Source organism: Lysinibacillus sp. PWR01, assembly GCF_043359455.1.
Classification (GTDB): domain Bacteria; phylum Bacillota; class Bacilli; order Bacillales_A; family Planococcaceae; genus Lysinibacillus; species Lysinibacillus fusiformis_F.
In genome coordinates this window covers 1-57671 of record NZ_JBHERJ010000033.1, presented here as the reverse complement: position 1 = coordinate 57671, position 57671 = coordinate 1, and the positions used below count along the sequence as shown (strand labels likewise).

Genomic DNA, 57671 nt, shown 5'->3' with positions numbered 1-57671 from the left:
GTCTGTATTTTGCGGCAGCTTTTTCAACTTCCATTGACAATTTTTCCCGCTAAGCTTAATTCACCTTTTGACGAACGTCTTGCATTTGTTTTTCGAATAGCTTGTAAACTTTCAACTCCAGTTATACGAAAAGTGGTACGCCAACGTTTCCTCTGTCTACGCTTTAAACCAATTAATTGACATCTAAACCTGCTGCTTTAAAAATTTCTCTAGGTAATTTACCATTTTCAGTTTTCGCAATAAAATGACGGTTACATTCTTATATATGTAATCACTAGCCTGTAGATTGGAATTGTATTATTCCTGTACTTTTTTAGTAAAGTATTTATTGGACATTTCTACATTAACTTCTTTTTTCTGAATTTAAAAAAGTACAGTTTAAGGTTGATGGGCGGCTCTTTTTGATTTACACTATATTCATTGAGAATGAATATCAATTAAAGGGCGGTTGTTAGTAACAATGGATATTGAACAGTGCAAACAAGCCGAGATAGCCCCATTAGTCCAATATGTTTTGCGATCCATCCGCTTCATCGTTGTGGGCGATCAAGCTGAAATGAATGATTCGGAGGGCAGCAATAGGAACGATAAGGAAAGTTATGAACTCCTCTTTATTATGAGTGGCACGGGACAAGGAAAATGTTATTTACAGGGGCCAGGCAGATATTTCACTATTGATCAAAAGATTTCGAACTGCAGTTACTACCAGGTGCGCTTTGAAACGAGAGGCTATGATGCAGCTTCGGGTTTACTGCCTGATAAGCAAGAGCTTGCCTGCTCACCCTTCGCAAAGACAATGGAACTCCTTAATGAGTTATATGGACTCCGCAGAGCGAGCGACGAGCTCGAGCTGTTCCAACGATTTGTAAAATTCCAAGAGTTGCTGCTCTTTCTATTCCACCAAAATGCACCAGCAATTGAAGAGAAGGGAACGGATACCGAGTATCATGGGATAGAGCTCAGTATACGGCACATTCATCAATATTACCGTGAGCTTCTGACCGTGGAAGAGTTGGCCTCCCTCGCAGGTATTGATCGTTGGAAGTATACCCGTTTGTTCAAAAAAGCTACTGGTCAAGTACCGCTCCAGTACTTGAATGAAGTACGGATTAATCAAGCCAAGAAGTGGCTGGCCAGTGCCGATGACAAGTTGCTCGATATTGCGCTAAATGCAGGTTTCAGCAATGAATATTATTTCAGCCGCCGTTTCAAGCAGACGGTAGGCATATCGCCCGGACAATACCGTCTCAGTCGTAAGGGAAAGCTTAGAGTAGTAGCGCCATATTTGGAGGATTTCATTGTCGCGCTGGAAATGGAGCCTATCGCCCAATATCGGCATGAGAAATGGGGAAAACAAGATTATCTAGGCTTAAACGATATTCCGACATTTGAGGAGAACAGCGACAATCTTGAAGAGCTTTCCTATTATAAACCTGATTTGATATTGCTTGTGGATCGTTACGAACAACAGCAATATGCTCAGTGCCGACGCATATCCAACACGTGCATCCTGCGTGAGCAGACCAATAATTGGCGTACACTGCTACGTACCGTCGCTGATTATTTCGGACGGGCGGAGTTGGCCGATGAAGCTATCGCAAATTATGATTTCAAAGCAAGGAGTGCGAGTCAAACGCTGAGTCATCTTATGAAAGGGCAGAGTGTTGCTTTTTTGCGTATTTCGGCGGACCAAATCATCCAATATACGGAAGGAGGGCAAGCCTTTGTTTCAACAGTTCTTTATGGCGATGTTGGTTTGCGCTCCCACTCCGCAGTAGGTGTAGCTTCAAAAGCGAACAGGCCGGGTATGTTCACTCTCACTGTAGAAGACCTGCGTATGCTAACCGCAGATCACCTGTTCATTACTTTCGATAAATGGCATAGCCAGGAAGAAGGGAAGGAGAGGGAACTGCTCCAGAAGCCAGAGTGGCGCGATCTGCCCGCTGTTAGAAACAACCGTGTTTACGAGGTTGATTTTCTAACATGGATGAATAATGGAATTATTTCCAACAGCAAAAAAATCGATGATATACTGCGATCGTTAGCTTGATTTAATTTTGCTTGCGGGTCTCAACTATTACTGTTAAGGGTTTGAGGATACTAAGGTGGAGATGATGATAAACTTATTTAACAATGCCGAGCTTTTGATTAAATATTATGATTACAAAAGGAGTGTTTCTTTCAGAGGAAGGAATGCTTCTTTTTATTTAAAACCTCTGCTTTAGTTTTAGGAACGAAAATTAATTTCTTCTTTATAACACTATTGATCAATAAAAAGTACTCTATTTGCATGCTATAAAACAACACAAAAGGATCGCAAATAACCATTACCGCTAAAGTCCCGCCAATAGCACCAAAGAAGACTGCTAGTAGTAATAGTATGAACGCAGAAAAATAAAGATTATTCTTTTTTTGTACGCTATAAACGCAATCATATTCGCAATAATGATAAACAAGACCATAAGTATTATGAAAAAACTACCCATTTTTACGCCCTCTTTTAACTTGGACAGCTAGATTTTTTTAATTTACATCTATTTACTTTTTCTCTCTGTACTTTAAAATGAGTAAAAGTTCCATTATAAAACAATTCGCCTATCTAAATAGGATGGACATGGCTAAAGACGACGCAGTGTTACAAAGGCGTATCAAGATTCACGCTATGCTAAGCACAAGTGAAAAATTATTAAAGCCTAGGCACTCCATTAATGTTGAGCCCAGGCTATTTGTGTATTTTCTTAAATAGTTGACCATTCTATTATGGATAGGAGTGAAACAATGAACGATATCAGCTACTTACAAATAGCTAGTGAAACAATTATAACTTTTTTTGTCCTTCTAGCTCTTACACGTCTTTTAGGAAAAAAACAATTAAGTCATTTAACTTTTTTTAACTATGTAACAGGAATAACAATAGGGTCCATGGCTGCAAATATGGTTGTTCTTAGTACAAAAGATTACACAAAGGATCTACTTAGCCTAGTAATTTGGTGTTTACTTACTATAATAATTAGTTATATAAGTCTTAAGTCAGGGAAAATTAGAGTAATCCTTGATGGTCAACCTACAATTATTATAAAACATGGAGAGATAGACAGAAAAGCATTAAAAAGAACAGGTGTTAATATTGATGACCTATCGATGTTGATTAGGCAAAATCAAATCTTTTCAATAACAGAAATTGATTTCGCCATTCTAGAACCGAATGGTAGATTTAGTATTCTCAAAAAGCCAGAATATCAAGGGACACAAAAAAGTGACTTAAACATATATCCTTCGCCACCGACTTATTTACCGATTGAAATAATTACGGATGGAAAATTATTACCTAAAAACTTGTTGGAAGTTGGTAAAAGTAGAGATTGGTTAAAAAATGAATTAAGCAGGGCCAATATAAAAGAGATAGAAGAAGTGTTTTATGCTGAGATTCAATCTGATGGGAGCTTATTTATACAAAAATTCTAAACAAAAGTAACCAGGCGCTCAATGGAGTACCTGGTCATTTTTTTTGAAGCTCAGGCAGCAGCCAGTAAAAAATTAATCGAAGACTAGCTATATTTATTGACCTTCCCCCTACAGGAAACATTATATTTAAAGTAATTTATGAAAGGAGGTGATGATTATGCTTTCAATTGGTGAATTCTCGAAAATATCACATCTTACGTTGAAGACACTTCGATACTATGATGAAATTGAGCTTTTAAAGCCAGCTTCCATAGACAGTCAAAATAACTATCGCTACTATCATCTTTCCCAATTAAAAACGGCTTTATTGATTACGCGATTAAAAAACTATTTATTTTCGCTTGAAGAAATCAAAGTTATTTTAGCAAATTTGGAAGATACGGACTTTTTAAACGCTAAAATGCAAACCAAGCAAGAAAAATTAACAAAACATATAACTGATTATTGTTCGCTATTAAAAAAATTAGAGCTTGATATTCAATGCTTAAATAAAGCGGAACATATCATGGGGTACTTAGATAAAATAGAGATTAAACTTATGAATCACTTGACCTTTCATATATTATCTCAACGAAAACAAATGAATACCGCTGATTTTCTATTACACTTTAATGAATTATTGAGTAGAGCTTTGTTTGCAAATTTAGCACCTATTGCGAAACCACTTGCCATTTTTCATAGCGCAGAATATGTACCAGAAAAATATGATGTAGAAATAGCAATTCCTTTGGCAGAGGCCACAAATGAAACAAAAGTGTTTAACCCCGGTCTTTGCGCAATGGCGACGCTTACTGGTTCTTATGATGAATTACCGTCTATTCATACAAAGCTACATATGTGGATTAAAGAGAATTACTATAATCTGAATGGGGCGCCGTTTGAAGTTTATCAAACGAATCCATATCGTACATCGGAGGAAAATAATATTGTAGAAGTATATTTTCCTATCCAATAAATAGTTGAAGGAGTGTACTACAATGTATGGTATTAACCGGCCAACGATAAAAGAAAAAATCTTGATTGTAGTTGCTGAAATGATCTATCTAGTCATTGCATATTATTTACTTTTCATTACTTATGACAACTCAGGCATTGCACTAGGGCTTTTTATTGCTTTGATTATTACAGCTTTACGATTAACGGCTATGATGTTTATATGGTTGACTAGAGGAATAGCATGGCAAGAAGCTATCATGAACAGTATTGCTTTTGGGATCTATTATTTAGGCTTCCCAATCTTAATGATTACTAGTAATCAAGATCCAAATGTAGTAGTACTTATTTTAGGTTGGGTATTATTTGTAGGAGGAAGTATGCTAAACACCGTTTCGGAGTTGTTAAGAAAGCCTTTTAAAGACAATCCTGCTAATCAAGGAAAGCTATATACAGGAGGGTTATTTAAATATGCGATTCATATTAATTATCTAGGGGATTGCCTCTGGGTATTAGGTTTAGCGCTCATCTCTAACAATATTTATAGTTTACTTATACCACTTGGTCTCATTTTAGTATTTATATTTGGATATATTCCCAAATCCGACGATTATCTACAGAGCAAGTATGGAGAACAATTTACAGTATATAAACTGAAAACAAAAAAGTTAATTCCGTTTATCTGGTAAATCCGAAGCATGCGTTTCAAACAGAGCAAAATCACCCTTTAGCATGGGACAATATTAATATGTACCATTAACGGGTTTTGCTTGTTGCATCTCAAGTTTGGATTTGCTAGTTCTGTCTTACAAAAATAAAAAAGCTGCGGCTTTCAATAAACGCCACAGCCTATAAAAAGTGCGTGCGAGGCACCAATATTAATGTATGTAATGTAATGTTACTTATTACTTTTTAATCATTTCAACTAGGACGTGATGTTCTAAAAATGACCATCCATTGTAAATTAACAGGACCACCTTCTAATTTAGAAAGTGATCAAGATGAAAGAAAAGATTAGGAGATTCTAGTATCTGGGAATAGGATGTTCTAAGTGTTATTTTATGTATCAAAAGTTTTGTGATAGAAGCGTTCAACTCACATAGATGTTCTAGAAATAAGAGCTGCAGCGGTACACACGCTACAGCTCATTGGTTTTATTAACAGTCTTCTTCTCTTTTTAAGAAAGTTGCGCCGACAATAATCAAAAGAATAAATAGCACAACAATTAGGGCAAATGTTGAGCCATTATTAGATCCGCCGCCATAATAGCCACCATTTTCTATGCCACCTACATTTCCACAGTATCCCATAATATATCCCTCCTTTCTACAATACATAGTATGTTAGCTGTAGACAAGGATTGAGGTGTTAACCTATCAATTATAGGGCTAAATAAAGTATATTTTTGTTAGACGAGACAATAAAAAAAGCCATTTGGGATAGGAGCGATCACTAGATATATAATGAGGGTATGTGTGATCAGGTTAGCTTTACCTTACTATTAATAAATGTGATAACTAATCATGAAAATAGGTAAGGTATTTCAGAAACTGCCGGAGCAAATTTGAAGAAGATATATACTGAAAAAAAGTCCCTTCAGATAGTTTGAAGGGACTTTCCTATGTAACTAGTGTATAAATCTAAATCCAGAATGATTATTTGTATTTTTTGGCTAGAGATTCGCTGCCAATTGCTCCAATGATCGTCATAAAAAACGGGCCAATCTGAAATAACAGAGAATCCTGTAAGAACACAATGTTTAAATCAAATAACTTATTACCTATTACAATGAATATCTTAGCTAGTATGATTAAGAATCCAATGATTAGAAGAATATCAAAAAACAATTTCCAGCGTGGATAGACTAATTTTTGGCTATCTTTGATGAGTTGCTCTTTCAAAGAATGATCCTCCTTTACTAATTCATCAAGCGTAATATCAAATAGGTCACTTAACTTAATTAACATGTCAAGACTAGGATAACTTTCTCCACGTTCCCATTTTGAAATAGCTTGTCTACTAATAGTAAGTTTTTCTCCAAGCTGTTGTTGTGACATATTATGCTTTTGACGTTCTTCTTTTATTTTTGAAGAAAAATACATATGATCAACTCCTATCCACAGTATATTTAATTGCACTAAAAAACGAAAGAACCACATCGTTGCAAGGGTGTAAACTATTAGTTTCCCCTTGGAAATAGCGTTTATTATTGTTTATAGCCCTTCATTTACCTGTTAATTATAAAGAATAGGAATTTAAGGGCTTTCGGTCAGTGTCTTTTATGGGGGGGTTATTAAATAATAATAATTCTTTTGTTATATTGCTATAAGCAGGATTCCTGTAATAATTGAAAGGCAATCTAGCGTTAGCCGAATAACAATCTTCCACAATTGGGCGTAAAGGGCCATTTTGTGGCAAAATAAATTAAAAGCAAAGGGTGGGTATTTTGAAGATAATTGAGACGGAACGATTATACCTTAGAGAGTTAAAAATGCAGGATCATTACGAATTATCGAAAGTGCTTTCCGACCCAGAGTCTATGCAATATTACCCGCATCCCTTTAACCAAGAAGAGGTTAAAAATTGGATCAAATGGAATGAGAAAAATTATAAGCAATATAATCACGGACTATGGGCGGTTGTTTTAAAAGAAGGGGATACATTTATCGGTGATTGTGGCATAACAATGCAGAACATCGACGGTGTAAGGTTACCTGAAATCGGGTTTCACATTATTAAAGCGTATTGGAAGAAGGGGTATGCCACAGAAGCGGCATCTGCCTGTAAGGAATATGCGTTTAATGTTTTGGGCTATTCTGAAATATTTTCATATACGACCTTAAAAAATATTCCATCACAAAAAGTTGCGAAAAAATCGGGATGGAAAATTATAAGTTTTTTGAGAAGAATGGTGAACAACAAATCGTTCAAGTTGCATACAAATAGCTTATGAATATTTAGTAACTTGTTAGCTATTATTCCAGAAAAGGACGCGTTTATTTAGAAACGTGTCTTTTTCTTTTAAAGAGCCAGATTGTTGAATAACATTCTTTTTGGAAAATTGGATATTTATGCTAAAATTTTGTGGAAGTAATGTTTCAAAGGGGGATTTAATGAAGAAGTATATAAAAGGTTTAGTGCCTTGGATGTATTTGATGTTGTCTTTCTTTGTACTATCTGGCTGTAATGCTCAAAAAGGTGGTAATCATTATTATTTATTATTGATGGGTGAAAGTGAAAGCTGGAATCTAACAGGTTATGAAATGGTTATAACACCAGAAGACGTTAAAGCCGGATTTGGGAATTTAAAGATGAAAAACGTCAATGAGTATATGACAGATTTCTTCCACTTTGAAGCGCATGTGGTTATAGATAATGATGATTCAGTGGTTCATACTAATTCAGCTACTGGTGAGATGAACATAGCAGAATGTACAACTGGTGCTATTGAAGGCCCATACATCAATAAAAATGGTGACTTTGTTACACTTGAAGATATAAATGAGATTTATGTGGTCGTTGAATGGTGGGATATTAGTAAGAACGAAAGTATGAAAGAAAGAATAGATTTATTGAACAAATCTAAAAAAGAACAGTCCTTCTTGAACTAACTAAGGTTATAGTTGAATAACGATCTTCCACAATCGGACGCTTTTCTGAAATAGGAAAGCGTCTTTCTTCATGAAAAGGGGCATTATTTATGGGTAGATATACTATATGTAAGTATAAATGCTGTTGCATCAACTGTTTGTGCTACTTGTATAAATAATTGACCTCGCCAAAAGGTACGAACGTTGATTACACAACCTTCGTGCTTTTTTTGTGTATTCATAAATTTTTATTTGAAAACGTTGAACAATTTTTTAGAAAACGAGCGTCTAAGTAGTAGGATGGAAACGAGGTGAGTTGTTGTTGGAACAAATCGTAGAACAATACGGTGAATATTTATATCATCTAAACTATTTATATATGAAGGATTTTCAGCTTGCAGAGGAAGTTACACAGGACGTCCTAATGAAATATTTATTACATAAAGACGATTTCAGAAAAGATGCTTCATTGAAAACGTATTTAACGCGTATCGCTATTAATTGCTGTCACGATGAACTACGAAAACAAAAGAGAAAATCATTTATTTCAAAACTTTTACCACTAGGCAAAACTGAACCATCAGTGGAACAAACGTATATAGCAACTGAAGAATATACGACTTTAAAGGAAATTGTCTTCGCATTACCACTTCATTATAGGGAAGTCATTGTACTGTTTTATTATGAAGAATTTGATGTTTCTGAAATTGCTAGTTTATTAAATGTCTCACAAAACACCGTTCGTACAAGGATTCGTCGAGCGAGAGAATTGTTGAAAACAAATCAGGAACTGGAGGCACTATTTTATGAAGGATTTTAAAGCCAAGCTAAAAGAAGAATTGCGACAAGATGCTCCATTTACAAATGATATAAAGCAACGCATATTGCAACCGAAACCAATAAAAAGAAAGGTGAACTGGCAGGTCGTCTCGGTATCTATTGCAGCTTGTTTCATTATTGGGTTCATGCTATTCGTTGAATTTTCTCAAAAGAATAGCCTACAAACCGCAAGTCAGCAAAATGTGCTACTACCGATTGTCGATGATGTTTCCTCTTTAGATATAATTGAGCCGAAATATGCCCATCTACTTGGGGAACAATGGATGCTGCATTTTTTGCCAATGATTATCGATAAGGAAGCCCCCATTACGTATGGAGATTATATTGCCTTTTATGGTACGGATGGGCTTGTCGTTTCAACTGTATTAGGATTAGGTAATGATCATGTAACAATGAAGCAAGGGCAAATTTTAGTAGAGGAAACCCCATTAAAAGTTCATGGATTAAATGAGCAAATAAAAAAAGAGGATATCAATGACCCATTGAAGAATCCTTACTTTTTTCATAATTTTGGAACAAGGCCAGCGCCATTCAATGACAAATCGATTTCTGCGAAAGAAAAAGAAATGGTTGTTTATGACAGTGACGAAGGCCACACGATTATGAAAATTAGTGAGGGGCAATTAGTAGGTAAGGTCGTAGGATTCCAAAATTTTGAGCTAACATTTGAATTGACTGAACAGGAGCAGCAAGTTTTTAATGCCTTTAAAACGGATTATAATATTGAAAAGTTAAAAAATATGACACCACAAGCGATTACTAAAATGTTTTTATTGAGTGATATTGAAAAAGATTATGAAACATATGAAGCATTGTTTACAACAAATATGAACGATGAAACAGAAAGTGTTCGAAGATATTATGAGAAAACGAAAATCGTACGTCAGGAGTTGTTTACAAAGGAAATAAATCGTCTTATTATTGCAAACCTCTTTGCAGGGTTAGAAAATGCAGAGTTTGAGCAACAAACAGCTACAACAGGGGTTGTAAAATTTATTTCACTCGAAGGACAAAAAGAGCTAGGTATGGAGAAAAATGCCCAAGGAATTTGGCAGCCATCCTTTAGTAGAGGAATTTATTAGCTTTAATGCAAGGACATCAATTCACGCTAAAATGCTTGCGTTGATGTTCTGCTGATACTGTTTGGTCGCCCTATGAAGCATAAACCTTCCTAATCCAACCCCATGCTCCAATATAGGAGAACCCTTATATAACAATCGGACGCGTCTATTTCAAAACGCGTCTTCTTTTATTGGGTCATGTAGATTGAATAAAGAGCAGAAATGTATGTGGATTTTTATGGTAAAATATTTAGTGAGGTAGAGGATATATGTTTTGGATGAATATTTAAGAAAAGGGGTGTTCAAAGATGAAAAAAGTATTCTCAGGCATTTTTCTTGCATTGCTTCTCATCATGACTTCGTCACCTACATATGCAGCCGATTTTCACATAAAAGTTGACGGTGTTACGATTGCATCCGATGTGAAGCCAGAAGTTAAAAGTAATCGGACAATGGTTCCTTTACGTGTAATTAGTGAAAATTTGGGGGCAAATGTCACATGGACAGATTCTCAAATCACGCTTACTAAAAACGATCTGCAGGTAATACTGAAACTTAATAGTAATAAAGTGGTGAAAAACGGTAAAACGGAACTGCTTGATGTAAAGCCATACATGAAAAATAATCGTACTTTTGTTCCAATGCGTTTTCTCGCCGAGACATTTGGCAGCCATGTCAATTACAAAAACGGTACAGTAACGATTGAAACAAAGCCATTCTTTATTGATGGTATAAAAGTAAAAGCATTGCAATACGAATATCATATGACATTAGGCGGAGTCGTACAGCAAATCAATGGGAATGGGTATAATGAAGCTATTTATAATACTTTTATAAAAAATAATGAAAGTAAAGTTGAAGCACCTGCTTATAATCCATGGGATTCTCATCCCATTCCAGTAGGGAACTATGATAAAAATGCGCAATATGATTTTTTAGATGAAGAGGGGAACAGTATCAAACGATTTGATATTTACTCTTCAACGGGGGACTTGGGCGGAGTTTTAGTGCATGATACTACTGAAAATTATTGGTATGTCTATAGTGATTCCTCAAGACTAGGCATACTTCAATTAATTGATAACGCCTCGTTGAACGGCTTTGTGACGGTTATAAGTAATACAGTTCCATAAGATAAATAATATTGTTGTGATAACGGGGTGTTGTACTTCAATAAGGAGTAGAATCTAGCCTCGTTTTTTACATACATCATTAAAAGGTAGTAGAAATGAGGTTTGGAAGAATTGAAGAAAGCTGTACTTAGTTTACTTGAAATCATTGTAATCTTATCGATTGGTTTACTTTTCACAACTTCTATTTTAAGACCTATATACGAGAATTTTGGAATTCAATTTACAGGAAACGTATGGGTAAACTGGTTTGGACTCTCTTATATTTTATTCGTCTTATACTCGTTGATTGTTGGTTTGTTTATTTTTCGGGAAAATATTCTCTTTAAACAGCGACGAACATCAGTACTTTTTTGGCTCATTTTTATTGGTTCAAGCTATGTAGTTTTTATCCCTTTTATAAAAGGTGAAAATCCATTCTGATACTTCTATATGGTTCACCAATCCCAATTATTATCGAAATGAAGTATGATTAAAATCAAAAAACTGCATCCATTTAGATGCAGCCTATTTTTTTCTAATCAGTGTTTCACCAAGAGGGATTCCAACCACAACAACCAAAACCGTTAAAATTAACAGGGCTCTAAAAATAAAATAGGCAGCTTGATCAAACATCGTATCTCTCCTTCTTTTTTTACAATACCTACCTCATATTCCGAAAAATTAGTGTGAGTGCTTTTTATAATATAGTTTACGTCATTACAAGGTATGTATGCAGTCCTTTTTAATATTTGTGGTCTTTACTTTAGTAAATGCATTAGAAAATTGAAGATTACAATATTGCATTAATTTCAATAATTCTATACCCGTTATAATAAAGAGTAAACCGATTAATGTCTGCCGTGAATGTAAGTGTCGAGTTGAACCCGACATTAGATGCTGGGGGTTGAATTATCTCCTTGCTTAGCTATTACAGCCTTAGGTGAATAAGAATTTCACTTGCACATTATAACCCTTGTGATTGATACTGACATACCAAAATTCACAAGTAAATATTTCGTTAACTCATATAATAAATAAGTGAGGACCTGGTCTTTTTATGTAGAATTAGATTAAGTAGGAGTCGATAGAAGTCAATTTAATGGAGGTTATGATGATGAGAATAGCGAAGAAAATAGTCAAGTTAGTGGGGATTTTTCTAGCTATACTGACTTTGTTTATAGGGATTGGATACGCTATTCTTGCGATTAATCCGTTAGGGAATAAACCAGGCAAGCCAGTTGCGGATATTGAACGCAAGGTGGAGATTTGGGGAGAAGAAGTGGCAGGGAATCATTCGGGAAGTAAGCTAGATGATATGACTATTAAGGGGAATCCTAATAGATTGCTAGCGACATTCAAATTTTCCACTAGCATTGTGGGGGAAGACTATAAAGATAATGAAGCGGCCATTGATACCTTTACCTATATCCATGAAATTGAAGGGGGCTATGAAAAATCAACCTATGAAGATGAGCCCTATCTGATTCCTTATACGGTAGCGAACAGTGACAGTGCTGTCATTATTATTCCAGGTGGTGGGTATGGCTTTAAGGAAATGGATGGTGGAACAGCAGAAGGAAAGGAAGTCGCTGTATCATTAAATAAGGCAGGTATTAACGCATTCGTTCTCCACTATCGTTCCAATCCCTATGAGTGGCCAATTCCACAACTAGATGTTCAGCGAGCAGTCCGTTATCTACGTTATCATGCCAATGATTATGGTATCCATCCAGATCGAATTGGTTTGATAGGTTTTAGTGCTGGAGGCTATCAAACGGGTAGCTTTATTAACCTCATTCAGGGAGAAAATCTGTTTCCTGCTCGTTATCAGCCTGATGTCATCGATGCAGTTGATGATCAAGTAGCAGCCGCCGCGATGATTTACCCTGCATTGACGTATCGCTATAATGTGCCCATGCTCTTTGCCTCTTTTAATGATGAGGATGTCAGAAATCCAGAAAAGCGTGAGGAGCTCTTGAAGCAGACAGATTTATCTACGCATTTCCGAACAGCACATATTCCTCAGTTTATTGCTTATGGGACAAAGGATTTAGCAATTGAGGTAAAAGGTCCACAGGAATATATTCAATCCGCACGAAACGCAGGTGCGGATGTGACTGTGATTATAGCAGAAGGTCAGAATCATGGCTTTAAGCAACAATACTATATGCGAGCGTATCTTGAATGGGTAAAGAAAATTTTCGATTCTTTATAATATGTCTTTGAAAGTGGTCAAAGATTTTAGTAAGTGCTATTTTATATTGTTTAAAGTAAAATAGTAGTAAGGTATTGCACTATCAACTCAACTAATCTGATTAGTTGAGTCAGACTGTAGACCAAAAGCCCTCGAGAGTGAACTTCTCGAGGGCTTTTGTCTACAGTCTGAGCCTTGCTACACTCTAGCGTGTAGTAAGGCTCTTTAAAGTTGTTTAATTCTTATTGAACTAAAGCACCTGTTTCTTTAAGTGTAATATTTCAAAATCCTTTCTAAAAAAATATCGGTCTATCTTTTTAGATTGAAATATAAAAACTAAACTTTAAAATACTGTGTTACTAAATAGAGGTGTTATAGCTATAAAAATCTTCTTACCTACTTTATTACATCAATTACTAGGGGAATGGAACTACGGTATACTTAAGCCACCCGGTACGTTTTAATGTTCTTATATCTCTAAATTCTCCGTCTTTTCCGACTACAAAAAGAATATTGTTTTCAGGATAATCTTCACCTAAATAAGTTACTGAATTTTGTTCGTAAGATACCACCTGTATATTTAAAAAATACTTCCCTTCACACAACACTTTACTTTCTTTAAAATCGTTTAAAATATCACTGGCTTTCGGGATTGTATTGTTATTTTCGTAAACATTAAACTTATAATGAAAATTAATAACTGACTCATTGTTCAAAGGATACAACGATTCATTTTCATCACTTGTTAGTTACGGTAATAATGAGTTGGTGTCTATTTTTTCTTTCTTTCTAAGGTCATCAATTAGCCCTTTTTTTTGATCTTTTTCAATATTAAAATCAAGATAATAATTTTCTGAAGGTTTATCCATTAAATGGTATTTTTCGATAATCTGATTGGACACCTTGATAAGTTCAGGATGTTGTTGAATATATGCTTCTTTAAATAGTTGTAAATAAACATCGTCACTTTCGTCAGGAATTAATTGATTTGTTTCTTGATTAAAGGCTAATGTGAGATTTACATGATAAGGTTTATAGATTTCTACATAACCATACTTACTCTCACCACGCTCACCATCATTTTTAGCACTTAGTATGTTGTAGTTCTTTATTCCGTAGTTTTCCAAATGATTTTTAACATTCTCTTCTACATATTTTTTGGGGATTTCGCAGCCCATTAACAAAAGGAGCAAAAAAGCAATTAGAATAGCAAGATTTTTTTTGAACAATTTAAAATACATAACCAAAACCTCTCATCAATTTTGATATTATTTCCTGTTAAATTCTCCATTTTATATAGTAACACCTTCTTGCACTAAACTGCACCGTTAGTGGAGGACGGATTTTTAAACAACTATATTATTTTTTAAATGACTTTATTGTAAATTAAACAACTTTATTATCTCTGCACATTATGGGATTAATTCAGAATATATTATTATGAAAACTTTATTGTAGTCATTTTATAATAATACTTGTATAAAACCTCCTTATATCCAATGTTTTATCAAATTAATAATACTTAAAATAAATCGGAAAATGTAAAAATTATAGAAAACTATTGTAACTGTTTATTTTTACCTATATTGTATAATAGAGGTGGGGAATTTAAAAGTATAGGAGGAAGAGAATGTTAAAAAAAGTGTCTATAATTTTAATTCTGGCCCTTATAATTGGGGTAGGTGGCTATTATTATATAATTTTAGATAACAATTATATTGCTTCTAAAGAATTTTATGATTTCCCTATCCCAAAAGATGCAAAACTTGAAAGCGTAAATTTAAAAGAAAAAGGTTATACTTGAGGAAAATCTAATGGAACAGATATACCACTTAGTTATCGTTTGATAATTAAAAAAGCGGGATGGGAACAGGTGGGAATGGATGGTCATCATGTTGTCTATGAAAAGAATGGCAAATTAATTAATCTTACACTTGCTCCAAATTTTTTAGGTATTTTAGAGTTGAAAATTAAGTAAGTTGATTGTCAGAGTCTAAATAAAAATCTCTTAATCAAAAGGCACTTCCATTAAGAAATGGTTTATTTCAGACCATTATAATTACGGGGAGTGCTTTTTTCAATATATGGTGATGATTGAGTTATAAAAATGATAACTCTTCTTCAAGATGGATTATTTCATTCATATCTGTAATATCTAAAACATGTTCTATAATAAATTATATAGTAGAATACTACTATGAGAGTTATAAATGATAAAATAAGCTATAGAAATTTAATTAAAGAGGTGGTTAAATTGCCTTTTAGAAATATTTTAATTGTTGATGACCATATAGAAATTATAGAATTGATGACTGATTTTCTAGAGATGGAAAATTACATAGTTTATAGTGCTAAAAACGCTGAAGATGCAGAAACTCTGTTACGTCAAATGACAATAGATTGTATTATTTTAGACATCATGCTGCCTGGAACTGATGGCTTTACACTTTGCAAGAGAATCCGAAAAGAATCCGAGGTTCCTATTTTATTTTTAAGTGCCAATCATCAAACCGATGCAGATAAAATTAGAGGTCTTATGCTTGGAGCCGATGATTATATTGTCAAAACGGCAAGCCCAAGTGAAATCGTGGCAAGGGTCAAGGCAGTTGAAAGAAGAATAGCTATACATTCTCGGAAAGCTATAGATGTGCAGAGGGTTTTATCTATCGATCAACTTGAATTAAACCTAGACACGAGGTCAGTGAGGGTAGGACAACAAACAGTAGAGCTAACGACTATTGAGTTTGATTTATTATATTATTTTATGGAAAATGTGGGGATTGTGCTAACGTATGAGCAAATTATAGATAGAATATGGAATGACCATGTAACTGGATTTCACAGTGTGCGAGTCCATGTTGCAAAATTAAGAGAGAAGCTAGCTCCTTTCGATACAATTCCCAAGATAAAAACAATAAGATCCGTTGGTTACCAGTTGCATAAGGGAATGAGAGGATAAAAGATGCCAAAGATTAGCTTTAAGGCATTTATTACGTTTAGCCTAATTATTATTGTTTTCACGCCAATCCTTTTAGCAAAAACAGTTACACGCCTAACAGACGTGTATTCATCCAAAGAGAGTCAAATATTCGATTTGGACTTGTGGGTGCAGGACAATATAGTGAATGCAGATAAGACACAGTTCAATAAGGAAGAATGGAAAAGTCAATTAAAAAAGAAAGCCGAAGCAGATAAGCTTGATTTGTTCATTATTTTTGCAGATGATGAATTGCTTTATACTGAAGGAATGAAGGAATCTGAAAATACTCAGCTTCATGAAGAGGGTCAAGCCCTTCCAGGAAATCTCGAAAGAAAATCTAATTTAAATCTAGTTCCATACAATGTTTATTCAGATGATTCGTTCATTGCAACGGTATATATTAGCTATTCTATACCTGCAGATGAACAAATTCAAAGTACGAATTACGACTTTGTCTTTTATATGGGTGCATTTTCTCTAGTATCGATACTCTATATAGTATTTCTGCAAGTAAATTTAATGAAACCATTACGTGCTATTAATAAATCTTCACAACTTATATCGAATGGAACATATAGCATAGATTTGCCAAGTTCCAACATTAAAGAAATGAGCTATACGACTCATGCCTTTATTGAAATGACCAAAAAACTCAAATTATCAAAGGAAACGAACGAAAGACTAGAAGATGAAAGAAAGCTCTTTGTGTCTTCCATTGTTCATGATTTAAGGACTCCCATTTTTTCATTGCGAGGTTATTTGGAAGGCTTAATAAAAGGGATTTTTAAAAATGAACAAAAGAAAACGCAATATTTAGAAATGAGTATGAAACAAGCAAATCACTTGAATGAATTGGTCACGTCTTTGGCTAATTATGCAAATATTGAAGGGAAAATTAAACTCGAAGAAATAACGGAATTTCAAGTTAATGATTTGGTACAGGATTTAAAGCAGATGTTGTTTTATAACCTTTCAGAGAAAAAACTTACGCTAGAAGTAAATAATCGAACAAGTCAGCCCATTGCTGGTGATTATATATTGCTAAAAAGAGCATTTGAAAATGTACTTATTAATTGTATTCGCCATAGTCCACCAACAGAGAAAATAGAAGTATTCATTAGAGAAAGAGATAGTTTTATAGAAACAATTATTTTAGATAATGGAAAGGGGTTTGTAGAAAAGGATCTTACATACATATTTAAACCTTTATATAAAGGAAATGAAGAAAAGTTTAGTGCTGATCAAAGAATGGGATTAGGTTTAACTATTGCACAGGTTATTGTTCAGAAGCATAGTGGCATAATTCAAGCCGCAAATGATGAGGAAAAAGGGGCAAAGATTGTTATAAAGATACCTAAAAATATCATCGAATAATAGGATTAGAAAAAAAATGAAGGAAATTGCTTCCTTCATTTTTTTGTGGATTGTTATTTTTTTCAAATCATTGAAAGGGAATGTATAGGTATACCTAGTTATTGTTGTATAGAAGGATGATATTTCTTGATAAAGTCTTGATAATAGATAGATAGAAAATTGATTTACCTTGGCTATAATTCTTACAAGAATAAGAAGGAGGAGATAAAAATGTCTGTTCTTAGCGTGAGAGGACTCTCTAAGATATATGGTCAAGGTCAAAGTCAAGTAAAGGCATTAAATCATATTGAATTAGAAATTGAAAAAGGCGAATTTGTCGCAATAATGGGGACAAGTGGTTCTGGAAAATCGACCCTTTTAAATATGATATCTGGGCTAGATACTTATGATCAAGGAGAAGTTCTGATAAGTGGTGAAAATATAAAGGGGTATTCAGACCACGAATTGACTCGTTTACGTAGAGAAAAAATAGGATTTATTTTTCAATTATTTAATTTAATTCCTGTATTGTCCGTTATAGACAATGTTACCCTCCCAGCAATGCTAACTATAAAGAATAAGAAAGAATTAGAAGAAAAAGCGATTGACTTGTTGCATTTGGTTGGTCTAGGTTCTTTTATACAATCTAAACCTACTGTATTATCTGGCGGTCAACAACAAAGAGTAGCGATAGTGAGAGCACTTATAAATGACCCGGAATTAATTCTAGCAGATGAACCTACTGGTAGCCTTGATTCGAAAACCTCTAAAGCCATGATGAGTATTCTACGTAACTTCTGTGAGGAATTGGGACATACGTTAATTGTAGTAACACATGATGCAAATGTAGCTGCTTATGCTAATAGAGTTATTTTCATGCATGATGGTAAAATCTGCGATACGTTAAATTTAAAAAACTCAAGCTTGAAGGATAATGAAGTAGTTAGGATCATTGCCTCTAAGATTGAGGAACTAAGCTTATGAGATTATTTATTAAAGCAGCTATTAAATCATTATTCAACCATAAGGCCAGAAACGCATTCTTAGTTTTAGGTATTTCGCTAGGCGTTGCTCTAATTGTAATTGTGCAAATATTATTAGCTAGTTTACAAGAATCAAATGAACAGACAATCAAAGATTTACATGGCGATTTTGACCTAGTAGTTGGCTATCAAGATAGTCATAAGTCACTTAATAAATCAGAGATTGATATGATAGAGACGATAGAAGGAGTGGAGAAAATAAGTCCCTTCCTATACCCATACTTAAACAAAGAAGAAGAGTATGATATGTGGAGCGAACCAACTTACATTGGTTTTAACGATGATGAGCTGGCTTATGAATATCCATTTGTATCAATAAAATCTGGTAATTTCCCTAAAGCAGAAGAAGCTTTAATTTCTCCCGCATACGCTAAATTAAATAATTTGCAAATTGGCTCCACGATAGAAATGAATTTTCCACCACAAGGGAAAAGAGAGGTTACGGTATCGGGAATTAGTGAAGAGCATGAAGGCTTAACGAATATGGTCATTCTCGACTTTCATTGGCTTCAAGAAGTTACTTTAAACGATGGAATAACAACCGCATTGATTATTAAGTTAAATGATATTGAAAAGAAATCGGATGTTGTTCAAGAATTGAGAGAGCTTAACCATGATTTTTTTATTGATAATCGATTAAAGATTGATAATGAACGTAATAATATGGGAGGGCTTGGACCATTTGTTAAAGGGCTTAATATTGCCATTTACCTAATAAGCGCATTGATACTTATTAGCACAATGAGTATGTCCATTCAAGAAAAACAAAAGGAACTTGCAACGCTACGCCTATTAGGTTTTGAGAAAAAACACATTATGTTTTTAGTTTTAATTGAAACGATGATAGTAGGATCAGTTTCTTTAGCAGTGGGAATCCTTCTTGGTATTCTAATTCCTCTTCTTACATTTGATGTATTTTTAGGACTAATGAATATTCCAAATGCCGGTATTGTACTACCCTACCATGATGTATTATTTAGTTTGGGGATTTTTACAGTAGTCATTTTTTTATCTTCACTCATTCCTGGCTATATAGGAAGTCTTTCTCCACCAATTGTTGTTTATAGAGGTGTGAAAACCACTCAAGGTATTACTAAAAGGTATTTCATGATTAGTTTGTTGTATGCAGTATTTATAACTATATTATTTGCTCTTAATCAATGGCATTGGCAATCAAGGTTTATATATGTTATTAACGCAGTTTCGTTTATAGCGTTAATATTTGTTACGATCCCTCTAATGTTTGTGTTATTTGAGAAAGGAATAAGTCTGTTAGATCGAAAATTAAAGGTTAGAGCAGAAGGCTTATTAGCTACGAAAAATTTATTAAGGCAATTAGGCAGAAATGTGCAAATCTCTATTATTTTCACTTTAGGGGTTATTATCTCTATTATAGGAATGGTGGTATTAACAAGTGTCAAAGCGAACACAACTGAAACAATCATGGATACTTACCCAAATGATTTAAAATTAGTGTCTGTGGGATCAGAAATAGAAGAGGGATTTCCATTTTCATTCTATGACCTTGTCAGTGAGAGCCCTAATATAGAGGCGCATTTTTACACAAATGTAAAGCTGTTTGATACGATGAATCTCCCTTCAAAAGAAGGCGAAGTGATACTAGCTCTTAGTGGGACTGATTTACAATACAGCTTAGATAAAAATGAAGTTAAGATAAAGGATGGTATTCATCTAGAGGAAGAATTGAGTCCTAACGGCGTTATGATAACAGAGTCTACTTCAAAGAAATTAGGATATCATTTAGGCGATGTAATAGAGGCTGATATGTCTGAAAATATGGATGAAGTGGATAAGAAAGAATTTATTGTAGAAGGTATTATAACCAATTCAGAGCATATGAGTGACGACTACAAAGTATTCACTACTAAAAAAAATATGGAAGATATGTTTCAGATTCATACTCTTCATAGCGTAGAGATGAATATAACATCAGATATAGATAAACAAGAAACAATGGAAGAAGTTCAATCACTGATCCAACAACCGCAGTATGCTAATACTATTTTATATAATAGGGCAGAAGAATTGAATGACCTAGAAGAACAATTGTTGCAGCGCTTTTTCATTTTATTTCTAGCAGTAGGATTAATTATTATGTTTACCATCATCGGGTTAATGAATAGTATAGCCAGTAGTATTAAGGAAAGAATCCAAGAATTAAGTATGCTACGTGTACTTGGTTATACGAAGAAAAGATTATTTGCGTTATTATTGCTTGAAGGAGCCCTTTTAACGGGAACAGTTGGAATATTTGCAGTAGGTTTATCCATGATTTCCACATACTGTTTGCTTCAAAGTTTAAATGCTACAACATTTCGGTTAATGCCCTCACTACTGGGAGGTATAATTGTTCTTTCTCCATTAGTAGGTGTGGCGGCAGTTTTATTTCCTACTCTGTGGGCAACCAGGCAAGATCTAATGAAGGGATTACGCTAGAAAGTATAGCTTTTAAATATTTTTTATACCAGTCTAAATTCAAGAAAAATAAGAAAAGTGGAGGATGACTATACCTCCACTTACTTGGACTTGATGATTCCATCAGCAACACTCTCCATAATAATAAGGTCTCACCATTTCATTCTGCTATCAACATGGTTCAATCGTACACATGGTTTATACTTAAACGGAGTTTGGAATTTAGTTCTAATCTGTCAGGATAGTAAAAGAGGAGAAGTTAATGGGAAGTTTGCTTGACTACCTGAAAACCAACTTTTACAACGATTGTATAAGCATAATGAGTATCTAATCGAAAGTAATCATCTGCTAAAAGAAATGATAATTATGCGAACAAGAATAATCCGCAACAAAGAGCAAATTAACGACAGGGGCACGGTTCCTATATTTAGGTAGGTGACATCAAACCTGTTGTACTCACATGAATTGAAGTTACTTACGAAACTACATGATTAATATTATTGTGATGGTAAATATGTCCCCTAAGAAAATAGGAAACCAAAGGGACTAAAATATTTTTGTTGGAGTAAAACCGCTATTCAGCTTTTGTTATTTTGTGTGAAGGTAATGAACCTATAAACGTATCATAAATTTTGATATTTATAGCACTTTCAATATTAACAGTAAGTGACCACATTCTAACAGGTGAAGTAACATCATCTGTTAGAACGCCAAACTACATTCATCGATATGTTGAAAGTAGAATTGTTAGTTATTGTGGGAATTTAAAATTAATCTTACGTTCTTTTTTATCCCAAATAAGGTGGGCATTAAAAGTTTTTTCGCCTTTTTTAAATCCTTTTATCAAGTCTGTTTCACCAGTTGCCAAGAGTTTTTTCATATTCGATTGTGAAATAGTTTTTCTTAAAAGTTTCTTTGAAACCGAAAATTTACAATTAGCTGTTTTATAATTTGAACACCCGTAAAAAGTGCCATGATCTATGATTGACCCTTCGCAAAGGATACATTTTCCAACAACTGTTTTTTCTTTTTTATATTTTTTGTTATACGGATTATTTGCAGTGATTTTATCTACTACATTTTGATTAAATGCCCATTCCTTTTCACGCTTGTTAGCATCTGAAATCAATTTGTCAGCAAGCTTTTTTATTTGTTCCATAAATGCTTTAGGAGAAGCGTTGCCGTCACCTATTTCAGATAGTCGTTGCTCCCATTTGGCTGTCATGGAAGGGGACGTTAAGATACTTTCACCCAGTGCCTCAATTAGTAACATACCTTTAGTCGTTGCAAAGACTTGGTTTTTCTTAACTTCGATATAGTTTCGATCTTTTAATGTACCAATAATTCCAGCGCGTGTAGCTTCAGTACCTAATCCTTCCGTTTTCGATAAGACCTTTTCTAATTCTACATCTTCCAAATGTTTACCAGCTGTTTTCATTACGGTAATCAAATTACCTTCAGAAAAACGATTTGGTGGTTGGGTTTCACCTTTCTTTACGTTCGCTTTCGCAACGATACCTTGCTCATTTTCATGTAATGGGGGGAGCAGTTCATCTTTGTCTGTAGGTGAGTTATCTTTAGAATGATAAATAACCTTACGCCAACCTTCTTCCATTAGCACTTTGCCCTTAGAGATAAATTCTGCACGTTTATCGACAAGGGAATGAATCGTTGTGTAAGAAAATATGGCATTGTTGTAATGTGCTGCAATGACTTGTCTTGCAACTAAATCATAAATCTTTTCTTCTTCTGTACTTAGCTTTACTACGTCTGGTATTTGCTCTGTAATAATAATTGCATGGTGATCGGTTACTTTTTTGTCATTCACATATCTTTTATTATTCATAATTGTACTTGTCGGTGGCGGAAGAAGACCTTTATATTTATCAATTTTACTTAAATGCTCTAGTATCTTTGGTAGTGTTTTTGCTTCTTCATTCGTTAAAAATTGTGAATCAGATCTTGGATAGGAAACTAGGCCCTTTAAATAAAGTTTTTGCAAAATATCCAGTGTATTTTGTGGTGAGAATTTATAGGCCTTGTTTGCTGTAGCTTGTAATGCGGATAAGTTGAATAACAATGGAGGAGCGTATTCCTTTGTTTCTCTTTTAATACTATTAATTTCTACATTTTTATTGATACAGAAATTAGCAATCGCAATAGCTTGTCTTTCCTCTTGAACCCTTGAAATGTTATCTTTATGCCATTTTGCTTTTAACATTTTTCCATCAAAATTAAACTCTGTTTCCACTTCCCAAAATGGTTCTGATTTAAAATTCGCAATTTCATGTTCTCTCTTTACTATTAGTGCAAGTGTAGGTGTTTGTACACGACCAATTGAAAATACATCTTTCACGCCATTTCGTTTAAGGAGTACCGTGTATAATCTGGATGTGTTGATGCCAATTAGCCAGTCTGCACATGAACGACTTAGTGCTTCAAAATAAATATCGCGTGTTTTCTCTTCTGGTAGTAAATTTGCAAAACCGTTTTTTACAGCGTTTTCTGTTAAAGATGATATCCATAGACGTTTCATCGGTTTATGAACACCGCATACTCTTAAAATGGTGCGGATAATCAATTCACCTTCACGCCCAGCATCACCACCAATAATGATTTCTTGAATGTCTGGTCTTTTTACTAAACTTTTAATCACATTAAATTGTTTATACTTTGACTTAGTCACTTTATATTCAAATCGATCTGGAATAATCGGTAATCTTTCTAATGTCCATTTTTTCCATGTAGGATTATATTCTTCAGGGGCTTTCAGTTCACATAGATGTCCAATCGCCCATGTTATTAGTGCTCCACCTGGAAAGTATGTGTTTGGCTTCACTTCAAAATAACCAGATTTTTTTGTGAAAGAAAAGGGGGCAGCTAATTTTGCAGCTTGGTCTGGTTTTTCTGCAATTACTATTTTCATATACTCTTCTCCTATTAATAATAATTACAACTTCTTGTATTATAATTATAAATGAAATTTCAATATTACGGTTATTTTAATATTGTGTCCATCTTTTACTAGAAAATCTAGTTATGTTGACTAATAATTTGGACTTTTATACATATTAATTAGGTCCAAAATAATTAAGTCCATTTTTATGTAGATAACGTACCGATTCACAGCTTATTACACATTAGGAAAAAAACTAACGGAAAAAAACATTCATGATTTATGTAAGAGTGGGAAAACAGCTGTGATGAAAGGGTTTAAATCAAAGAATGGCAAACAATTTAATGCGGCACTCCGTTTGGTAGAAGGAAAGATTGAATTTGAGTTTAATGAAAAGTAAAAGCGGATATTTTAGCTGGAAGTATCGTTTTTGAAGATTATCTCCATTCAAAGGACTTCCAACATGCTATCCTATTTTTATGCGATAGTTAGCTATTTAAGCGAATAAATCACCTGAAATTACAAAAGGAGTAATGTGATGACGACTATTAAAGAAATTGGAAGCTTATGTATTACGGATAGTGATGGATACATTATAAATCATGCAGATTGGCATAAAATCAACCCTATTTTTCTGCCTGTCATCAACGATGTGGTTCATACGTATCGCACCCTTCTTCAAGATGACCTACATAGCATATACATAAGGGGATCGATTCCAAAAGGTATAGGTATTGAAGGAGTGGCTGACTTAGACACAATAGCGATTACGAAGCAAAACCCTAATAAACAGCAGTTGAAGCGGATAAAAGAAGTAGAACAAGCATTAACTCGGAACCATCCTTGTGTAGATGGGATTGAGCTAAGTGTGTTCTGCAAAGAAGCGATTTTCAATACGGCATCTTTTTCAATCATTAGTTTCATCCTCAAAACCCATAGTATATGTGTGTTTGGAGAGGATGTAATACCTCAATTACCAAGATATAAAGCGAACGAAGCTTTAGCGAATGACCACCTTATTCATTTACAGGGGCAAATTAAAAATGCCTGTGATGACCTTCAAGATAATTCGGATAGTGAGGATATAAAGGATTGTTGCAAGTGGATTATGAAAATTATAGTAAGAGCAGGACTTGCACTTGTCATAACGAAGGAAAACGCCTATACAAGGGATTTATACCCCGCTTATAAACGGTTTTCGAAATATTTCCCTAACAAGGAAAGCGACATGAGAAGGGCACTTGAATATGCGATAACACCCACAACAGATACAAACGTATTGTTATTGTTTTTAAATGAATTTGGCGCGTGGATGGTTAGTGAAGCTGATAAATGGTTACAATTCTATAACCCTACAAGAGAATTAAACATGAAAATCGTATAACTTCCGAGACAAATGGAAAAAGGTAATCACCTATGCGTTGTGATTACCTTTTGTTGTTAAATGAAAATTTGGTGTTCTGCTTTACCTTTCAAAAGGGTTGTCAATATAAGGGCCTTTAATGGTAATACGCATTAACTGGGTCGCCATGAATTTTGGGGTATAGGGCATATCATTTTCTAGCCACCAGACAATTACTTCAAGAAAGGCAGCCGCATAAAAACGGACGGCCATTTCGCGGGGCACGGTCAGCTTTTGATCGTCAGGCTCCATACTTTGAATGCCACTTGAGATAAAATTGATAATAATGTCTTTAAGGCCATCAGAGAAGTAAGGGATATTTTTTTCCGTGAGATAGACCTTGTATAGCTTACTATTCAGCGCTATTTGTTCAAATAAATGCATAAATGTCTCGTGAGGTTGGTCATAATTCTTTAATAAATCAAAGTCCTTCTTCTCTTCAAAGGTTGGATGGATACTACTTACAAGCTCATGTAAGGTTTCTTCTGAGCTTTGATAAAGAAGGTCTAGTTTATCACGGTAATGTAAATAAAAAGTGGCACGGTTTAATGTAGCCCGTTGTGTAATATCTTGTACCGTAATTTTTTCATAGCCTTGTTCATCAATTAATTCCACTAGTGCATCTCTTAATAACTGGCGCGTTCTGATGACGCGAGGGTCCATTTTTTTCGACATTTTTAAGCTCCTTGTATTAAATTTTCTATTTTAACAACAGATCGATGGCAAGTGTTGTGAAAGCGTCATAATGAGCTTCTATGTTGTTTGCCCTTTTCCAATAGCGAGTTATAATTATATTAACGACACTGTGTCGATAATACAACTAGTTGTTAACGTGTTCACGAATTGTTCATTTATATAGAAGGAAGGAAGTTTTATAATGGGTCGTTTAAATGGGAAAGTAGCAATTATTACAGGGGCAGCAATGGGAATGGGTGCTTCGGAAGCAAAACTATTTGCACAAGAAGGAGCAAAGGTGATTGCAACAGATGTACAAATCGAGCCATTGAATAATTTAGTAAAAGAAATTAAAGAAAATGGTGGAGACATTATTGGTCTTCAACATAATGTTACTTCTGAGGATGAGTGGAAAGCGGTGATTGCGGAGGCTGTAAAGGCATATGGCAAAGTGGATATTCTTGTCAACAATGCAGGTGTTTCATCACCAAAAACGATTGCCAACATGGAAATGACTGAATGGAATAAAATCATGGACATTAACCTGAATGGCTGTATCATTGGCATGAAATATGTGATTCCTGAAATGCAAAAAGCTGGCGGCGGTTCAATTATCAATATTTCTTCCATCGGTGGGATTGTAGGAATGGCTGGTACAAGCGCTTATACAGCAGCAAAAGGTGCGCTTCGTGTCCTTTCTAAATCGGCTGCGATTGAATACGGCAAAGATAAAATTCGCGTGAATTCTGTTCACCCAGGCATTATCGTAACACCAATGACAGCGCCTACGATGGAAGAGGGCGGCGCATTGCCATACTATCAAGCTTACACACAACTACCGTACTTCGGTGAACCTGAGGATGTAGCATATGGCGTAGCTTTCCTCGCATCAGACGAATCTCGCTTCATGACAGGCGCAGAGCTTGTAATCGATGGCGGCTGGACAGCCATTTAATCGAATAGCAACAACAAAACTAGGCTTCACTCGACGTGAGCCTAGTTTTTTATATGGATGAGGGTGAATACCCGTGAATTGAGTGAAGATACACGCGGTGGAGACGTGAATACCCGCGATTGACCGTTAAATCCTCGATAACGAGCGAGAAACCTCATAAATAAAAGAAAAATCCCTGCTGAAGGAATCCTTGATACATACAAAATAGCACAGACATAGTGGATATTTGTGCATATCATAAATGGAGTAAGCGTTTTCTTCATTATATAGAAGAAAGTCAAAAACAGAAAATTTCACGATTATGTGAATGTCACGAAAAAAAATTCACAAAAACCTTAACTATTTCATGTGAAATCCGTATAATAAATCAAACAGTACGAAAATTGTCCATATTTCTCGATAAATTGCGTGAATTTTTTAAATTGTATTGACGTAGGAAACGATAATTTGTACACTGTGTACAGTCAATTGTTTTGTGGAGGAATACAATTAATTTGAAAAAGTTAGGATTTGATAGATATGATCGTGTGTAAATTTGGTGGAACATCTGTAGCAAGTGCAGAACAAATACAAAAAGTAGCAAACATTGTAAAATCTAATCCGGCACGTAAGATTGTTGCCGTTTCAGCACCAGGGAAACGTTCTGGTGACGATATAAAAGTAACAGACCTATTAATACAATTAGCAAATGCAGCGTTACAACAAGAGAATACAGAGGAAAAATTGCAAACTGTTGTGGATCGTTTTAGAGCGATTGCAGATGGTTTGGGGCTTGATGATGCCATTTGTGACGTGATCGCAGAAGATTTACGTGAACGTGTACAAGGTGACAAAACAAATGTGGAATTATTCATCGATAGTATTAAAGCAGCAGGTGAAGATAATAACGCCAAGCTTATTGCCGCTTACTTTAATGCCATTGGTATGCCCGCACGCTATGTCAGTCCTAAAGAAGGTTTAGTGGTCAATGATTTACCAGAAAGAACCTTTGCATTACCTGAAGCGTATGCTAATTTAGCCCCTTTAAAAGACACAAAAGAAATTATTGTGTTCCCAGGGTTCTTCGGTTACACTAAAGCGGGCGTATTGCGAACATTTGACCGCGGTGGCTCTGATATTACAGGCTCCATTTTAGCAGCAGCCGTTGAAGCGGAGCTTTATGAAAACTTTACGGATGTGGATTGTGTGTTCTCCGCGAATCCGAAGGTTGTCAATGATCCAGTGGAAATTAAAGAAATTACGTATCGCGAAATGCGCGAATTATCATATGCAGGCTTTTCAGTGTTCCATGATGAAGCGTTAATGCCTGTCTACAAGATTGGGGTGCCCGTTAACATAAAAAATACAAATAATCCAACAGCCCCAGGTACACGTATTGTACCAAGCCGTCCTGCAACAGGTCGTCCAGTTACAGGTATTTCGGCAGACAGTGGCTTTTCAACTTTATATGTCTCTAAATATTTGATGAATCGTGAGGTAGGCTTTGGACGTAAGCTCCTCCAAATTTTAGAAGATGAAAATATTTCTTATGAACACACACCATCTGGTTTAGACGATATTTCTGTCATCATGCGTTCGAATCAACTAACACCAGAAAATGAAGCACGTATTATTAGTCGTGTGAAAGAAGAGCTACATGCAGAGTATGTAGAAATGCGTCACGGTTTTTCTATGATCGTGATTGTGGGCGAAGGGATGCGTCATAACACAGGATTAGCTGCCCGTGCTGCCACAGCCATTTCAAAAACTGGCGCAAACATTGAAATGATCAATCAAGGTTCTTCTGAAGTGAGCCTCGTGTTTGGGGTCCTTCAGGATTATGAAAACCGCATTTTACAAGCGTTATATGAAGAGTTTTTTGCCCATGCAAAAGCATAATGACACAATCATCACTAATCCAAGTGTTTCTTGCTTGGATTAGTGTTTTCTTTTTGCTGAGAATACGGTAAAATCGAGGGCGTACATAGTTGGGAGGGTTTTTCGTGAAGAATTTAACAATTGGTATGCTTTTTTCAATTATCGGGATACTTTTTGTCTGTTTAACGATTATGGATATTTTACCATCATCGACAAAAACAATGAAAATTGTTTACATAGGCATTGGATGGGTCTTTATTATTATCGGCTCCGTGATCCGCTTTAAGAATCTCAAACAAAAACAGCAATAACACTTTGAAAATGGAATTGTGACAATAGCCAAAGTTATGATACAATTTCAAAGAAAATAAATAATTTGAGTATTATGAAGTTGTTATTCTGTACAAATGTTCAGAAGGTTCAAATTTTAATAAAGAATCGACCGTACAAATTCTTCTTTGTAAGAATTTGTTTTTTTATGTTCCGTGACAACTTTATCGCGAGGAGGCGATTGATTGCCTATACTTACTAAGGATTGCATTCATATTTTTGACGATTATGTTGCCCTTCAAACGGCTTCACCCATGAAGGTTGTATCCTCAGCCATGCATAACCCAGGCTTTGGTCATTATACGCATCTCATGAATCGAACGGTGCCCATTACCTATGATGAACGACAACCTCATCAGGAATTACAGCGATTTTTGCAGGCACAGCACTTTCCACATGACAATACAGTGGCCATGATGACGGCTGTCCAAGCCAAGTTTGCGACCATTCGTGACTTTACATATGAGGGAATCCACCTTGTCATTATGATTACCGCAGGGCTTGGCAATGCGGTGGATATTACTCGTGCTTTTCATCGGGAGGAGCAGTACCATGCAGGCACCATCAATACATGGGTGCTGATCAATGGCAAGCTGTCTGATGAAGCACTATTTCAGGCGATGATTTCAACAACGGAAGCTAAGGTGAAGGCGTTAGTGGATGAAGGTATTACAGACCCAACGACAGGCACACAAGCTACAGGTACATCTACCGATAGCTTGCTCATTGCCTCGACAGAAGAAGGGGACTACCATCAATATGCAGGTCCCATCACCATGCTTGGCAAGGTCATTGGCTATGGCGTTTATGAAACGATGTGTGAGGCGGTTAGAAAATATAAAAAAGATAAAGAGGAGCGGTCTAAATGATAGCTATCGTGATTGCCTGTATCATAGGGCTTATTTTTGATTTAGTAGTAGGGGACCCTCCAAAGCTTCCTCACCCTGTACGCTGGATTGGACACTTGATTCAATCGCAAACAGCTTTATGGAATAAGGGCAAATGGCGCAAACTACGCGGAACAGTGATGGCACTTGCTGTTGTTGGCACGACCATGTTTGTGGTGACACTGATTTTACTGCTAAGCTATCAGGTGAGTATTATTTTTGGCATCTTAGTAGAAGGACTTCTGATTGGCGTTGGACTGGCACAGCGTAGCTTGAAGGAGGCGGCGATGGCTGTCTATGAACCCCTTGTCAAAGGAGATTTTGCCGAAGCCCGTGTTAAGCTGTCATGGATTGTCGGACGTGATACAGATAAACTGGGTGAGGACGAAATTGTGCGTGGCGTGGTAGAAACAGTTTCTGAGAATACAAGTGATGGGGTGACAGCTCCACTCTTTTATGCCTTTTTATTTGGAGCCATTGGATTATGGGGCTATAAGGCTGTCAATACATTGGATTCGATGGTTGGCTATAAAAATGAGCAATACAAAGACTTTGGTATGTTTTCAGCCAAGCTGGATGATGTACTGAATTTTATTCCAAGTCGTATCACAGGCTTACTGATCGTGCTGGGTACGAAAAATGAAACAGATCGTTCGCTTGGCAAGCGTTTAAAGTGTTGGGCACAGGACGCGAAGAAGCATCCAAGTCCAAACAGTGGCTATTTAGAGGCAGCGACGGCTGTGCAGCTTGGTGTACAACTGGGTGGGAAAAATACGTATCAGGGCGTTGTCTCTCATCGAGCGATTATGGGCGAAAAATTAGTTCCATTAACGAAGGAGCATATTGCAACGTCCATTATTCATATGCGTATTGCCACAATTCTCTTTACGCTTGTTATGCTAGCAGTGGAGGTGTTAATTTATGCAGTTACCTAATCACGGAGCAAATCCGCACAATGTATATCAGCAATTAGGCTTAACGATGCCAGAGGTGGTGTATGATTTCAGCGAAAATGTCAATGCGGCAGGGCCACCATCCTTTGTGGAGGCACGTTGGCGCACATTTTATCCGCTGATTCAACGCTATCCCGATCCAGATGGGGAGCCTTTTTTAACGAAGGTCGCTGCTTTTCATCAAGTAGCGAAGAATACGATTTTACTAGGCAATGGGGCTTCCGAGCTTTTTAGTGTGCTAGCAAGACGCTATGCCAATAAGCGTGTCATCATTGTGCATCCGACTTTTTCAGAATATGAGCGAACATTGTGTGCTGCAGGTGCTACTATCGTTCCCATTGTCGTGACGGATTTTATCGATTACACATTGCCATTAGAGCAGCTAAAACAGGAAATGGTGAAGGCAGATGCTGTTTATCTTTGTACACCTAATAATCCGACTGGTGTCCTGCCGAAAAAGGAAGATTTACTTGCCTTAATAGCACACGGCGCAGCTGTTCACTGTGAGCTTGTTATCGATGAAGCCTTTATGGATTGGGTAGATGAGGCGCATTCGCTGATTCAGTTTAGTGCACAAAACCCGCATGTTATTGTCGTTCGTTCGATGACTAAAATGTATGCGATTCCAGGTTTACGACTTGGCTATTTGGTCGCACATGCTTCTATAGTGAGCGCCTTAAAGGACATGCTGCCACATTGGAATTTAAACGCCTTTGCCCTTGTCATTGGGGCAAGCTGTTTAGATGAACAGCGCTATTGTCAGCAGGCAATTAGCTATGCGACAGCGCAAAGAGAATGGCTGCATCGTTATTTACAAGAAAACGGCTGCCAAGTAACCAACAGTGTCACGAATTATGTGTGCTTCTCATTACCAAAAACACAGCAAGCGGACGCCTTTTTCACCTACTGCTTAGCACAGGGTGTTGTCCTGCGTCATACGAAAAATTTTCAAGGTTTACAGGGTGAATGGTTCCGTATTGGTATAAAAGATATGGCGGCCATGACTTCTTTACATAATTGTCTACAAGCTTGGTTTAATGCAAATAAGGGGAGAGAAAAGTGACAACTTTTTATCTAGTAAGACATGGGGAAACACAATGGAATCAGGAGCATCGACTACAGGGATGGCTGGACTCTTCATTAACGGAAAATGGTAGAGCAGCGGCTGAAAAACTTCACAAGCAACTGCAACAGATTCCTTTTACCGCTGCTTATTGTAGTTCAAGTGGTCGTGCAAGAGAGACGATGGACATTTTGACGACTGAGCGCAAGCTGCCTATTGCCTATGAAGATGATTTACGGGAGATCTATTTAGGGAAATGGCAGGGGCAGACAATCGAGGACATACTGGCGACACATAAGCTTGATTATGAGCTATATACGAACTACCCTGCACAGTTTGTGGCAAGCCATACAGAAAGCTTTGGAGCTGTGACAGAAAGAGCGATGTTTACCTTAAAAAAAATAGCAGCACAACATCAGAATGAAACAATTCTCATTGTCTCCCACGCCGTAACGATAAAATGCATCATCAACGCTATTTTACAGCGTAGCATCAGTGAGCTGTGGGCGGCCCCATACATTCATGGGACAAGTGTCACCGTGATTGAACGGCAAGGTCAACAATGGCTTGTGAAGGATATTGGCAATCTACATCATTTACAATAGGAGGTGTCCCACATGCCACTCATTTTTATTACAGGTGGTGTTCGAAGTGGTAAATCCCATTTTGCTGAGCAAACAGCGCTTCAGCATTACGAGGCGCAGTCGAGTACAGCGAAACGCTTGCTCTATTTGGCTTCTGGCATTGCCTTAGATAGTGAAATGGAAAAAAGAATCTTACGTCATCAGGCAGATCGCCAGGCACAGCCTGTTCAATGGCTGACAGTGGAGGCTCCCTATGCGATTTCTGACGTATTTGAGACACTCCAGGATGGAGATGTGGTGCTGTGGGATTGTGTTACAACTTGGCTGACCAATGCTTTTTACGAAGGCTATGACAAGGGGACACCCTGTTTACAGCAGCCTGGTTGTTTAGCTAATAAGCTGCAGGTCGTCAAGCAGGCTATCCAGTCACTACTGAAGAAGGACGTGACTTTTTTTGTTGTATCCAATGAACTGTTTGATGAGCCACCTTATACTAGTGATGAGGTAGAATTATATCGACGAACGCTCGGACAATTCCATCAATGGTTCGTTGCAATGGCACAGGAGGCCTATGAAATGAACTATGGCATTGTGAAGAGATGGAAATAATCAAGAAGGAAGGCAAGACGATGAAAAATTTTTGGCATAGCCTGCTACTGGCATTTCAATTTTTTACGGTTTTGCCAGTACATAAAGAGCTACCATTAACAAGATCCACCATCACAGGCATGTTCGCTTGCTTACCATGGATAGGCGCTTTGATGGGGACGACGGTGGCAGCCGTGCTCTATAGTCTTATGCAGTGGACAGCAAGCAGTGAAGTCATGCTAGCTTTTATTGTGATAGGGCTATTTGCCTTATGGACAGGTGGTTTGCATTTGGATGGCTTTATTGATATGGGCGATGCTTATTTTTCCTATCGAGACCGAGAGAAACGATTGGAGATTTTAGATGACCCTCGTGTGGGAGCGTTCGGGGTATTGTCTGTGGTGTTTTTATTAATGGGGAAGTTTGTTATTCTCCATGAGCTTTTTGTGCAGCAGAAGTTCGCCTTGTGGATGGTGCTATTCGTTCCTTTTTTAACAAGGGTCGGCATGAGCTTTTATTTCATGTCACTCCATTGCTCGAAGGAAAAAGGTCTTGCCTATTTTTTAAAGTCTCATATAAACGCTAATCGATTGAAAGTTATCATGCTGTTATCGCTTGTATTGGCGATGGGGGTTGTTTTCACCTTCACCCAGTTCTCTTTACTGCCCCTTGTATTAGTCATCGTTTTAGCCATTGCGCTTTTTATTTTTCGACAATTTACGTTGCGCAATTTTGGCGGGGTATCAGGCGATTTACTGGGTGCATCAATTGAAGGGATGGAGGTTGTGCTATGGGTGACATTGTTACTGTGTGCTTAATGCGGCATGCGCCAACAAAAGAGAATCTTGAAAAACGTTATCTAGGTTGGACCGACGCACCATTAGCCGATCCACCGAAGCTTGCTGTGATAGATACTAATGTCAAAAAGGTATATGGCAGCGATCTACAACGCTGTCGACAAACGGCAGCTCATTATTTTCCCAATGCTAGCTATCAGGCGGAGGCACGCCTTCGGGAGACGAATTTTGGTGCTTTCGAAGGAAAAACCTATGAGGAATTAAAAATGAATGCTCAATATCGGGCGTGGATAGATGATCCAAACCACACGCCCCCACCACAGGGAGAGGCATTCGACGACTTTGTGGCACGTGTTGTAGATGGATTTCACTATCTACCGAAAAATGAGGATAGCTATTATTTAGTGGTTCATGGCGGAGTCATTCGTGCCTTACTTGTTGCGTTCGCGCCAACAGAACAGCCCTTTTGGTCCTATCAGGTGCCACATGACAAACAATTTGTTTTAACATTTACTAAAAAGGCTTGGGAGGAGGGAGCACGATGCATGTCTTTATCGGAGGTGCCTATAACGGCAAAACCGACTATGTGAGACGCTTGTATGAACAGCAACAGGTGGACATGATGGATGGCGAACTACCTGAGGTGGCACCAGCCTGTGATGTCCTTGTCCTGAAGAACTTAGAAAAATGGCTTGTGACACAAAACTTGGAGGAAGATGAACAAATCGTACAAAAGGTGCTAGTCACATTACAAGAGCTTGAACAGCATTGTACACTCGCGCTTATTGTGACGGATATGGGGCGTGGGGTTGTGCCAATGGAAAAACAAGCCCGACAGCTACGAGATACATGTGGTCGTCTATACCAAGCTTTGTTCAAGGAAGCAGAGCAGGTTGTACGGATTTGGTATGGAATGGCTGAGCAATTAAAATAAAGTAGAATTCAACCGAAAAGAGGGAAAGGTATGGAACGACAAAAATTAAGGAAATGGATTTTGACGGCCATGGTAGCGGCCATCTGTGCAGTGGGAGCAATGATTAAGGTACCAACATTTATTTCAACGGCTGCATTGGATTCGGCTCCTGCCTTTTTAGGGGTTGTCTTCCTATCCCCAATCTTAGCAGGGGTTGCTGGATTGATCGGCCATTTTATTACGGCATTAACGTCTGGTTTCCCCCTAGGACCATTACATATTATTATTGCGGTAGAAATGTGGATTGTCGTATGGGTCTTCGGCTTGATGCATAAAAAAGGCATGCACTTTTGGAAATGGCCAGTTGCCTTAGTATTAAACGGTGTTGTAGCGCCACTACCGTTTTATTTTATGATTAGTCCAGCATTTTTCTGGGGTGCTTTAGGGAGTATTTTAATGGCAACGGTGATCAATTTAATTATTGTTGCGGTAGTAATGCCCGTCCTATCAAAGGTTTTTGTGCGTAAGGCAGGTCGTGTACAGTGAGAAATGCGATGAAAGTAGGGGCATTCATTGCGACCATGGATAATGCCGCAGCCATTGGCCAAAAACCACAAGATGTTGTGTCGGCACCTGACCAATTAACAGCCTACATGACAGCCCGTGTGACCTTTTTAGAACAGCTTGCTGCACAGGCACTACCTGTCCAAGTTCTACTTGCGAATTTTTCTGGAGATGCCGCATGGTCACGCTATGAAAAAGGCATACAGCAAGTCTTTGCAGAGGCAGGTGTTACATGCCCAACGATTGCAGGGAGTACGGAATCCAATATGTCCACATTGCAGTCAGGCTTAGCTGTTACGATGCTTGGAGAAATCCAGCAGCGTCGAGTATTTGACCATGAACAGCTTAGCTGGTACACCTATGGCCTGCCGCTTGTTGGCGAAGAAGTGTTGGCACAGCCTGAAGATGTGGCACAGTTGCTGCCGATTTTTCAGGCATGGCAGACGGAAATTGTTCAGCAAGTATGGCCTGTCGGATCAAAGGGGCTACAAGGAGAATTTGCCCGTCTGTTTGGAGAGCAACGAGTTGAAAGCTCCCTTGATGGTACAAAATCAGCAGGACCCTGTACGGTCATTTTGCTAGGCATCGATCCTGCTCATGAGCAGCAGGCGCAAAAACTCTTCCTGCGAAACTTTGAGAAACTACGCATTTCTGTAAAGTGATAAGGCTTGTTTTGAGCAAATGAGCCTTTCTTGGAACATGGCCAGATAATCCGGAGCAAGGGTTATTTTAAGTCGATAGTATTCTTGCTCTGGAGGTGTGTTGCTCATTAGACGGGTGACTTTGAATCTAAAGTAGCTGGTGGTCGCTTGTCAAAGGAGTGACCCCGCTCTGAAATGTGAGGAAGCTGCTCATAAGGAGGGAAGACCCGCTCTAAAATGTGAGGGAGCCGCTCTTAAGAAGGGAGAGCCCGCTCTGGAATGAGAGGAAGTCGCTCATAATGAGGGAAAACTTGCTCCAAAGTGAGAGGAAGCCGCTCTTAAGAAGGGAGAACCCGCTCCAAAAAGTGAGGGAACCGCTCATAAGGAGAGTGACCCCGCTCTAAAGTGAGTGGGGGCCGCTCCTAAGAAGAGAAAACCCGCTCTGAAATGAGAGGAAGTCGCTCATAAGGAGGGAAACCCCGCTCCAAAGTGAGAGGAAGCTGCTCCTAAGGAGGGAGAGCCCGCTAGTAAGTGTGGGGAAGCTGCTTCTAAGGAGAGTGACCCGCTCTAAAGTGGGTGGAGGCCGCTCCAAAGTGAGAGGAAGCCGCTCCTAAGGAGAGTAACCCCGCTCTAAAGTGAGAGGAGGCCGCTCCAAAAAAGTGAAAACCCGCTCCAAAGTGAGAGGAAGCCGCTCCAAAGTGAGAGGAAGCCGCTCCAAAGTGAGAGGAAGCCGCTCCTAAGAAGGGAGAACCCGCTCCAAAGTGAGAGGAAACCGCTCATAAGGAGGGAAAACCCGCTCCAAAGTGAGAGGAAGCCGCTCCTAAAAAGTGAAAACCCGCTCCAAAGTGAGAGGAAGCTGCTCCTAAGAAGAGAAAATCCGCTCCAAAGTGAGAGGAAGCTGCTCATAAGGAGGGAGAGCCCGCTCCAAAGTGAGAGGAAGCTGCTCCTAAGAAGGGAAAACCCGCTCTAAAGTGAGAGGAAGTCGCTCCTAAGGAGAGTGACCCCGCTCCAAAGTGAGAGGAAGCCGCTCCTAAGAAGGGAAAACCCGCTCCAAAATGTGAGGAAGCCGCTCCTAAGAAGGTAAACCCCGCTCCAAAATGTGAGGAAGCTGCTCATAATGAGGGAAGACCCGCTCCAAAGTAAATGAAAGCCGCTCCAAAGTATGAGGAAGCCGCTCCTAAGAAAGGTAAACCCGCTCCAAAATGTGAGAACCCCGCTCAATAAAAGAGTCACCCCCTCCAAAAGCCGCTTATAAATTAGAACTTTCCTCCTCATGAATCTCCCCCAACCAATCCAGTCCAGAATATTACGAGACCCGAAAAATTATTTGCCAAATGGGAATGATTTTCAGTTATAATGAGGAACGAATGGGATTTAAATAGAACGGAGACGAATGTATGCAGGCAGTTAAACAGTTAGGGCAGTATTTGGGGCCTTATAAATTTTTCACTTTGATTGCACCGCTTTTGATGGTGCTGGAGGTGACGATGGATTTAATTCAGCCGACCATTATGCAACATATGATTGATACGGGGATTGCCAATGGGGATAATCGCTATGTATTGAATATGTTTGTGTGGATGCTTGGCAGTGCAGTGCTCGGACTGATCGGTGGGGTTGGTTGTTCGTATTATAGTTCGAAGGCAGCGATTCATTTTGCGTCGGATGTTCGGCAGGCTCTTTATGAGAAGATGATGACGTACTCGGCTAAGGAGCGAGATGCGTTTACGACGGGGAAGCTGATTACGATTTTAACGAGTGATGTGGAAAGTATTCAGCGTGCCTTTATGATGACGCTGCGTATTTTTGTGCGTGGGCCGTTGCTCTTTATTGGCGCAGTGATTATTGTGTTTGTCACAGCACGTGAGCTGTTTTCTATACTTCTGATTATCGTGCCCTTATTGATTATTGCGATGTATTTTTTCACGAAGTATTCGGGCGTCCTATATCGTCGTGTTCAGGAGGCCATTGATGCCGTCAATACGAAGCTACAGGAAAATTTGGCGGGTATTCGTGTCGTCAAAGCCTTTCGTCGTGAGACACAGCAGGTGGCACAGTTTGGCGAATTAAATGAGGCGTTGACAAAACGTTTCATTACAGCTGAGCAAATTGTCGGCGTGCTTGTGCCCTTTACGATGTTTGTTGTCAATCTAGGGATTGTAGCGGCGCTTTGGCTAGGAGCTATTAAGGTAGAGGTGGGGACGTTGCAAGTTGGTGTCATTCTTGCGTTTATTAATTACTTAACGATTATTTTAAATGGACTAATGTCCTCTAGTATGGTGTTGATGCAAATTGCGCGGGCCTTGCCTTCGGGAGAACGCATTGTGGACGTGTTAAATAAAGACATTGCTGTCAAGGAAGCGGAACATGCGCTGACAGATCCAATAAAAGGAGCCATTGACTTTGATCAGGTGAGCTATCGTTACTATGAGACAGCTGAGGATGTTCTCAAAAAGATTTCATTTTCTGTGAAGCCAGGGCAAACGGTTGGCATTATTGGGAAAACAGGAAGTGGTAAATCGACGCTTGTGAAGCTATTACCTCGCTTATTTGATCCTACTGGTGGGGAAATCCGTATAGACGGCAAACCGCTACAATCGTATGCGCTCGCAACCTTACGTGCGCATATTGGTTTTACCTCACAAAAAGCGTTATTGTTCTCTGGGCCGATTGAAAAAAATATTCGACTCGGCAAGGATGATGCGACAGCCGAGGACATGCAGCAGGCATTAGAGGCGGCATGTGCCCGTGAATTTGTGGAGCGGCTTGATAAGGGCTTAGCACATGAATTGTCACAGGGTGCAACGAATCTATCTGGTGGGCAAAAACAGCGGCTTGCTTTAAGTCGTGCGTTTATTCGAAAGCCTGCCATTTTAGTGATGGATGATACAACGTCAGCGCTCGATAGTGCGTCGGAACAACATGTGCAGCAGGCCATTGCCACACATTATCAAGACACAACGACCTTCATCGTAGCGTCGAAAATTGCCTCTATTCAGCAGGCAGATGTTATTTTGGTACTAGAGGATGGCGACATTGTTGGGCAAGGAACCCATCAGCAGCTTCTACAATCAAATGCGCATTACCAAGCAATTTACGCGTCACAGCAAAAGGCTGGTGAACAAGGATGAGTCAAAGTCAACCAAAGCAAATGAATTTTGGACGTGGACCGCGTATGGGAGGACCAGCTGAGAAGGCGAAAAATCAAAGGGAGACATTGTCACGTGTATGGCATTATGTCAAGCAGCAAAAAGTAGGGCTGTTTTTCTCTATCTTTTTTGTCATCGCTTCGACCTTTTTAAGTCTTGCAGGGCCCTATATGATTGGGCATATTATTGATGATTATATTATGAAAAAGGATATCGACGGAACGATTCGTTTAGGCATCCTGTTGGCCGTTATTTTTACGGTAGCCTCTATTCTGACATGGCTGCAAACCTATGTCATGATTCATGTGGCAATGAAAACCATTCGGACATTGCGTCTCGAATTATTTCAAAAACTTCAAACGCTGACATTACGCTTCTTTGATCAGCGTGCACTTGGGGATTTAATGAGTCGTGTGACCAATGATATCGATAATTTAAATACCGCACTCGCACAAAGTGTTACGCAAATTGTGTCGTCCATTTTAACTGTCGTTGGTGTCAGCATCGCGATGTTTACATTAAGCTGGCAATTAGCGATTGTGACTTTGATTATTATTCCGCTGATCGTTTTCACAACCAAGCAAATCATTCAACGCAGCAGTAAAAATTATGCAGCACGACAACGAGATCTTGGGAAGCTGAACGGCTATATTGAGGAAATGATTACAGGAGCGGAGGTACTTACGCTGTTTGGCAAGGAGCAGCAAACGATTGATACGTTCCATCAGCAAAACGAAAATCTACGAAACTCCGCCCAACGAGCAGAAATTACCTCGGGCTTACTAGGACCGATTAATAACTTTATGAATAACTTAGGCCTTGCTGTCGTCATCGGAACGGGTGCTCTTTTAGCAGTAAAGAGTATTGTTACGGTTGGGATTATTGCCGCCTTTGTGACCTATACACGGCAATTTTTCCGTCCGCTTAATCAGCTATCCAATCTATTAAACACCTTCCAATCTGCTATTGCTGGGGCAGAGCGTGTTTTTGAAATACTAGATGAACCTTCAGAGGTGGCAGATCAACCGGATGCCATCAAGGTGGCAACGCTCAAAGGGGATGTTGTTTTCAAGCAAGTGTCATTTAGCTATGAGCCAAACAAGCCTGTGTTAAAAAACATTGACTTCCATGCCAAGGCAGGAGAGACCATTGCTCTTGTTGGCCCAACAGGCTCAGGCAAAACGACGATTATCAATTTACTAACACGTTTTTATGACGTCGATCAAGGTGAAATTTTGATTGATGGGCATCATATCGAACATTATCAAATGGCGACGATTCGTCAAAGAGTCGGCGTGGTATTACAGGACACGTATTTGTTCTCTGGTACCATTCGTGAAAATATTCGCTTTGGGAAGCTAGATGCGACAGATGAAGAGGTTGTGGAAGCGGCAAAAATTGCGAATGCGCATCATTTTATTAAATATTTACCAGCTCAATACGATTCACTCGTGCAGGCAGGAGGAGCCAATTTAAGTCAGGGGCAGCGTCAGCTTATTGCGATTGCCCGTGCCATTTTAGAGAATGCTGATATTTTAATTTTGGATGAAGCCACATCAAGTGTGGATACGCAAACAGAGGTCGATATTCAAAAAGGCTTACAGCATTTAATGCAGGGACGCACAAGCTTTGTTATTGCCCATCGTCTGAAAACAATCGAGAATGCCGATCAAATCCTCGTGATTCAGCAGGGAGAAATTGTTGAGCAGGGTAATCATCAAGAGCTGATGCAGCAGCAGGGCATTTATCGTCATCTTCAACAAAAACTATTGTTAGAGCAGGTAGAATAGGGAATAATAAAGATACATCTTCCAGAAGGCGAGGGATTGACATGTATGAATTAAAGACCAAAGAAACCGATGTAAGTGTCATTGAATTTATTGAAAGTGTAGACCATCCAAAAAAGCGAGAAGACGCCTACCGATTATTGGACATTTTTACAGAGGTATCAGGCCATGAAGCCAAAATGTGGGGACCAAGCATTATCGGCTTTGGTAAATATCATTACAAATATCAAACAGGCCATGAAGGTGATGCACCACTTGTTGGCTACTCCCCTCGCAAAGCGAAAATTAGCTTATATTTTGCCCCAGGTGATGAGCGGGAACAGCTATTACAGCAATTTGGCAAGCACACAACAGGGAAAGCCTGCGTTTATATTAACAAGCTGGATGATGTGGATGAAGACATCTTAAAAGCCCTTATACAACAAACGATCGATTTTGTACAAAAAACCTATCCAGATGCTTAATTTCAAGAAAGCTGCCTATTAGTAGGTAGCTTTTTTGTATGAAATTTATCTATTTTCTCCAAAAATTTAGTAGAAATTTATTTTTAACGTGTATCCTTGCAAGTATTAATAGAAAAGGAGATACGTATGAAAAAGAAATTGAAGAAAATGGTTGTCTGCATGGGGGCATTCATCGTGCTTGGAATGGTGATAGTTTGTATCTACCACTATAGTTTAGTACAGAAGGAGTCAGCTATTTTACAACCTAACGGCACATTAAACAATGTAGATGGTCAAAACATCCATGTTTATCACGAGGGGACTGGCGACGATACATATGTCTTTATGGCAGGCTCAGGCATTGCAGCACCTGTATATGAGCTAAAAGGGCTGTATCGTAAGTTTTCACAGCATAATCAAATTGCAGTAGTCGATCGAGCTGGCTATGGCTATAGCGACGTAGCCCATGATGATAGAGGTATCGATACCATTTTAGCGCAAACACGACAGGCACTTCAGCAAAGTGGACTTGAGCCACCCTATGTCCTCGTGCCACATTCCATTTCAGGGCTAGAGGCGATTTACTGGGCACAAAAATACCCCGATGAAGTAAAGGGCATCATTGCGCTGGACATTGGCTTACCTAGTCAATATGTAAAGCATAAAATGGGGACGGTCGATCGTTGGATGGTGAGGGGAATGCACCTCGCTACGAAGCTAGGCGTACATCGACTTATGCCATCTCAGGTCTATAATCCGCAAGTATTGAACATGTCTTTTTTAACGGCACAGGAAAAGGCAATCTATCAGGCGTTGTCCTTTAAGCAATTTTTTAATGAGGCTATGCAAAATGAGCTGTTACAGGTCTATGAAAATAGTTTACAATCAGAACAGCTTCCAAAGCCACAAGCCACCCCTATCTTACTGATTGATGCCATTGCGGAAGATAATAAACATTCGAAATATACGACGCAAAATCGGCAGGATTATGCAGATTTTGCGAAGCAATTCACCTATGCACAGGTGAAAGAGGTCAGCGGCACACATAGTATATATCTTTATCAGCCCGAGGAAATCTATCAACTAGCGCTGGCATTTATGAAAACAGAAAGGTCGATCAGATGAAGGGATTTAGGATTTTAATTGTAGAAGACGATCACATGATTGGTGATTTGCTGCAAAAAATAGTGCAGCGAGAAGGTTATGAAGCGATCTGGAAAACGGATGGCAAAGATATGATGGCACTGATTCGGCAGGTGGATTTAGTCATTATGGATATTATGCTGCCAGGAGAGGATGGCTATCAATTAAGCAAAAACATTAAACGATTAGGCTTAAATATTCCGATTATTTTTTTATCGGCACGTAATGATATTGACAGTAAGCTAGAAGGGTTGATGGTCGGAGAGGATTATCTGACAAAGCCATTTGATCCGCGAGAGCTGTTGCTAAGAATGCAAAAAATGCTGGCACAGCAATATGGTACATTTACGCAAATTCAGCATTTATTTATTGATGGGGAGCGCCGTCAAGTGTTTCATCAAAGTATCCATAATGAAATTGCCCTGACAGCGATCGAGCGAAAAATTTTCTTTTATTTATTCGACAATCGAGACAGAGTATTAACAAAGGATCATTTCTTCGATTATCTTTGGCCGCTCGATGAACGCAATCATAATATTTTGAATGTCCATATTAAAAAAATTCGAACAAAGCTACAGGACCCAGCAGGCAATATTGTGCAAAATATTTATGGAGAAGGGTATCGTTTGAATACCTATACTAGAAAATGACCTTAAAAACCAAATACCGCACTTTATTATTAGTAGCGATTGTGAGTGTGCCCATTGTGCTATTAGGCATTAGTGTGGCCATGTCTATTCTGTATGACAAGGCCTTTAAAATGAAGAATGGTGGCATCCCGTTTCATGAGTCCTTTGCCTATCCCGTTATGTTGCTTACGTTTGTGTTAGCTTTAGGATTGCTCGCATGGCTATTTTCCAAATCTATACATTCTTTATTATCCAAAATTACATTACTCAATAAAACAATTCGAGAATTAGCGAGTAATGAGCGGATACCTGATACGTTAACCGTAAGCAGTGAGGATGAAATCGGGCAGCTTAGCCAATCTGTCAATCTCTTAATTGAGCGTACAACTTACAGGGAATTAGAGCTAGCACAACAGCAGGAGCTTCAGAAAGAGTTGCTACAAAAGTTGCGACATGACATCCATACGCCATTGACGGCCATTCGTTTACAGCTGTTTTATCTAGAGGATCAATTACAGGGACAGCCGAAATTGGTGGAATCCTTAAATGCACAAATTCAATATATCACGAATTTAACGAATGCCTTTCAGTTACAGTCCTTTGATACGAGTGAACAGTCCTATGTCATGCAGGAGGAGGTTCAGCTTGTGCCATTGTTAGAAATGATGATGAAGAAGTGGCAGTATTTATATCGCATGCAGAACATTACTCTAAGTTTTCAGCATGATGATTCACAAGCAACTTGGCTTAGCAATGAATTATGGCTACAGCGTTTATTGGATAATGTGTTTCAAAATACATTAAAGCATGCCCAAGCAACCAAGCTAGTGGTGACGATTAAAAACGGACAGCTTACGATGTGTGATGATGGCATCGGCTTTCATCCTGACGATGACCACGATGGACTTGGGCTGAAAATCATACAGGATATTGCGCAAACGCTGAACATCGAAGCCTCTTTACAATCAAACAGGGATGGCACCGTCTTCTGCTTTACGCATCAATAAAAAACAACGGCAGTTTTTGCCGTTGTTTTTCCATTTAAACTGATTTTCGTTGCTGTAGTAAGAACAGGGCAAGTCCTAGTAAAATGACCATAATCCCTACGCCTTGTTGAACGGAAATCATCTCATCTAAAATAAAATAAGCTAATATACAGGTGCCGATCGTTTCGCCTAAAATACTCATGGAAATCACGGTTGTACTTAACCATTTCAATAGCCAATTAAAAATGGTTTGCCCGAAAATCGTCGCAATGACAGCCAGCCCTACAAGGGACCACCATGTGGAGGCTGAATAATCGAAAAATGATTCTTTCATCAAGAGGGCATAAACGGCTAAAAAGATCGAGCTACTACCATAGCCGATAATGGAATAGGGAATGAGTGATAAATCCTTGCGTACAGATTGCCCGATAAAAAAGTAGGCTGTAATAATCCCTGCCGCAATAAAGGCTAAAATATCACCATAAAGGGCTTGTCCACTGATCTGGAAATCTTGCCAGCCAATGATGAAGCAGCCGATAATCGCTACGAAACAGCCCAAAATTGCACCTTTTGAAAACCGTTCTTTAAATAAGAAATAGCTACCTACTAAAGAGAATAGTGGCTGTAGTGTCACAATGACGGTTGAACTAGCCACGGATGTGTAGTTTAATGATTCAAACCATAAAACATAATGACAGGACAAAAATAAGCCTGATAAAATGCCAAGTCCCCACTGCTTTTTCGAGAGGCTAGCAAGCTCCTGCCGCAAGCCCTTCTGAGCTAATAAAAACGGTAGAAGCACCAGCATCGCAAAAAATAGTCGATAAAAGGCTGTAATCGCTGGTGGTGCATCAGCGAGCTTAACAAAAATAGCTGAAGTGGATAACGCAAATACTGCAAAAAATAACGAGATGTAATAAAACATGATGTACTCCTATACTTTTACAAGATTAATAATGACAAACCTATTATAGTGCAGTCGACATGAATAATATAGGGTTTTTAGAATATTAGCACAAAACATCATCCTGCAACTAATTCTGTTCAAGCAAAGATTCAATGACCTGCTTTAATTGCAGGATGAAGGGCTGCTTGCCATCATCTTTTTTATGAATAAAAACCGTTTCAATAATATGATGGAGGTTGTCTAATTCATAAAAATAAAGGTCAGGGCAAGGATAGAGTGCTAGTAATTTCGTATTTAATACAGCCAATGTATGCTCGATTTCAAGAAAATCGAGAATACTACTAACGGATTTAATTTCTTTCATCGTAAAAGGAACCTGCTTCTCGGTGAGCCATTGTGCTAATGCATGGGTATACATGCAGCCCTTACTTAACACAAGCAATGTGACTGGTGTCCGTTGGTCAAAGTCAATGATATGAGCAGAGCTTGAGATGACTTCGAATGTTTCAGTGGCGATGACATCATAGTGTAAATCGCTATAATGCTTGATTGGATTACTTGTCAATGCACAATCTATTTCCGCCAGATGGACTTTATGATTTAAGGACGTACTCGATTCTACTGTGAAATCTACATCAATCGGACTTTGACTGGCTTGTAGCGCGTTCATGATGGATGGACCATAGATTTTAATGGTTGTATGAGATGTACCCACATGAATGTGCGTTTGCGTAGGGCCGATGCTATGTAAAAAATCCTCATAATTTTGAGCAACTTTCTTTAAAAATTGTAAATAATGATCACCTACCTCTGTCAGCTTTAAGCCTTGAGGCGTTCGTTTAAAGACCTCCTGCCCAATTTCACGCTCCATTTTTTTCACCTTTGCTGTTAAGGCAGATTGTGTGTAATTGGTGATTTCAGCCGATTTACTCAAGTTTTGCCTCTCTAGAAGCTCCATTTTTAAGGCAATTTCTTCAATGTTCATGTTGTTCCTCACACACCTATAGAATTTTTTGATAGCGGCTATCATTTTCCTCCATTTTACGTACGCTAGCTGTCCACGTAAACTCTAGGTAACGAAAAGGTATACTGCAAAGCGGTATAAACCTGATGGAGGGTTATTATGCATACATATTATCGATGGGTCATTTTACTTGTGGCTACACTTTCGCAGACAGCGGCAACCTTTGTGACCTACGGGATGGGGCCAGTTGCCTCTTTTTATCAAATGGAATGGCACTTAACGTCCTTCCAAACAGGACTGATTGTTTCAGCCGTCAATATTGGACCGATTTTCTCCATGCTGCTATTCGGCTATCTCATGGATAAAAAGGGAGAGAAGCAGATTATTGGATGGGGTTCAATTATTCTGGGCCTGTCAGCCTTATTGCTCATACCTGTGAATCATTATACGACATTGCTACTCGTATTAATAGTTGTGGGGATATGGTATGGCAGTGCACAAACGGGTGGCAGTACAGCTATAGTGAAATGGTTTCCTGACAAGCATCGAGGACTTGCTATTGGGATTCGCCAGACAGGTATTCCAATTGGCGGTGCATTGGCTTCAACTGTGCTGACTTATTTGTATCAACATCATCATCTTTCCTCTGTCCATTTAACACAGGGCTTGATGGCGATTGGTGGGGGACTATTATTTTTATTGCTGTACAAAGAACCAAAACAGCATGTAAGCGCTGCGGCAGCTCCCATTCCTTTTAAAGAGAAGCTGCGTGCAATTCGGCACAATCGAGCGCTTTATCCTTTATTTTTTGTTGGCATGGTCATGATGTCCCTGCAAATGATTATCATTGCTCACTTTATGAGCTATTTACATCAAGAGGGTGGTTATTCATTAACGGAGGCAGGGCGCTATTTAAGTCTGATTTTACTTGGTGGGATGCTTGGGAGGATTGTGCTTGCTTGGATGAGTGATCACTATTTCGCTCAAAGGCGAGAGCCATTATTAGTGTTCGTCATGGTCGCTACATTTCTGATGATTGGCTGTCTGCCCTTTGTCATACATAGCCAGGGCTTGATGATTATTTTTTGCGGTGTGTTTGGTTTTTTAGCACTTGGCTGGTACTCCTTATATATCACTTGTGTCACCGAGCAATCGGATTCTCAAGCTGTTGGGCTGACTGTTAGTGCAGCGTTAACGATTAATCAGTTCTTTATTGTCTTGGCACCAACAGTTTATGGCTTATTGGTTGCTGTTTTTTCCAGTTATCAGCTCGCTTTGGATCTCATCGCTGTCATGGTATTACTCGGGGCTTTTCACTTATATCGAACAACCCAAAGTAGTCTAACTCCTGAAAGTTCGATAAAATAAGGGAAAAGAGGAAATGGAGGTTGCTGCGAATGACCAGTTCGATTTGGATTGATACAGAAATTGATAAAGTATGGCAAGCGATTACGGAGGAGCAATCCCTCTCCCAATGGTACGTACCAGGCTCCACATGGGACATTCCCATACTAGCTGTTGGGGAAAAGATGACATTTACCTTAATGCCAAATGCGCATAATCAGCTATCTGAAAAACTGCCGATGCAGCTAACGATTCAGCAAGTGAAGAAAAATGAGGAATTTTCCTTTTATTTAGAAGTTCCTGAAACATTGATCGCTATTACGCTAGCCGAGCAGGGCAATGGCACAACGGTGAGCTTTAATTCGCCAGGCTATGATGCCTCTCTCGCTAATTTAAAGGCTTTGCTGGAGGAGAATGACTAGCCATCTCTACGTCTCAGGTCTTAGATGAATTTCAAGCGTAGGGTCGTATTTTAATTTCCTTACTCCTATATAATGTAATTATTGGTAGATTAAATGGCGGGAGGAAATAATGTTGAAAAAATTAGTTGGTTTAGGTGTCGTGATGGGGACGTCAGCATTGGTGTTATCGGGATGCTTTTCCGTTATGCCAAGCAAGATGCGAGAGGAAGCCATCTTGGTGGAAAAAGATAAAGCGAAAGCATTAGAGGTAGACATTGATTTAGGTGTCGGGGAAATGAATGTATCGAGCGGTGCAAAGGAATGGGTTGAGGGCAATGCAGAATATAATTTAAAAAAGCTAGCCCCACAGGTAGACTATGCTGTACACGGCGATACAGGAGAAGTGGATATCAAGCATAAAGGCGCCACAAAGCTAGGGCTCTCCAATATTAAAAACACATGGGCGATTCAACTGAATGACAGCATCCCAATGGATCTGACTGTAGAAACGGGTGCCTCTCTTGCCAACCTCGATTTACAAGGACTTCAGCTGGAAAAACTCGATATTGAAGCGGGTGTTGGTGATCTAACGGTCAATCTAGGAGGCGATTGGCAAAAGAGCTTCACAACGAATATTGAAACAGGCGTCGGTCAAACAACGGTCATTTTACCTTCAAAGGTTGGGGTCAAATTAACGACGGAAAAAGGCATTGGCTCGTCTAATGTCGAAGGCCTTGTGTCTAAAGGCAACGGTGTCTATGTCAACGAAGCTTATGACAAGGCAGATGTCGTGCTAGAGGTCAATTCGGAATTGGGCATCGGAGAAATTACCTTTAAGTTAGATCGATAGAAAATGAAGTAGGCTACTTTCATTGAAGTAGTCTCTTTTTTTGCGTTCAAAAAAATTAATACAAGTGCAACTTTTTACTTGGGTCAATGACTCTAAGGAGGAAAGGTGAAAATGAAACCCATCTACCATTCAAACCGTCAGCCGACACAATAATCATAATAGGGGTGTCAAATACATCCTTTGTATTTGGCGCTTATTTTATGGTAGCTTTAAGAAAGCAATTGTTTTAAAGGAGCGAATAGATTGAAGACCTATACATACAAGCAACCAGCAGCCATCGAGTCAACAGAGACCGTTACTATTTTAAATGAAGCGGGGGAGGTATCGTCCACCGTTCAACGCGTGTATTCCAATGCACTAAAAAAAGCATTCGATAAGACGATGGATTATCGTTATTTCGTTCGATTTGATGCGAATGATCGCAATGGTCAGCCTCTTTTTACGTGTAAAAAAGTATCCCGTCGTGGACGCGTGCATTTTCGTGGCAAGGATTTGGTGACAGGGAAAGACTATATGATTGCCTACGATGGCTGGCAAATCATGATTCCCGATTTAGTCATTACCGATGGCGAACAGCAAATCAAGCTCAACAAAGAAATGGAGGACTGGTCTGTTTTTACTGTGAATGAGCAGCCCATCGCCCGTTGGCAAGCGACTTTCTGTGAGACGCATTTTGACATTACTTTACAAATTGAAGACAGCAGCCCCATTCAGCAGGAAGCCTTTTTTATTGCAATCGGACAGGCTGTGCTGTTTGTTGGGGCTTAAGTTAGAAGGAAGAAGGGGCTTGATGAGGTGCTAAACATACTACCAGCAAAAGAAATTTATTTACAGGGAAATGAGCATGCCCTATTGCTTTTACATTCCTTTACAAGTCATACAAGAGATATGAAGAAAGTAGCCACTGCGTTACATACACAAGGCTATACTTGCTATGCGCCCTTATATCGTGGACATGGCACTCATCCCGAACAGTTATTACACGATCAGGTAGACGACTGGTGGCAGGATGTAGTGAATGCCCATCAATTTTTATTGGATGAAGGCTATCAAAAGATTTCAGTCATCGGTCTCTCCATCGGTGGTATTTTCACATTGAAGCTTGCCCAATTAGAGAAGCTGGTGCAAATCATTGTCTTATCGGTACCGTTTGATAAGGAACCAGAGCAAATAAAACAAAGAATTGTAGACTATGCCTACAATTATAAAACGATAGAGGGCAAATCACCGCTTCAAATCGCACAGGAAATGGAGCCATTTAAGAACATGCCATTAGATGCGATGAACGCATTCCAAACATTTATCCAAGAAACGATGCAGCAGCTTGATAAAATCAACATTCCTATTGCTATCTACTATGGTGACCGCGACGATGCATGGTATACAGAAAGCGCAGAAATGATTTATCAGCATGTTCAATCATCTAGAAAGCGGAAGAAAGGCTTTGAAAATTCAAAGCATCTCATGACATTAGGACGGGATCAAGAAGCTATCATAAAGGAAATGATGGATTTTCTTCAAATTTAGGGAGAGTTTCATTTATAAAAGGAGTGGGGGTGCTCACTGAAGAGAGAGATTCGCTCCAAAGAGGGGTAGAAGCGCTCATTCAAGAGAGAACTCCGCTCTAAAAAGGAGTAAAGGTGCTCATTCAAGAAGGAACTCCGCTCCAAAGAGGGGTAGAAGCGCTCATTCAAGAGTGAACTCCGCTCCAAAAAGGAGTAAAAGCGCTCATTCAAGAGAGAACCCCGCTCCAAAAAGGAGTAAAGGCGCTCATTCAAGAGAGAACCCCGCTCCAAAAAGGGACAAAAGCGCTCATTCAAGAGTGAATCCCGCTCCAAAAAGGAGTAAAGGCGCTCATTCAAGAGAGAACTCCGCTCAAAGAAGAACCAAAAGCGCTCATCGAAGAGAAGACTCCGCTCAAAGAAGAATCAAAAGCGCTCGCCCCGAGATTGTCCCCCGCTCCTAGAAAAAGTAAAACAGCCACCTCTATCCAGAGAGGGGCTGTTTTTACTTAGATTTCCACGATTTCATTCGCTAGCTTTTGTCGGCTAATCCAGTAGCCTTGGAGGGTAAAGACAATGAGTGTTGCTCCTAGAAGGGTGATGCTTGTGATGCCTAATGTTAAGAAGTCATAGGACATCGGGGAGCCCTCATCAATGAAGCCTAGCATTCTCGTTAAAACTAATCCTAGCAATGTGCCGACTGTGAGACCATAGAGGACAAAGGATAGGACTTGTGTCAGTATGAGCTTCATTAAGCCATTTGGTGACAGCCCAATCAATCGTTGGATGGCATAGTCGCTGCGTTTTGTATAAATGGTATGCAGTAATGTTTGTAGGACACCTAGGGCAGTGGCAGCTATTAAAATAACAAAGACACCGACAAATAGGCTCCAGCGCTGGAAGAACATTTCATTGGATTGCGCTAGTATGGTCGCTTTATCTGTAAACTTCAGGGCTGGCCAGCGCTCTTCCAAGAATGATAGCTCCGCCAATGCCTGCTCAGGGTGAGATGTTTCGACCATAATGTCTTCGATGATTGGGTGATCCTGCGCCGTGAGGAACGATGACCAATCAACGATTATATCAGCACGTTGAATAGGTGTATCGGTAATTCCTATAATTTGTAATTCACCGGTTGGCATATCCTGCTGGGCAGCAAAATCATAGGAACCTATCGTTAGACGATCACCCACTGATAAATGATGACGTTCGGCAAAGTGCTTTGTCACTATGAGGCCATCCCGCAAATTTCCACCCTCAATTTGAGGCAACTTCTTTAATTGCATAAATTTCTTGATATCAATGGTTGTATAGTTCTCTGGTAGCCATTCCTCGCCGAGTTGTAGGGCAATATACGCATTATTGCTTTGCGCATACGCATACTGCACGCTCGGCAATGCTTCAATTTCCTCTATAATAGCAGGCGTGATGGTTGGATCATTTAATTCATTATTAATCTTTACGGCTGTTTCGTATTGTGATTCCGTGTAGGCAAGGTCGTTGAGCTGTAAGGTTTTCATTAATGAGCTGCCAAAGGTTAAAATGACCATTAACCCAATAATGCTGAGCACCACGGGCATATTTTTGCGTACTTGTGGCATGAGCTGCTGGCACGCTAAATAGGCTTCTTTGCCAAGTACCTTTCGAATCGGGTTTAAAGCCAGATGAAGGATGACTGTAAACAGATAGGGGATTAGTAACAGTAAAATCCCGCATACGAGTAGTGTCCCGAGTAGAATAAATAAGGCACCTTGATCGCTTCCTGTCCCAGCTATATAGGCTTGTAAAAAGAATAGTAAAGCGATCACACCTACAATACTAACGATGATTGTTTTCCATTTTGTCCAACGAAGATGTAAATGTTCATTTTCTGAAGCGATTTGTAATGGCAATAGTCGGGAACTTTTGGCTACTTGCCATTTTGTCATCATCTGCAGAATCAAGAAGCTGGAAAGGGCAATCAATAGTATAAATCCAATAGGAAGCTCTGTTTTAGCATTAGGTAAATGCAACAAGCTAATTAATTGTGGCAGCCAGATTTTAATCACCACAAGACTCAGCGTTGTTCCAAGCATAACGCCAAAGCTAATGATCAGTGAGAGTTGGAGCTTAACAATACGTCCAACCTGTTTTACTGATGCCCCGAGAGCCCGTAAAATCATTAGTTGCTCTTTGATTTTATAGAATAATAGTTGGAATGTGGACAGCAATAGGACGCTTGAAATGAGTAAAATAAAAACAGACAGTACAATCATAAAAACCATTAAGCTCTGTAAATTTCTTTTAAATACATCGTAATCACTCATAACATCAACACGTAATGTTGCATCGAGTTGTTTGATTTCTGCACCTACTGCCTTGGCACGACCCTCATCTGTTTTCATGAGCGCAAATATGCCTGCCGTTTGTGGCTGACTATTGTTCATCCATGCTTTGACAACATCATTAGCTAAGAGGATAATATTAGGACTGTCAGTGCCTTTCATAGTCGGTAAAATTTCTTGCACGATAAAATCCTTTGATTGAATATGAATGGAGTCCCCAACGCGTTTATTGAAAAGACGGGCAACATTTTCCGAAAGAATGGCATCGTTCGGTCCAAGATTGTCCTCAAAATGGTAGCGGCTTTTCACAAGGTCATCATTTTCCACGCCAACGGTATAAAAAGCAGTGTGCTTTTCTTGTTCAACCATTGTATGAGCTAGCGATAAACTGGACACTTGTGTGACACCTGCTAGGGTAGAAAACTCCTCAATTTGTGATGTTGTCAACAATTTTTGCTGATCGGGATTATAACCGACCATTAAGTCCATTTCTCCATACAATGCTTGGATGTCAGCCTTCATCTGGCTATTGGCATTCCAAATGTAGACGGTCATTGTCATCACCAGGCAAATCGAGATCGCAATAATACTAATACTTGTTAGGACATTTGCCCAAGCGGCACGAAATAGCTTGAGGGCAATATTGCGCATCGTAAACATTAGCGATCCCCCCTCGTAATTTGTTTGAATTTCATTAAAATACAATCCAAATCCTCTTCATTCTGCTGGTTTTGATAGGAATCCACAATTGCCCCATCATGGAAGAACAGTACCCGATTGGCATAGGTAGCTACATAGGGGTCATGTGTGACGAGTAAAATCGTTTGCTGGTTCGTTTTTTGCAGAGCAACGAGCAGCGCTAAAATTTCATCTGTTGTATGAACATCCAAAGCCCCTGTTGGCTCATCTGCCAGTAAAATAGGAGGGTTAGCAATAATCGCACGCGCAATGGCGACACGTTGCTTTTGTCCACCAGAAAGCTCATGTGGTCGATGCTTTGCCCAAGCGGCGATATTTAAGGTTTCCATCATGTGCTGCACACGCACCTTAATCTCCTTGCTAGGAACATCATTTAAAATAAGGGGAAGTGCAATATTATCTTCGACGGTTAAATCCTTTAGCAGATGAAAGGATTGGAAGATAAAGCCGATATTTTCTTTTCGGAATTGCGATGCTTTTGGCTCTTGATAAATAGCGTGAGCTTCCTTGCCAAATAAAAATAATGCCCCGTCTGTTGGCTCATCAATGGCACTGATCATATTCAGAAGGGTGCTTTTACCAGAGCCGCTTGTCCCCATAATCGCTACCATTTCTCCTTGATAAATGGTGCAATGGATATTTTTCAAGGCATTCACAGTATGATGCTTTTGCTGATAAATTTTGGACATCCCTTCAACACGTAGCACTTCTGTTAACCGTCCTTCAGGGATGGGTATTGCATTAATGACTTCTTTCAGCGGATTGAACCCACTCATCGAGATATGCCCCCTTTAATTGTTGTCGTAATGCTTGCAAACCACGCCGAATATGTGTTTTCACGGTGCCTTCAGGACATTGCAAAATCGCCGCAATATCCTTGACCGAGTAGTCTTGATAAAATCGTAGCAATAGCACTGTTTTGTACTTTTCCTCAAGCTGGCAAAGAGCCTGCCATAAATCCAGCTCTTCTTCGATATATGTAGGGGATGAGCTTGTTAAATCCTCGAAAGTTTGTGGTTCAACAGGCATAACTGTATTTTTCTTCGCTATATAGGTTTTACAGCAATTAATCATAATGCGGATGAGCCAAGTAGCAAAATAGTGTGGCTCCTTTAATTGTGGCAAGCCCTCATAGGCTCGAATAATGGTTTGCTGAAAAACTTCTACGGCGTCGTTTTCATTTTGTACGTAGACATAGGCCATGCGATAAAGCTTATGCTGCTCCTGCTCAATTAGCTGATAAAATGCTTGCTCATCACCTTGTTGGGCTAAGGCTACAAGTGATTGTTGGGTGCTCGTAATGAAAATCGCCTCCTTTTCGACCATTAGACTCAGCAAGTCGTCATTTCGATTCAAATTTTTTATTTTTATTGAGAAACTTATTAAGCATACCCATTTAATAGTAGGTTATCAATTTATTGCTATAATGATAGTGGCTTAATCGAAAAAAAGGAGTGAGTTTATGAGCAGAAAGCCTATTTATGTCGAGATAGACATCCAGGCGCCTATAGAAAAAGCATGGGATTATACACAAAATCCTCAGTTGCATGAGCAATGGGATTTACGTTTTACATCCATTACCTATATACCGAAAAAAGCACCTGAGGAGCCACAGCGTTTTACCTATGAAACGAAGGTCATGCCAGGCTTACAGGTAAGCGGCTGGGGAGAAAGCAAGGGGGAGCATCATAAAGAAAATGGCACGCGAACATCCTCTCTACATTTTGGCACGCCTCAACAGCGCTCACCTATAGCGGAGGGAAAGGGCTATTGGCAATATATCCCGCATCAACAGGGGCTGACATTTTTAACTCAATATGATTATGACACACGCTATGGCAAGCTTGGCACATTCTTTGATCTATTTTTTCGCCCATTAATGGGGTGGGCGACGGCACTCAGCTTTGATGTATTAAAAAGATGGCTAGAAAAAGGAGAAAATCCTGCTGCTCAGTATAGACGATTCTTTTTAACCATGCTCCTGCGTATATTCTTTTGCTTTGTCTGGTTCTATCATGGTCTTGTACCGAAGATCATCCATTTGCATCCGCAGGAATTAAAGATGACCGCTTCATTACTAAACCATGCAGATCAGCTAGTTATGTGGATAGGGGTTGCGGAAATTCTCTTTGCTTTATGTTGGCTTTACCCGCGAGGAAAACGCTGGCTATTTGGCATGCAAATCATCGTTTTTCCACTCTTGACGATCGCTGCTATTGGTGCGGACCCGACAAGTATTCAAGCGCCCTTTAATCCACTCACCTTTAATAGCGCTTTATGGGTGTTGTCAATCATCGGATTTAGCTTAAGTAAGGATGTCCCAAGTGCCAAAAGCTGTAAAAGAAAGCGAGGATAACAAGCATGACGATCTATCAAACATTATTAGGGGATGATTTTGCAAGACTTCATCCGATGCTACAACAGCGTTATGCGTTACCGATTGATGAACCATTTTTTGCTCAGGGCATGATGCATCAAATAAAATCTGGTGCTAAATGGATGCGTCCCTTTTATACGCTGGCAGCGAAAACACGATTTCTGTTCCCTGAGTCAGGGGAGAATATTCCCTTTACCATTTCGAATACATGCCGAGCTCTGCCGAGTGGAGTACTGGAGGTGCTATGGGAGCGCACCTTTTATTTCCCACAGAAGACAAGGCATTTTGATGCAAGGATGACCATTGATCCAATCCGAAAAATTGTGAAAGATTATTTAGGCACACCTTCTCTTTTTTATTCCGATTTGCACTTTACGGTGACACGAGAGGGAACGTTAGTCATTCGTTCAGGTAAACAGCGTTTTGTCCTCTCTCGTTTCGAATGCCCCATGCCTAGATTGATAGAGGGGCGGGTCATTGTGGAGGAGGGCTTTGATGAATCGAAAAATGTCTTCACCATTCATGTCTCCATCCATAATCCATTCATAGGGAGGCTCATGATGTATGCTGGAGAATTTACGCAACAATAGAAGTAATTTCATTTTTTTACTGGGGATTATGTTCACGGTAATTTGCTTTGTGCTTAATGGACAACCCAGTTACTTTTGGTTACTCACAGTTGCTCAACTGATTTTCGTCCCCACCATGGTTGTGGATGTTCAGAAAGTGGGCAAAGCCATCATTGTTGGGATGATGCTAGCTGTTACACTGCTGCATGAATGGTCGAATGGCTTATTGGCTAATGTGCTGGCAGGTATGTATTTACTGTATACCTACTATATAGCCATACAAGGCGTGAAAAGGTTTTTACAGCGAGGATTCACGAATAGTGCGGAGTTTGCAATTGACATGGGGCTTTTCTATCTAGCTCTTGGTGGTTTGTGGTTTTTCGCCTATGTCGCCAACATTGATACTGGCTTTTCATCATTAATAACGTGGTTAACGGCCATTCACTTTCATTATTCCGCTTGTTTATTACCCATTTCAGTCGGACTTTTGGGTCGATTACATGATAGTAGCGGGTATCGTGTCATGGTGATGATTTTGCTGGCAGGACCACTCCTTGTTGCGATGGGTATTGCCTTTTCCATACTCATCGAAATCATCGCAGTTGCTCTTTATATCTTCGCTATCTATGGCTTGTTTTTCGTTGCACTCAAAACAAAGCTTCTGTTTGAGCAGGGGCTATTGCTGAGGATTTCCTATGGAGCGCTCTGTCTGACGATTCTTGGATCTTGTCTGTATGTTTACAGTCGTGTCAGTGGCAACTTTTCCATTGGCATTCCAGAAATGCTCCAATTCCATGGTGTAATCAATGGTGTTTTCTTTGGTGGGGTAGGGGTCATCGCATGGCTAATGGCTGTACCCCCAACAACACAGCGTCCGTTTGAGTTCCCCGTAAGCCAAATTCGCGGGAAGCTGCGTCATAAGAATATACCACACCCTGGCTTGGTCGATGCCTTACAGGATTTTGTCGATACAGCAAAGCTACCGCCTGTGATTCCACATTTTTATGAGCATACGACGTCCTATCGTCTGTTGGCGACGGCGCAATGGAAGACTTGGTTTCGACCTTTTGCCTTTTTGTATCAAGGATTGAGCCGTTTTCTCCAACAGCTCAATTTACCCTTTTCCAGTAAGCAAATCGAGATGACGGGCAGCATTGTTCAGGTCGATTCTGTACAAGATAGCCGTCCGTCTCCACGTGCATGGATTCGGACAATTCATCAGCAAACCGTTTTTGTCGCCATTTATTCGAAGCACACAAGCAACGAAACGACCTATATGAATATTGCCTTGCCACTCCCGTTTTCAACAATGGTTGGTATTTTGTATGCCTATGAAGAAAATAGTCAGCTACACCTAACAAGTGGCCACGATGGAGATGCAGGAATTTATTTGGCAATAGGAAAGAATGTGATGAGGCTACCTTTACAGGAGCATTTTCAAATTGCTGCAGTAGATGACAAGACATTGACAGCACGCCACCAGAT

Annotated in this window: 58 protein-coding genes; 46 read left to right on the top strand and 12 right to left on the bottom strand. The window is 39.0% G+C overall.

Going from position 1 to position 57671, the window contains the following annotated elements; all coding sequences use genetic code 11:
• Positions 1-460 precede the first annotated feature (460 nt).
• The 4 genes from ACEVFT_RS04685 to ACEVFT_RS04670 all read left to right on the top strand — a co-directional run bounded on the left by ACEVFT_RS04685 (position 461) and on the right by ACEVFT_RS04670 (position 5087).
• Positions 461-2050 carry a helix-turn-helix domain-containing protein gene (locus ACEVFT_RS04685; protein ID WP_393948393.1) on the top strand — a complete coding sequence of 530 codons (1590 nt, stop codon included), beginning with the start codon at positions 461-463 and terminating at the stop codon, positions 2048-2050.
• 728 nt (positions 2051-2778) lie between these two features.
• Positions 2779-3465 (top strand): DUF421 domain-containing protein, encoded by a 687-nt coding sequence (locus ACEVFT_RS04680; protein ID WP_393948390.1) that lies wholly within the window; start codon positions 2779-2781, stop codon positions 3463-3465.
• 157 nt (positions 3466-3622) lie between these two features.
• Positions 3623-4420 (top strand): MerR family transcriptional regulator, encoded by a 798-nt coding sequence (locus tag ACEVFT_RS04675; protein ID WP_393948388.1) that lies wholly within the window; start codon positions 3623-3625, stop codon positions 4418-4420.
• Between the two features lie 22 nt (positions 4421-4442).
• The gene (locus tag ACEVFT_RS04670; RefSeq protein ID WP_393948386.1) at positions 4443-5087 is read left to right on the top strand and encodes a DUF1295 domain-containing protein; all 645 of its coding nucleotides are present in this window, start codon (positions 4443-4445) and stop codon (positions 5085-5087) included.
• A 468-nt stretch (positions 5088-5555) separates the two neighbouring features.
• Here ACEVFT_RS04670 and ACEVFT_RS04665 read toward each other — a convergent pair whose 3' ends face one another.
• Together ACEVFT_RS04665 and ACEVFT_RS04660 are read right to left on the bottom strand one after the other, a co-directional pair.
• Positions 5556-5708 (bottom strand): YjcZ family sporulation protein, encoded by a 153-nt coding sequence (locus ACEVFT_RS04665; protein WP_081937001.1) that lies wholly within the window; start codon positions 5706-5708, stop codon positions 5556-5558.
• 345 nt (positions 5709-6053) lie between these two features.
• On the bottom strand, positions 6054-6500 hold the full coding sequence (locus ACEVFT_RS04660; protein ID WP_393948384.1) for a helix-turn-helix domain-containing protein: 447 nt from the start codon (positions 6498-6500) through the stop codon (positions 6054-6056).
• 389 nt (positions 6501-6889) lie between these two features.
• Between ACEVFT_RS04660 and ACEVFT_RS04655 the strand changes: the two genes are divergently transcribed.
• The 7 genes from ACEVFT_RS04655 to ACEVFT_RS04625 all read left to right on the top strand — a co-directional run bounded on the left by ACEVFT_RS04655 (position 6890) and on the right by ACEVFT_RS04625 (position 13216).
• Positions 6890-7351 (top strand): GNAT family N-acetyltransferase, encoded by a 462-nt coding sequence (locus ACEVFT_RS04655; RefSeq protein ID WP_393948382.1) that lies wholly within the window; start codon positions 6890-6892, stop codon positions 7349-7351.
• 160 nt (positions 7352-7511) lie between these two features.
• Positions 7512-8009: a hypothetical protein gene (locus tag ACEVFT_RS04650; protein WP_393948380.1), complete on the top strand. Its 498-nt coding sequence runs from the start codon at positions 7512-7514 to the stop codon at positions 8007-8009.
• A gap of 301 nt (positions 8010-8310) precedes the next feature.
• A complete protein-coding gene (locus ACEVFT_RS04645) occupies positions 8311-8808 on the top strand; it encodes an RNA polymerase sigma factor (protein ID WP_342534460.1) in 498 nt (165 codons plus the stop codon).
• The gene (locus tag ACEVFT_RS04640; RefSeq protein WP_393948378.1) at positions 8795-9910 is read left to right on the top strand and encodes a hypothetical protein; all 1116 of its coding nucleotides are present in this window, start codon (positions 8795-8797) and stop codon (positions 9908-9910) included. The genes ACEVFT_RS04645 and ACEVFT_RS04640 overlap by 14 nt, the downstream gene beginning before the upstream one ends.
• 287 nt (positions 9911-10197) lie before the next feature.
• Positions 10198-11022 carry a copper amine oxidase N-terminal domain-containing protein gene (locus ACEVFT_RS04635; RefSeq protein WP_393948375.1) on the top strand — a complete coding sequence of 275 codons (825 nt, stop codon included), beginning with the start codon at positions 10198-10200 and terminating at the stop codon, positions 11020-11022.
• Between the two features lie 111 nt (positions 11023-11133).
• Entirely contained in the window at positions 11134-11442 is a 309-nt protein-coding gene (locus ACEVFT_RS04630) for a hypothetical protein (RefSeq protein ID WP_243456130.1), read from the top strand.
• Positions 11443-12115: 673 nt separating this feature from the next.
• Complete coding sequence (locus ACEVFT_RS04625) at positions 12116-13216, top strand: alpha/beta hydrolase (RefSeq protein WP_393948373.1); 1101 nt, start codon at positions 12116-12118, stop codon at positions 13214-13216.
• A gap of 395 nt (positions 13217-13611) precedes the next feature.
• Here the strand turns inward: ACEVFT_RS04625 and ACEVFT_RS04620 are convergent, their stop codons facing one another.
• Entirely contained in the window at positions 13612-13911 is a 300-nt protein-coding gene (locus tag ACEVFT_RS04620) for a hypothetical protein (RefSeq protein ID WP_393948371.1), read from the bottom strand.
• Between the two features lie 33 nt (positions 13912-13944).
• Complete coding sequence (locus ACEVFT_RS04615; protein ID WP_393948369.1) at positions 13945-14436, bottom strand: RNA-binding protein; 492 nt, start codon at positions 14434-14436, stop codon at positions 13945-13947.
• A 389-nt stretch (positions 14437-14825) separates the two neighbouring features.
• Here ACEVFT_RS04615 and ACEVFT_RS04610 point away from each other — a divergent pair, with 389 nt between their 5' ends.
• The 6 genes from ACEVFT_RS04610 (at position 14826) to ACEVFT_RS04585 (ending at position 21028) form a co-directional block, all read left to right on the top strand.
• Entirely contained in the window at positions 14826-14999 is a 174-nt protein-coding gene (locus ACEVFT_RS04610; RefSeq protein ID WP_393948367.1) for a hypothetical protein, read from the top strand.
• A gap of 39 nt (positions 15000-15038) precedes the next feature.
• Positions 15039-15173 carry a hypothetical protein gene (locus ACEVFT_RS04605; protein WP_342534464.1) on the top strand — a complete coding sequence of 45 codons (135 nt, stop codon included), beginning with the start codon at positions 15039-15041 and terminating at the stop codon, positions 15171-15173.
• A 219-nt stretch (positions 15174-15392) separates the two neighbouring features.
• Positions 15393-16154, top strand: a complete 762-nt coding sequence (locus ACEVFT_RS04600) for a response regulator transcription factor (protein WP_393948365.1) — start codon at positions 15393-15395, stop codon at positions 16152-16154.
• A gap of 3 nt (positions 16155-16157) precedes the next feature.
• Complete coding sequence (locus ACEVFT_RS04595) at positions 16158-17549, top strand: sensor histidine kinase (protein WP_393948363.1); 1392 nt, start codon at positions 16158-16160, stop codon at positions 17547-17549.
• A gap of 210 nt (positions 17550-17759) precedes the next feature.
• On the top strand, positions 17760-18512 hold the full coding sequence (locus ACEVFT_RS04590; RefSeq protein WP_393948361.1) for an ABC transporter ATP-binding protein: 753 nt from the start codon (positions 17760-17762) through the stop codon (positions 18510-18512).
• A complete protein-coding gene (locus ACEVFT_RS04585) occupies positions 18509-21028 on the top strand; it encodes an ABC transporter permease (protein ID WP_393948359.1) in 2520 nt (839 codons plus the stop codon). Before ACEVFT_RS04590 ends, ACEVFT_RS04585 begins: the two co-directional genes overlap by 4 nt.
• A 730-nt stretch (positions 21029-21758) precedes the next feature.
• Here the strand turns inward: ACEVFT_RS04585 and ACEVFT_RS04580 are convergent.
• The gene (locus ACEVFT_RS04580; RefSeq protein ID WP_393948357.1) at positions 21759-23933 is read right to left on the bottom strand and encodes a DNA topoisomerase III; all 2175 of its coding nucleotides are present in this window, start codon (positions 23931-23933) and stop codon (positions 21759-21761) included.
• Between the two features lie 184 nt (positions 23934-24117).
• Here ACEVFT_RS04580 and ACEVFT_RS04575 point away from each other — a divergent pair, with 184 nt between their 5' ends.
• Entirely contained in the window at positions 24118-24303 is a 186-nt protein-coding gene (locus ACEVFT_RS04575; RefSeq protein ID WP_279381334.1) for a topoisomerase C-terminal repeat-containing protein, read from the top strand.
• A gap of 138 nt (positions 24304-24441) precedes the next feature.
• Entirely contained in the window at positions 24442-25287 is an 846-nt protein-coding gene (locus ACEVFT_RS04570; protein ID WP_393948354.1) for a nucleotidyltransferase, read from the top strand.
• A gap of 81 nt (positions 25288-25368) precedes the next feature.
• On the opposite strand, the gene ACEVFT_RS04565 is transcribed toward ACEVFT_RS04570, so the two are convergent.
• Positions 25369-25980 (bottom strand): TetR/AcrR family transcriptional regulator, encoded by a 612-nt coding sequence (locus ACEVFT_RS04565; RefSeq protein ID WP_393948353.1) that lies wholly within the window; start codon positions 25978-25980, stop codon positions 25369-25371.
• 202 nt (positions 25981-26182) lie between these two features.
• Between ACEVFT_RS04565 and ACEVFT_RS04560 the strand changes: the two genes are divergently transcribed.
• The 13 genes from ACEVFT_RS04560 (at position 26183) to ACEVFT_RS04500 (ending at position 36133) form a co-directional block, all read left to right on the top strand.
• On the top strand, positions 26183-26935 hold the full coding sequence (locus ACEVFT_RS04560; RefSeq protein WP_393948350.1) for a glucose 1-dehydrogenase: 753 nt from the start codon (positions 26183-26185) through the stop codon (positions 26933-26935).
• 519 nt (positions 26936-27454) lie between these two features.
• Positions 27455-28813, top strand: coding sequence for an aspartate kinase (locus ACEVFT_RS04555; protein WP_342443371.1), 1359 nt, complete (start codon positions 27455-27457; stop codon positions 28811-28813).
• Positions 28814-28917: 104 nt separating this feature from the next.
• The gene (locus ACEVFT_RS04550; RefSeq protein WP_016994978.1) at positions 28918-29103 is read left to right on the top strand and encodes a hypothetical protein; all 186 of its coding nucleotides are present in this window, start codon (positions 28918-28920) and stop codon (positions 29101-29103) included.
• A 204-nt stretch (positions 29104-29307) separates the two neighbouring features.
• A complete protein-coding gene (locus ACEVFT_RS04545; RefSeq protein WP_342534471.1) occupies positions 29308-29991 on the top strand; it encodes an adenosylcobinamide amidohydrolase in 684 nt (227 codons plus the stop codon).
• Positions 29988-30944 carry an adenosylcobinamide-phosphate synthase CbiB gene (gene cbiB, locus ACEVFT_RS04540; protein WP_393948347.1) on the top strand — a complete coding sequence of 319 codons (957 nt, stop codon included), beginning with the start codon at positions 29988-29990 and terminating at the stop codon, positions 30942-30944. The genes ACEVFT_RS04545 and cbiB overlap by 4 nt, the downstream gene beginning before the upstream one ends.
• Positions 30931-32025: a pyridoxal phosphate-dependent aminotransferase gene (locus ACEVFT_RS04535; RefSeq protein WP_393948345.1), complete on the top strand. Its 1095-nt coding sequence runs from the start codon at positions 30931-30933 to the stop codon at positions 32023-32025. Before cbiB ends, ACEVFT_RS04535 begins: the two co-directional genes overlap by 14 nt.
• Positions 32022-32630, top strand: coding sequence for a histidine phosphatase family protein (locus ACEVFT_RS04530; protein ID WP_393948343.1), 609 nt, complete (start codon positions 32022-32024; stop codon positions 32628-32630). Before ACEVFT_RS04535 ends, ACEVFT_RS04530 begins: the two co-directional genes overlap by 4 nt.
• Positions 32631-32642: 12 nt before the next feature.
• Entirely contained in the window at positions 32643-33218 is a 576-nt protein-coding gene (locus ACEVFT_RS04525; RefSeq protein WP_393948341.1) for a bifunctional adenosylcobinamide kinase/adenosylcobinamide-phosphate guanylyltransferase, read from the top strand.
• Entirely contained in the window at positions 33209-34015 is an 807-nt protein-coding gene (cobS, locus tag ACEVFT_RS04520) for an adenosylcobinamide-GDP ribazoletransferase (protein ID WP_393948339.1), read from the top strand. The genes ACEVFT_RS04525 and cobS overlap by 10 nt, the downstream gene beginning before the upstream one ends.
• Entirely contained in the window at positions 33988-34584 is a 597-nt protein-coding gene (locus ACEVFT_RS04515; protein WP_393948337.1) for a histidine phosphatase family protein, read from the top strand. Before cobS ends, ACEVFT_RS04515 begins: the two co-directional genes overlap by 28 nt.
• Positions 34536-34928 carry a bifunctional adenosylcobinamide kinase/adenosylcobinamide-phosphate guanylyltransferase gene (locus ACEVFT_RS04510; protein WP_393948334.1) on the top strand — a complete coding sequence of 131 codons (393 nt, stop codon included), beginning with the start codon at positions 34536-34538 and terminating at the stop codon, positions 34926-34928. The genes ACEVFT_RS04515 and ACEVFT_RS04510 overlap by 49 nt, the downstream gene beginning before the upstream one ends.
• A gap of 30 nt (positions 34929-34958) precedes the next feature.
• Positions 34959-35453, top strand: coding sequence for an ECF transporter S component (locus tag ACEVFT_RS04505; protein ID WP_393948331.1), 495 nt, complete (start codon positions 34959-34961; stop codon positions 35451-35453).
• Positions 35454-35461: 8 nt separating this feature from the next.
• Positions 35462-36133 (top strand): hypothetical protein, encoded by a 672-nt coding sequence (locus ACEVFT_RS04500; protein ID WP_393948330.1) that lies wholly within the window; start codon positions 35462-35464, stop codon positions 36131-36133.
• Between the two features lie 945 nt (positions 36134-37078).
• On the opposite strand, the gene ACEVFT_RS04495 is transcribed toward ACEVFT_RS04500, so the two are convergent.
• Positions 37079-37387: a hypothetical protein gene (locus ACEVFT_RS04495; protein ID WP_393948328.1), complete on the bottom strand. Its 309-nt coding sequence runs from the start codon at positions 37385-37387 to the stop codon at positions 37079-37081.
• Between the two features lie 122 nt (positions 37388-37509).
• Here ACEVFT_RS04495 and ACEVFT_RS04490 point away from each other — a divergent pair, with 122 nt between their 5' ends.
• From ACEVFT_RS04490 to ACEVFT_RS04465, 6 genes are all read left to right on the top strand, one after another.
• Complete coding sequence (locus tag ACEVFT_RS04490; protein ID WP_393948326.1) at positions 37510-39243, top strand: ABC transporter ATP-binding protein; 1734 nt, start codon at positions 37510-37512, stop codon at positions 39241-39243.
• Positions 39240-41051 (top strand): ABC transporter ATP-binding protein, encoded by a 1812-nt coding sequence (locus ACEVFT_RS04485; protein WP_342534481.1) that lies wholly within the window; start codon positions 39240-39242, stop codon positions 41049-41051. Before ACEVFT_RS04490 ends, ACEVFT_RS04485 begins: the two co-directional genes overlap by 4 nt.
• A gap of 41 nt (positions 41052-41092) precedes the next feature.
• The gene (locus ACEVFT_RS04480) at positions 41093-41512 is read left to right on the top strand and encodes a DUF1801 domain-containing protein (protein ID WP_205443032.1); all 420 of its coding nucleotides are present in this window, start codon (positions 41093-41095) and stop codon (positions 41510-41512) included.
• A 126-nt stretch (positions 41513-41638) separates the two neighbouring features.
• The gene (locus ACEVFT_RS04475) at positions 41639-42616 is read left to right on the top strand and encodes an alpha/beta hydrolase (protein WP_393948324.1); all 978 of its coding nucleotides are present in this window, start codon (positions 41639-41641) and stop codon (positions 42614-42616) included.
• The gene (locus ACEVFT_RS04470; protein WP_393948322.1) at positions 42613-43284 is read left to right on the top strand and encodes a response regulator transcription factor; all 672 of its coding nucleotides are present in this window, start codon (positions 42613-42615) and stop codon (positions 43282-43284) included. Before ACEVFT_RS04475 ends, ACEVFT_RS04470 begins: the two co-directional genes overlap by 4 nt.
• Positions 43281-44270 (top strand): sensor histidine kinase, encoded by a 990-nt coding sequence (locus ACEVFT_RS04465; protein WP_393948319.1) that lies wholly within the window; start codon positions 43281-43283, stop codon positions 44268-44270. Before ACEVFT_RS04470 ends, ACEVFT_RS04465 begins: the two co-directional genes overlap by 4 nt.
• A 34-nt stretch (positions 44271-44304) precedes the next feature.
• Here the strand turns inward: ACEVFT_RS04465 and ACEVFT_RS04460 are convergent, their stop codons facing one another.
• The gene (locus tag ACEVFT_RS04460) at positions 44305-45174 is read right to left on the bottom strand and encodes a DMT family transporter (RefSeq protein ID WP_205443037.1); all 870 of its coding nucleotides are present in this window, start codon (positions 45172-45174) and stop codon (positions 44305-44307) included.
• Positions 45175-45283: 109 nt separating this feature from the next.
• On the bottom strand, positions 45284-46141 hold the full coding sequence (locus tag ACEVFT_RS04455) for a LysR family transcriptional regulator (protein WP_393948318.1): 858 nt from the start codon (positions 46139-46141) through the stop codon (positions 45284-45286).
• A 138-nt stretch (positions 46142-46279) separates the two neighbouring features.
• Between ACEVFT_RS04455 and ACEVFT_RS04450 the strand changes: the two genes are divergently transcribed.
• The 5 genes from ACEVFT_RS04450 (at position 46280) to ACEVFT_RS04430 (ending at position 50242) form a co-directional block, all read left to right on the top strand.
• Positions 46280-47488, top strand: a complete 1209-nt coding sequence (locus ACEVFT_RS04450) for an MFS transporter (RefSeq protein WP_393948316.1) — start codon at positions 46280-46282, stop codon at positions 47486-47488.
• A 29-nt stretch (positions 47489-47517) separates the two neighbouring features.
• On the top strand, positions 47518-47886 hold the full coding sequence (locus ACEVFT_RS04445) for an SRPBCC domain-containing protein (protein WP_393948314.1): 369 nt from the start codon (positions 47518-47520) through the stop codon (positions 47884-47886).
• 112 nt (positions 47887-47998) lie between these two features.
• Entirely contained in the window at positions 47999-48715 is a 717-nt protein-coding gene (locus ACEVFT_RS04440) for a toast rack family protein (protein ID WP_393948313.1), read from the top strand.
• 243 nt (positions 48716-48958) lie between these two features.
• Complete coding sequence (locus ACEVFT_RS04435) at positions 48959-49483, top strand: tubby C-terminal domain-like protein (protein WP_205443043.1); 525 nt, start codon at positions 48959-48961, stop codon at positions 49481-49483.
• Between the two features lie 27 nt (positions 49484-49510).
• Positions 49511-50242 (top strand): alpha/beta hydrolase, encoded by a 732-nt coding sequence (locus tag ACEVFT_RS04430; RefSeq protein ID WP_393948310.1) that lies wholly within the window; start codon positions 49511-49513, stop codon positions 50240-50242.
• A 484-nt stretch (positions 50243-50726) separates the two neighbouring features.
• Here the strand turns inward: ACEVFT_RS04430 and ACEVFT_RS04425 are convergent, their stop codons facing one another.
• From ACEVFT_RS04425 to ACEVFT_RS04415, 3 genes are read right to left on the bottom strand one after another with little or no spacing between them, the layout of a single operon-like run.
• The gene (locus ACEVFT_RS04425) at positions 50727-53201 is read right to left on the bottom strand and encodes an ABC transporter permease (RefSeq protein WP_393948308.1); all 2475 of its coding nucleotides are present in this window, start codon (positions 53199-53201) and stop codon (positions 50727-50729) included.
• Positions 53201-53929 carry an ABC transporter ATP-binding protein gene (locus ACEVFT_RS04420; RefSeq protein ID WP_393948473.1) on the bottom strand — a complete coding sequence of 243 codons (729 nt, stop codon included), beginning with the start codon at positions 53927-53929 and terminating at the stop codon, positions 53201-53203. The genes ACEVFT_RS04425 and ACEVFT_RS04420 overlap by 1 nt, the downstream gene beginning before the upstream one ends.
• A gap of 52 nt (positions 53930-53981) precedes the next feature.
• On the bottom strand, positions 53982-54596 hold the full coding sequence (locus ACEVFT_RS04415) for an RNA polymerase sigma factor (protein WP_393948307.1): 615 nt from the start codon (positions 54594-54596) through the stop codon (positions 53982-53984).
• A 106-nt stretch (positions 54597-54702) separates the two neighbouring features.
• Between ACEVFT_RS04415 and ACEVFT_RS04410 the strand changes: the two genes are divergently transcribed.
• The 3 genes from ACEVFT_RS04410 to ACEVFT_RS04400 all read left to right on the top strand — a co-directional run.
• Positions 54703-55596: a DoxX-like family protein gene (locus tag ACEVFT_RS04410; RefSeq protein ID WP_393948305.1), complete on the top strand. Its 894-nt coding sequence runs from the start codon at positions 54703-54705 to the stop codon at positions 55594-55596.
• Positions 55597-55601: 5 nt separating this feature from the next.
• Positions 55602-56207, top strand: a complete 606-nt coding sequence (locus tag ACEVFT_RS04405; RefSeq protein ID WP_393948304.1) for a DUF4166 domain-containing protein — start codon at positions 55602-55604, stop codon at positions 56205-56207.
• On the top strand, positions 56182-57671 hold a 1490-nt coding region (locus ACEVFT_RS04400; protein WP_393948302.1), incomplete at its 3' end, for a YndJ family protein. The genes ACEVFT_RS04405 and ACEVFT_RS04400, both read left to right, overlap by 26 nt.

Coding starts and splice junctions, on each gene's coding strand:
- ACEVFT_RS04640 (WP_393948378.1), top strand. CDS start 8,795: ATGAAGGATTTTAAAGCCAAGCTAAAAGAAGAATTGCGACAAGATGCT.
- ACEVFT_RS04475 (WP_393948324.1), top strand. CDS start 41,639: ATGAAAAAGAAATTGAAGAAAATGGTTGTCTGCATGGGGGCATTCATC.
- ACEVFT_RS04505 (WP_393948331.1), top strand. CDS start 34,959: ATGGAACGACAAAAATTAAGGAAATGGATTTTGACGGCCATGGTAGCG.
- ACEVFT_RS04460 (WP_205443037.1), bottom strand. CDS start 45,174: ATGTTTTATTACATCTCGTTATTTTTTGCAGTATTTGCGTTATCCACT.
- ACEVFT_RS04555 (WP_342443371.1), top strand. CDS start 27,455: ATGATCGTGTGTAAATTTGGTGGAACATCTGTAGCAAGTGCAGAACAA.
- ACEVFT_RS04410 (WP_393948305.1), top strand. CDS start 54,703: ATGAGCAGAAAGCCTATTTATGTCGAGATAGACATCCAGGCGCCTATA.
- ACEVFT_RS04455 (WP_393948318.1), bottom strand. CDS start 46,141: ATGAACATTGAAGAAATTGCCTTAAAAATGGAGCTTCTAGAGAGGCAA.
- ACEVFT_RS04675 (WP_393948388.1), top strand. CDS start 3,623: ATGCTTTCAATTGGTGAATTCTCGAAAATATCACATCTTACGTTGAAG.
- ACEVFT_RS04665 (WP_081937001.1), bottom strand. CDS start 5,708: ATGGGATACTGTGGAAATGTAGGTGGCATAGAAAATGGTGGCTATTAT.
- ACEVFT_RS04425 (WP_393948308.1), bottom strand. CDS start 53,201: ATGTTTACGATGCGCAATATTGCCCTCAAGCTATTTCGTGCCGCTTGG.
- ACEVFT_RS04495 (WP_393948328.1), bottom strand. CDS start 37,387: ATGAGGAGGAAAGTTCTAATTTATAAGCGGCTTTTGGAGGGGGTGACT.
- cobS (WP_393948339.1), top strand. CDS start 33,209: ATGGAAATAATCAAGAAGGAAGGCAAGACGATGAAAAATTTTTGGCAT.
- ACEVFT_RS04650 (WP_393948380.1), top strand. CDS start 7,512: ATGAAGAAGTATATAAAAGGTTTAGTGCCTTGGATGTATTTGATGTTG.
- ACEVFT_RS04610 (WP_393948367.1), top strand. CDS start 14,826: ATGTTAAAAAAAGTGTCTATAATTTTAATTCTGGCCCTTATAATTGGG.
- ACEVFT_RS04560 (WP_393948350.1), top strand. CDS start 26,183: ATGGGTCGTTTAAATGGGAAAGTAGCAATTATTACAGGGGCAGCAATG.
- ACEVFT_RS04625 (WP_393948373.1), top strand. CDS start 12,116: ATGAGAATAGCGAAGAAAATAGTCAAGTTAGTGGGGATTTTTCTAGCT.
- ACEVFT_RS04500 (WP_393948330.1), top strand. CDS start 35,462: ATGAAAGTAGGGGCATTCATTGCGACCATGGATAATGCCGCAGCCATT.
- ACEVFT_RS04480 (WP_205443032.1), top strand. CDS start 41,093: ATGTATGAATTAAAGACCAAAGAAACCGATGTAAGTGTCATTGAATTT.
- ACEVFT_RS04595 (WP_393948363.1), top strand. CDS start 16,158: ATGCCAAAGATTAGCTTTAAGGCATTTATTACGTTTAGCCTAATTATT.
- ACEVFT_RS04470 (WP_393948322.1), top strand. CDS start 42,613: ATGAAGGGATTTAGGATTTTAATTGTAGAAGACGATCACATGATTGGT.
- ACEVFT_RS04420 (WP_393948473.1), bottom strand. CDS start 53,929: ATGTCCAAAATTTATCAGCAAAAGCATCATACTGTGAATGCCTTGAAA.
- ACEVFT_RS04570 (WP_393948354.1), top strand. CDS start 24,442: ATGACGACTATTAAAGAAATTGGAAGCTTATGTATTACGGATAGTGAT.
- ACEVFT_RS04485 (WP_342534481.1), top strand. CDS start 39,240: ATGAGTCAAAGTCAACCAAAGCAAATGAATTTTGGACGTGGACCGCGT.
- ACEVFT_RS04670 (WP_393948386.1), top strand. CDS start 4,443: ATGTATGGTATTAACCGGCCAACGATAAAAGAAAAAATCTTGATTGTA.
- ACEVFT_RS04405 (WP_393948304.1), top strand. CDS start 55,602: ATGACGATCTATCAAACATTATTAGGGGATGATTTTGCAAGACTTCAT.
- ACEVFT_RS04515 (WP_393948337.1), top strand. CDS start 33,988: ATGGGTGACATTGTTACTGTGTGCTTAATGCGGCATGCGCCAACAAAA.
- ACEVFT_RS04580 (WP_393948357.1), bottom strand. CDS start 23,933: ATGAAAATAGTAATTGCAGAAAAACCAGACCAAGCTGCAAAATTAGCT.
- ACEVFT_RS04600 (WP_393948365.1), top strand. CDS start 15,393: ATGAGAGTTATAAATGATAAAATAAGCTATAGAAATTTAATTAAAGAG.
- ACEVFT_RS04490 (WP_393948326.1), top strand. CDS start 37,510: ATGCAGGCAGTTAAACAGTTAGGGCAGTATTTGGGGCCTTATAAATTT.
- ACEVFT_RS04510 (WP_393948334.1), top strand. CDS start 34,536: ATGCATGTCTTTATCGGAGGTGCCTATAACGGCAAAACCGACTATGTG.
- ACEVFT_RS04445 (WP_393948314.1), top strand. CDS start 47,518: ATGACCAGTTCGATTTGGATTGATACAGAAATTGATAAAGTATGGCAA.
- ACEVFT_RS04450 (WP_393948316.1), top strand. CDS start 46,280: ATGCATACATATTATCGATGGGTCATTTTACTTGTGGCTACACTTTCG.
- ACEVFT_RS04590 (WP_393948361.1), top strand. CDS start 17,760: ATGTCTGTTCTTAGCGTGAGAGGACTCTCTAAGATATATGGTCAAGGT.
- ACEVFT_RS04585 (WP_393948359.1), top strand. CDS start 18,509: ATGAGATTATTTATTAAAGCAGCTATTAAATCATTATTCAACCATAAG.
- ACEVFT_RS04535 (WP_393948345.1), top strand. CDS start 30,931: ATGCAGTTACCTAATCACGGAGCAAATCCGCACAATGTATATCAGCAA.
- ACEVFT_RS04465 (WP_393948319.1), top strand. CDS start 43,281: ATGACCTTAAAAACCAAATACCGCACTTTATTATTAGTAGCGATTGTG.
- ACEVFT_RS04525 (WP_393948341.1), top strand. CDS start 32,643: ATGCCACTCATTTTTATTACAGGTGGTGTTCGAAGTGGTAAATCCCAT.
- ACEVFT_RS04565 (WP_393948353.1), bottom strand. CDS start 25,980: ATGTCGAAAAAAATGGACCCTCGCGTCATCAGAACGCGCCAGTTATTA.
- ACEVFT_RS04685 (WP_393948393.1), top strand. CDS start 461: ATGGATATTGAACAGTGCAAACAAGCCGAGATAGCCCCATTAGTCCAA.
- ACEVFT_RS04680 (WP_393948390.1), top strand. CDS start 2,779: ATGAACGATATCAGCTACTTACAAATAGCTAGTGAAACAATTATAACT.
- cbiB (WP_393948347.1), top strand. CDS start 29,988: ATGATAGCTATCGTGATTGCCTGTATCATAGGGCTTATTTTTGATTTA.
- ACEVFT_RS04655 (WP_393948382.1), top strand. CDS start 6,890: ATGCAGGATCATTACGAATTATCGAAAGTGCTTTCCGACCCAGAGTCT.
- ACEVFT_RS04615 (WP_393948369.1), bottom strand. CDS start 14,436: ATGTATTTTAAATTGTTCAAAAAAAATCTTGCTATTCTAATTGCTTTT.
- ACEVFT_RS04660 (WP_393948384.1), bottom strand. CDS start 6,500: ATGTATTTTTCTTCAAAAATAAAAGAAGAACGTCAAAAGCATAATATG.
- ACEVFT_RS04635 (WP_393948375.1), top strand. CDS start 10,198: ATGAAAAAAGTATTCTCAGGCATTTTTCTTGCATTGCTTCTCATCATG.